Origin of the sequence: Streptomyces sp. NPDC096205 (assembly GCF_044763135.1) — a bacterium.
Taxonomy (GTDB): Bacteria; Actinomycetota; Actinomycetes; order Streptomycetales; family Streptomycetaceae; genus Streptomyces.
Genome location: NZ_JBIWFS010000002.1, coordinates 1,015,465 through 1,072,104 on the forward strand (window position 1 = coordinate 1,015,465; position 56,640 = coordinate 1,072,104).

At 72.5% G+C, this 56,640-nt stretch carries 51 protein-coding genes (2 of these 51 cut by a window edge); 27 read left to right on the forward strand and 24 right to left on the reverse strand.

Going from position 1 to position 56,640, the window contains the following annotated elements; genetic code table 11:
* On the forward strand, positions 1 to 747 hold the 3' portion of the coding sequence (locus ACIQ6Y_RS11040) for an amino acid permease (RefSeq protein WP_404035590.1). Its footprint begins 639 nt before the window's first position; the window shows 747 of its 1,386 coding nt (coding positions 640–1,386); its start codon lies beyond the left edge, outside the window; its stop codon occupies positions 745 to 747.
* 105 nt (positions 748 to 852) lie between these two features.
* Positions 853 to 1,494, forward strand: a complete 642-nt coding sequence (locus ACIQ6Y_RS11045; protein ID WP_404035593.1) for a superoxide dismutase — start codon at positions 853 to 855, stop codon at positions 1,492 to 1,494.
* A 116-nt stretch (positions 1,495 to 1,610) separates the two neighbouring features.
* On the opposite strand, the gene ACIQ6Y_RS11050 is transcribed toward ACIQ6Y_RS11045, so the two are convergent.
* Entirely contained in the window at positions 1,611 to 2,255 is a 645-nt protein-coding gene (locus ACIQ6Y_RS11050; protein WP_404035597.1) for a DsbA family protein, read from the reverse strand.
* Positions 2,256 to 2,402: 147 nt separating this feature from the next.
* Between ACIQ6Y_RS11050 and pepN (ACIQ6Y_RS11055) the strand changes: the two genes are divergently transcribed.
* Both pepN (ACIQ6Y_RS11055) and ACIQ6Y_RS11060 read left to right on the forward strand, forming a co-directional pair.
* Positions 2,403 to 4,991, forward strand: a complete 2,589-nt coding sequence (gene pepN, locus ACIQ6Y_RS11055; RefSeq protein ID WP_404035599.1) for an aminopeptidase N — start codon at positions 2,403 to 2,405, stop codon at positions 4,989 to 4,991.
* 579 nt (positions 4,992 to 5,570) lie between these two features.
* The gene (locus ACIQ6Y_RS11060) at positions 5,571 to 6,614 is read left to right on the forward strand and encodes a hypothetical protein (RefSeq protein WP_404035602.1); all 1,044 of its coding nucleotides are present in this window, start codon (positions 5,571 to 5,573) and stop codon (positions 6,612 to 6,614) included.
* A gap of 72 nt (positions 6,615 to 6,686) precedes the next feature.
* Here the strand turns inward: ACIQ6Y_RS11060 and ACIQ6Y_RS11065 are convergent, their stop codons facing one another.
* The 4 genes from ACIQ6Y_RS11065 to ACIQ6Y_RS11080 form a co-directional block, all read right to left on the reverse strand.
* Complete coding sequence (locus ACIQ6Y_RS11065; protein ID WP_404035605.1) at positions 6,687 to 7,856, reverse strand: serine hydrolase domain-containing protein; 1,170 nt, start codon at positions 7,854 to 7,856, stop codon at positions 6,687 to 6,689.
* Positions 7,857 to 7,976: 120 nt separating this feature from the next.
* On the reverse strand, positions 7,977 to 8,435 hold the full coding sequence (locus ACIQ6Y_RS11070) for an NUDIX hydrolase (RefSeq protein WP_404035608.1): 459 nt from the start codon (positions 8,433 to 8,435) through the stop codon (positions 7,977 to 7,979).
* A 9-nt stretch (positions 8,436 to 8,444) separates the two neighbouring features.
* Positions 8,445 to 9,332, reverse strand: a complete 888-nt coding sequence (locus ACIQ6Y_RS11075; protein ID WP_404035611.1) for a pyridoxamine 5'-phosphate oxidase family protein — start codon at positions 9,330 to 9,332, stop codon at positions 8,445 to 8,447.
* Positions 9,333 to 9,367: 35 nt separating this feature from the next.
* On the reverse strand, positions 9,368 to 9,820 hold the full coding sequence (locus ACIQ6Y_RS11080; RefSeq protein WP_404035614.1) for a VOC family protein: 453 nt from the start codon (positions 9,818 to 9,820) through the stop codon (positions 9,368 to 9,370).
* 152 nt (positions 9,821 to 9,972) lie between these two features.
* Here ACIQ6Y_RS11080 and ACIQ6Y_RS11085 point away from each other — a divergent pair, with 152 nt between their 5' ends.
* Positions 9,973 to 10,512, forward strand: a complete 540-nt coding sequence (locus ACIQ6Y_RS11085; protein ID WP_404035617.1) for a CGNR zinc finger domain-containing protein — start codon at positions 9,973 to 9,975, stop codon at positions 10,510 to 10,512.
* 66 nt (positions 10,513 to 10,578) lie between these two features.
* Here ACIQ6Y_RS11085 and ACIQ6Y_RS11090 read toward each other — a convergent pair whose 3' ends face one another.
* From ACIQ6Y_RS11090 to ACIQ6Y_RS11100, 3 genes are read right to left on the reverse strand one after another with little or no spacing between them, the layout of a single operon-like run.
* Entirely contained in the window at positions 10,579 to 10,959 is a 381-nt protein-coding gene (locus ACIQ6Y_RS11090) for a hypothetical protein (RefSeq protein WP_404035619.1), read from the reverse strand.
* Entirely contained in the window at positions 10,956 to 11,480 is a 525-nt protein-coding gene (locus ACIQ6Y_RS11095; RefSeq protein WP_404035622.1) for a hypothetical protein, read from the reverse strand. Before ACIQ6Y_RS11095 ends, ACIQ6Y_RS11090 begins: the two co-directional genes overlap by 4 nt.
* A gap of 18 nt (positions 11,481 to 11,498) precedes the next feature.
* Positions 11,499 to 12,290, reverse strand: a complete 792-nt coding sequence (locus ACIQ6Y_RS11100) for a hypothetical protein (RefSeq protein ID WP_404035625.1) — start codon at positions 12,288 to 12,290, stop codon at positions 11,499 to 11,501.
* Between the two features lie 321 nt (positions 12,291 to 12,611).
* Here ACIQ6Y_RS11100 and ACIQ6Y_RS11105 point away from each other — a divergent pair, with 321 nt between their 5' ends.
* Positions 12,612 to 15,905: a S8 family serine peptidase gene (locus tag ACIQ6Y_RS11105; RefSeq protein ID WP_404035628.1), complete on the forward strand. Its 3,294-nt coding sequence runs from the start codon at positions 12,612 to 12,614 to the stop codon at positions 15,903 to 15,905.
* Positions 15,906 to 15,962: 57 nt separating this feature from the next.
* Here the strand turns inward: ACIQ6Y_RS11105 and ACIQ6Y_RS11110 are convergent, their stop codons facing one another.
* From ACIQ6Y_RS11110 to ACIQ6Y_RS11125, 4 genes are all read right to left on the reverse strand, one after another.
* A complete protein-coding gene (locus tag ACIQ6Y_RS11110; protein ID WP_404035631.1) occupies positions 15,963 to 16,646 on the reverse strand; it encodes a hypothetical protein in 684 nt (227 codons plus the stop codon).
* Positions 16,647 to 16,648: 2 nt separating this feature from the next.
* Entirely contained in the window at positions 16,649 to 17,170 is a 522-nt protein-coding gene (locus tag ACIQ6Y_RS11115; RefSeq protein ID WP_404035634.1) for an RNA polymerase sigma factor, read from the reverse strand.
* A gap of 103 nt (positions 17,171 to 17,273) precedes the next feature.
* Entirely contained in the window at positions 17,274 to 18,047 is a 774-nt protein-coding gene (locus ACIQ6Y_RS11120; RefSeq protein ID WP_404035637.1) for a hypothetical protein, read from the reverse strand.
* Between the two features lies 1 nt (position 18,048).
* Positions 18,049 to 18,588: an RNA polymerase sigma factor gene (locus ACIQ6Y_RS11125; RefSeq protein ID WP_404035640.1), complete on the reverse strand. Its 540-nt coding sequence runs from the start codon at positions 18,586 to 18,588 to the stop codon at positions 18,049 to 18,051.
* Between the two features lie 118 nt (positions 18,589 to 18,706).
* On the opposite strand from ACIQ6Y_RS11125, the gene ACIQ6Y_RS11130 reads away from it, so the two are divergent.
* On the forward strand, positions 18,707 to 20,830 hold the full coding sequence (locus tag ACIQ6Y_RS11130) for a TerD family protein (RefSeq protein WP_404035642.1): 2,124 nt from the start codon (positions 18,707 to 18,709) through the stop codon (positions 20,828 to 20,830).
* Between the two features lie 119 nt (positions 20,831 to 20,949).
* Positions 20,950 to 21,972 (forward strand): aspartate-semialdehyde dehydrogenase, encoded by a 1,023-nt coding sequence (locus tag ACIQ6Y_RS11135; RefSeq protein ID WP_404035645.1) that lies wholly within the window; start codon positions 20,950 to 20,952, stop codon positions 21,970 to 21,972.
* On the opposite strand, the gene ACIQ6Y_RS11140 is transcribed toward ACIQ6Y_RS11135, so the two are convergent.
* Entirely contained in the window at positions 21,969 to 22,439 is a 471-nt protein-coding gene (locus tag ACIQ6Y_RS11140) for a DUF1203 domain-containing protein (RefSeq protein WP_404035648.1), read from the reverse strand. The two genes, ACIQ6Y_RS11135 and ACIQ6Y_RS11140, sit on opposite strands and share 4 nt — an antisense overlap.
* Before the next feature lie 214 nt (positions 22,440 to 22,653).
* On the opposite strand from ACIQ6Y_RS11140, the gene pepN (ACIQ6Y_RS11145) reads away from it, so the two are divergent.
* The gene (gene pepN, locus ACIQ6Y_RS11145; protein WP_404035650.1) at positions 22,654 to 25,221 is read left to right on the forward strand and encodes an aminopeptidase N; all 2,568 of its coding nucleotides are present in this window, start codon (positions 22,654 to 22,656) and stop codon (positions 25,219 to 25,221) included.
* A 47-nt stretch (positions 25,222 to 25,268) separates the two neighbouring features.
* On the opposite strand, the gene ACIQ6Y_RS11150 is transcribed toward pepN (ACIQ6Y_RS11145), so the two are convergent.
* From ACIQ6Y_RS11150 to ACIQ6Y_RS11170, 5 genes are all read right to left on the reverse strand, one after another.
* Positions 25,269 to 25,481, reverse strand: a complete 213-nt coding sequence (locus ACIQ6Y_RS11150) for a hypothetical protein (RefSeq protein ID WP_404035653.1) — start codon at positions 25,479 to 25,481, stop codon at positions 25,269 to 25,271.
* 132 nt (positions 25,482 to 25,613) lie between these two features.
* Positions 25,614 to 26,513, reverse strand: a complete 900-nt coding sequence (locus tag ACIQ6Y_RS11155) for a LysR family transcriptional regulator (protein WP_404035656.1) — start codon at positions 26,511 to 26,513, stop codon at positions 25,614 to 25,616.
* A 15-nt stretch (positions 26,514 to 26,528) separates the two neighbouring features.
* Complete coding sequence (locus ACIQ6Y_RS11160) at positions 26,529 to 27,446, reverse strand: DMT family transporter (protein WP_404035659.1); 918 nt, start codon at positions 27,444 to 27,446, stop codon at positions 26,529 to 26,531.
* A 34-nt stretch (positions 27,447 to 27,480) separates the two neighbouring features.
* Positions 27,481 to 28,467 carry an EamA family transporter gene (locus ACIQ6Y_RS11165; RefSeq protein ID WP_404035662.1) on the reverse strand — a complete coding sequence of 329 codons (987 nt, stop codon included), beginning with the start codon at positions 28,465 to 28,467 and terminating at the stop codon, positions 27,481 to 27,483.
* Between the two features lie 109 nt (positions 28,468 to 28,576).
* Positions 28,577 to 29,950: an MFS transporter gene (locus ACIQ6Y_RS11170; protein ID WP_404035664.1), complete on the reverse strand. Its 1,374-nt coding sequence runs from the start codon at positions 29,948 to 29,950 to the stop codon at positions 28,577 to 28,579.
* A gap of 157 nt (positions 29,951 to 30,107) precedes the next feature.
* On the opposite strand from ACIQ6Y_RS11170, the gene ACIQ6Y_RS11175 reads away from it, so the two are divergent.
* The gene (locus ACIQ6Y_RS11175) at positions 30,108 to 30,626 is read left to right on the forward strand and encodes a MarR family winged helix-turn-helix transcriptional regulator (RefSeq protein WP_404035667.1); all 519 of its coding nucleotides are present in this window, start codon (positions 30,108 to 30,110) and stop codon (positions 30,624 to 30,626) included.
* A gap of 14 nt (positions 30,627 to 30,640) precedes the next feature.
* A complete protein-coding gene (locus tag ACIQ6Y_RS11180; protein ID WP_404035670.1) occupies positions 30,641 to 31,099 on the forward strand; it encodes a GNAT family N-acetyltransferase in 459 nt (152 codons plus the stop codon).
* A gap of 250 nt (positions 31,100 to 31,349) precedes the next feature.
* On the opposite strand, the gene ACIQ6Y_RS11185 is transcribed toward ACIQ6Y_RS11180, so the two are convergent.
* Positions 31,350 to 32,414 (reverse strand): DUF2332 domain-containing protein, encoded by a 1,065-nt coding sequence (locus ACIQ6Y_RS11185; protein WP_404035672.1) that lies wholly within the window; start codon positions 32,412 to 32,414, stop codon positions 31,350 to 31,352.
* Positions 32,415 to 32,491: 77 nt separating this feature from the next.
* Entirely contained in the window at positions 32,492 to 33,973 is a 1,482-nt protein-coding gene (locus tag ACIQ6Y_RS11190) for an FAD-dependent monooxygenase (RefSeq protein WP_404035675.1), read from the reverse strand.
* Positions 33,974 to 34,167: 194 nt separating this feature from the next.
* On the opposite strand from ACIQ6Y_RS11190, the gene ACIQ6Y_RS11195 reads away from it, so the two are divergent.
* Complete coding sequence (locus ACIQ6Y_RS11195) at positions 34,168 to 34,761, forward strand: TetR family transcriptional regulator (protein ID WP_404035678.1); 594 nt, start codon at positions 34,168 to 34,170, stop codon at positions 34,759 to 34,761.
* A 109-nt stretch (positions 34,762 to 34,870) separates the two neighbouring features.
* Here ACIQ6Y_RS11195 and ACIQ6Y_RS11200 read toward each other — a convergent pair whose 3' ends face one another.
* The 3 genes from ACIQ6Y_RS11200 to ACIQ6Y_RS11210 form a co-directional block, all read right to left on the reverse strand.
* Positions 34,871 to 35,128: a hypothetical protein gene (locus ACIQ6Y_RS11200; protein WP_404035681.1), complete on the reverse strand. Its 258-nt coding sequence runs from the start codon at positions 35,126 to 35,128 to the stop codon at positions 34,871 to 34,873.
* 176 nt (positions 35,129 to 35,304) lie between these two features.
* Positions 35,305 to 37,416: a 4-alpha-glucanotransferase gene (gene malQ, locus ACIQ6Y_RS11205; RefSeq protein WP_404035684.1), complete on the reverse strand. Its 2,112-nt coding sequence runs from the start codon at positions 37,414 to 37,416 to the stop codon at positions 35,305 to 35,307.
* Complete coding sequence (locus ACIQ6Y_RS11210) at positions 37,417 to 37,620, reverse strand: hypothetical protein (protein WP_404035686.1); 204 nt, start codon at positions 37,618 to 37,620, stop codon at positions 37,417 to 37,419. It abuts the gene before it with no gap.
* Positions 37,621 to 37,798: 178 nt separating this feature from the next.
* Here ACIQ6Y_RS11210 and ACIQ6Y_RS11215 point away from each other — a divergent pair, with 178 nt between their 5' ends.
* From ACIQ6Y_RS11215 to ACIQ6Y_RS11225, 3 genes are read left to right on the forward strand one after another with little or no spacing between them, the layout of a single operon-like run.
* Positions 37,799 to 38,332 carry a PadR family transcriptional regulator gene (locus tag ACIQ6Y_RS11215; protein ID WP_404035689.1) on the forward strand — a complete coding sequence of 178 codons (534 nt, stop codon included), beginning with the start codon at positions 37,799 to 37,801 and terminating at the stop codon, positions 38,330 to 38,332.
* Positions 38,329 to 39,033, forward strand: coding sequence for an ABC transporter ATP-binding protein (locus ACIQ6Y_RS11220; RefSeq protein WP_404035692.1), 705 nt, complete (start codon positions 38,329 to 38,331; stop codon positions 39,031 to 39,033). Before ACIQ6Y_RS11215 ends, ACIQ6Y_RS11220 begins: the two co-directional genes overlap by 4 nt.
* On the forward strand, positions 39,030 to 40,397 hold the full coding sequence (locus ACIQ6Y_RS11225) for an ABC transporter permease (protein ID WP_404035695.1): 1,368 nt from the start codon (positions 39,030 to 39,032) through the stop codon (positions 40,395 to 40,397). The genes ACIQ6Y_RS11220 and ACIQ6Y_RS11225 overlap by 4 nt, the downstream gene beginning before the upstream one ends.
* 91 nt (positions 40,398 to 40,488) lie before the next feature.
* Here the strand turns inward: ACIQ6Y_RS11225 and ACIQ6Y_RS11230 are convergent, their stop codons facing one another.
* Positions 40,489 to 41,025, reverse strand: coding sequence for an HNH endonuclease (locus ACIQ6Y_RS11230; RefSeq protein WP_404035698.1), 537 nt, complete (start codon positions 41,023 to 41,025; stop codon positions 40,489 to 40,491).
* Between the two features lie 325 nt (positions 41,026 to 41,350).
* Between ACIQ6Y_RS11230 and ACIQ6Y_RS11235 the strand changes: the two genes are divergently transcribed.
* The 12 genes from ACIQ6Y_RS11235 to ACIQ6Y_RS11290 all read left to right on the forward strand — a co-directional run.
* Positions 41,351 to 42,436: a mechanosensitive ion channel family protein gene (locus ACIQ6Y_RS11235; RefSeq protein ID WP_404035701.1), complete on the forward strand. Its 1,086-nt coding sequence runs from the start codon at positions 41,351 to 41,353 to the stop codon at positions 42,434 to 42,436.
* Between the two features lie 265 nt (positions 42,437 to 42,701).
* Positions 42,702 to 43,913, forward strand: a complete 1,212-nt coding sequence (locus tag ACIQ6Y_RS11240; protein WP_404035704.1) for an ROK family protein — start codon at positions 42,702 to 42,704, stop codon at positions 43,911 to 43,913.
* Positions 43,914 to 43,972: 59 nt separating this feature from the next.
* A complete protein-coding gene (locus ACIQ6Y_RS11245) occupies positions 43,973 to 45,310 on the forward strand; it encodes an ABC transporter substrate-binding protein (RefSeq protein ID WP_404035707.1) in 1,338 nt (445 codons plus the stop codon).
* 2 nt (positions 45,311 to 45,312) lie between these two features.
* The gene (locus ACIQ6Y_RS11250) at positions 45,313 to 46,257 is read left to right on the forward strand and encodes a carbohydrate ABC transporter permease (protein ID WP_404035710.1); all 945 of its coding nucleotides are present in this window, start codon (positions 45,313 to 45,315) and stop codon (positions 46,255 to 46,257) included.
* Positions 46,254 to 47,126 carry a carbohydrate ABC transporter permease gene (locus ACIQ6Y_RS11255; RefSeq protein ID WP_404035713.1) on the forward strand — a complete coding sequence of 291 codons (873 nt, stop codon included), beginning with the start codon at positions 46,254 to 46,256 and terminating at the stop codon, positions 47,124 to 47,126. The genes ACIQ6Y_RS11250 and ACIQ6Y_RS11255 overlap by 4 nt, the downstream gene beginning before the upstream one ends.
* A gap of 6 nt (positions 47,127 to 47,132) precedes the next feature.
* Positions 47,133 to 48,398, forward strand: a complete 1,266-nt coding sequence (locus ACIQ6Y_RS11260; RefSeq protein WP_404035716.1) for a 6-phospho-beta-glucosidase — start codon at positions 47,133 to 47,135, stop codon at positions 48,396 to 48,398.
* A complete protein-coding gene (locus ACIQ6Y_RS11265; protein ID WP_404035718.1) occupies positions 48,389 to 49,357 on the forward strand; it encodes an N-acetylglucosamine kinase in 969 nt (322 codons plus the stop codon). The genes ACIQ6Y_RS11260 and ACIQ6Y_RS11265 overlap by 10 nt, the downstream gene beginning before the upstream one ends.
* A 495-nt stretch (positions 49,358 to 49,852) precedes the next feature.
* Positions 49,853 to 51,301 carry a hypothetical protein gene (locus ACIQ6Y_RS11270; RefSeq protein WP_404035720.1) on the forward strand — a complete coding sequence of 483 codons (1,449 nt, stop codon included), beginning with the start codon at positions 49,853 to 49,855 and terminating at the stop codon, positions 51,299 to 51,301.
* Between the two features lie 14 nt (positions 51,302 to 51,315).
* Entirely contained in the window at positions 51,316 to 52,335 is a 1,020-nt protein-coding gene (locus ACIQ6Y_RS11275; RefSeq protein ID WP_404035723.1) for a glutamate ABC transporter substrate-binding protein, read from the forward strand.
* Positions 52,336 to 52,406: 71 nt separating this feature from the next.
* A complete protein-coding gene (locus ACIQ6Y_RS11280; protein WP_404035726.1) occupies positions 52,407 to 53,699 on the forward strand; it encodes a hypothetical protein in 1,293 nt (430 codons plus the stop codon).
* 12 nt (positions 53,700 to 53,711) lie between these two features.
* A complete protein-coding gene (locus ACIQ6Y_RS11285; RefSeq protein WP_404035729.1) occupies positions 53,712 to 56,303 on the forward strand; it encodes a tetratricopeptide repeat protein in 2,592 nt (863 codons plus the stop codon).
* Positions 56,304 to 56,640: the 5' portion of a PP2C family serine/threonine-protein phosphatase gene (locus ACIQ6Y_RS11290; RefSeq protein ID WP_404035732.1), read on the forward strand. It continues 1,028 nt past the right edge of the window; the window shows 337 of its 1,365 coding nt (coding positions 1–337); its start codon is at positions 56,304 to 56,306; the stop codon falls past the right edge of the window.

Genomic DNA, 56,640 nt, shown 5'->3' on the forward strand with positions numbered 1-56,640 from the left:
CTCGCGTCCGTCTTCGCGTACGGCGGTCTGGAGACGGTCACCATCGCCGCGGCCGAGTCGGCCGACCCGGTCAAGGGCGTGGCGAGCGCGGTGCGCACCGCGATGTGGCGCATCGGCCTGTTCTACATCGGCTCGATGGCGGTCGTGGTCACGCTCGTGCCCTGGGACTCCAAGGCCATCGCCGAGCACGGCCCCTACGTCGCCGCGCTGGACACCCTCGGCATCCCGGGCGCGGGCCAGCTGATGAACGTCGTCGTGCTGGTCGCCCTGCTGTCCGCGATGAACGCCAACATCTACGGCTCCTCGCGCATCGCCTACTCCCTCGTGCAGCGCGGCCAGGGGCCGAAGGCGCTGGCGAAGGTGTCCGGCGGGGTGCCCCGGATCGCGGTGCTGGCGTCCTGCTTCTTCGGGTTCGTCTGCGTGGCCCTCAACTACTGGCGGCCCGACGACGTCTTCTCCTGGCTGCTGAACATGATCGGCGGCGTGATCCTGGTCGTCTGGTTCTTCATCGCCGCCTCCCAGCTGAAGCTGCGCCGCCGGCTGGAGCGCGAGGCGCCGGAGAAGCTGGTCGTGCGCATGTGGGCGTTCCCGGTGCTGACGTGGGTCGCGCTGGCGGGCATGGTGGTCATCTTCGTGCTGATGGCCCGTGAGCCCGACACGCGCGTCCAGCTGTACTCGACCGGGGGCATGACCCTGGCGCTGGCGGCGGCCGGCTACGCCTGGCAGAAGGCGCGCGCCAGGGACTGACCCGATCCGCTCGGCCGGAAAGCCCCCGTGTGATCCACACGGGGGCTTTTTGCTGCTAGCTTGTTATTGCGAACTACTTGCAATAAGAGGTCGGAGGGGACCTTCATGCCCGTCTACACGCTGCCTGACCTGCCGTACGACTACTCCGCGCTCGCGCCCGTGATCAGCCCGGAGATCATCGAGCTGCACCACGACAAGCACCACGCGGCCTATGTGAAGGGCGCCAACGACACGTTGGAGCAGCTCGCCGAGGCCCGGGACAAGGAGCGGTGGGCGGCGCTGAACGGGCTGGAGAAGAGCCTGGCCTTCCATCTGTCCGGCCACATCCTGCACTCGATCTACTGGCAGAACATGACCGGCGAGGGCGGCGGCGAGCCGCTGGCCGTGGACGGCGTGGGCGAATTGGCCGACGCCATCGCCGAGTCCTTCGGCTCCTTCGCCGCGTTCAAGGCCCAGCTGTCCAAGGCCGCCGCGACCACCCAGGGCTCCGGCTGGGGCGTGCTGGCGTACGAGCCGCTGAGCGGGCGGCTGATCGTCGAGCAGGTCTACGACCACCAGGGCAACGTCGGCCAGGGCTCGACGCCGATCCTGGTCTTCGACGCCTGGGAGCACGCCTTCTACCTCCAGTACCGCAACCAGAAGGTCGACTTCGTCGAGGCCATGTGGCAGGTCGTCAACTGGCAGGACGTGGCCCGGCGGTACGCGGCGGCCAAGTCCCGCACGGATGTGCTGCTGCTGGCGCCCTGAGCGTCCGAGACGTCCTGCTCGTGATCGTCTTCTCACCGCTGATCGGGCAGGCGCATGAAAAAAGGGGAGGCCCCGCGCGAGGACGTGACTCGCGCGGGGCCTCCCTGTGCCGTTGGTCAGAGGTTGCTGAAGTCGGGGCCCTTGGTGCGGGTCCTCTTGATCTCGTAGAAGCCCGGCACCGAGGCCACCGCCAGGGTGCCGTCCCACAGGCGGGCCGCCTCCTCGCCCTTGGGGGCCGGGGTGACGACCGGGCCGAAGAAGGCGATCTGCTCGCCGTCCGGGCCGGGTACGGCGATGACCGGGGTGCCGACGTCCTGGCCGACCTTCTCGATGCCCTCCTTGTGGGAGGCGCGCAGCTCGGCGTCGAACTCGAAGTCCTTCTGCTCGGCGTACTCGATGAGGTCGGCGGGCAGGCCCACGTCCGCCAGGGCGGCGGCGATGGCCTCCAGGGTCGGGCCCTCGCCGTTGTTGTGGAAGCGGGTGCCGAGCGCGGTGTAGAGGGGGCCGAGGACGGCGTCGCCGTGCTTCTGCCAGGCCGCGGTGACCACGCGCACCGGCTTCCAGGCCTTGGTGGCGAGCATGTCGCGGTATTCCTCGGGCAGTTCGTCCAGCCGGTTCTCGTTGAGGACGGCGAGGCTCATGACATGCCAGCGGACCTCGATCTCGCGGACCTTCTCCACCTCCAGCACCCAGCGCGAGGTCATCCACGCCCACGGGCACAGCGGGTCGAACCAGAAGTCGACGGGGGTCTTGTCCGACATGTCTCTCCTCGAAAAGGGGTTGCTTCACCGGTCAACGACAGGGGAACGTCCGTGCTCGCCCCGCCCATTCCCTGCTGTGCCTTGTCAGGTGCACATGGCAGGATCGGCCCTGTTCAGCATTCGAGACGCCCTGAGGGAGAATCGCCCGTGCCCGGTGAGAATCTGTCCCGCGACGAGGCCCGGGAGCGGGCCGCACTGCTGTCCGTCGACGGTTACGACGTGTCACTCGATCTGCGTTCGGCGATCGGCGAGCACAGCGGGGACGGGCCGCGGACCTTCCGGTCCGTGACCACGATCCGGTTCCGCTGCGCCGAGCCGGGCGCGAGCAGCTTCGCGGATCTTCTCGCGCCGGGTGTGACGGCGGTCTCCCTCAACGGCCGTGATCTGGACCCGGGCGAGGTGTTCGACGGCTCGCGGATCCTGCTGGAGGACCTGGCCGCCGACAACGAGCTGGTCGTGGACGCGCAATGCGCCTACTCGCGCACCGGTGAGGGCATGCACCGCTTCGTCGACCCCGAGGACGGCGAGGTGTATCTGTACACGCAGTACGAGCCGGCCGACTCCCGCCGGGTGTTCGCGAACTTCGAGCAGCCCGACCTCAAGGCCCCCTTCCGCTTCGAGGTGCGTGCGCCCGAGGGCTGGACGGTGTGGAGCAACGGGGAGGGCCGGCAGGCGGACGGGGTCTGGCGGTTCGCGGAGACCAAGCCGATCTCGACGTACATCACGTGTGTGGTGGCGGGTCCGTACCACTATGTGACGGATTCGTACACGCGGACCCTCGACGACGGTACGACGCTTCAGATCCCGCTCGGCGCGATGTGCCGCAAGGGGCTCGCGCCGCACTTCGACGCGGACGACGTGTTCCTGGTGACCAAGCAGGGCCTGGACTTCTTCCACGAGCACTTCGACTACCCGTATCCGTTCGGGAAGTACGACCAGGCGTTCGTGCCGGAGTACAACCTGGGCGCGATGGAGAACCCGGGTCTGGTGACCTTCCGCGAGGAGTACATCTTCCGCGGCAAGGTGACGCAGGCGTCGTACGAGGCGCGGGCGAACGTCATTCTGCACGAGATGGCGCACATGTGGTTCGGCGACCTGGTCACCATGGTGTGGTGGGACGACCTGTGGCTGAAGGAGTCCTTCGCGGACTTCATGGGCACCTTCGCGAACGTCGGCGCGACCCGCTTCGAGAACGCCTGGATCACCTTCGCCAACCGCCGCAAGGCCTGGGCCTACCGCGCCGACCAGCTGCCCTCCACGCACCCCATCACGGCCGACATCCGTGACCTCCAGGACGCCAAGCTCAACTTCGACGGCATCACGTACGCCAAGGGCGCCTCGGTGCTCAAGCAGCTGGTGGCGTACGTCGGGCAGGACGCGTTCCTGGAGGGCGCGCGGCGCTACTTCAAGCGGCACGCGTACGGCAACACGCGCCTGGGCGACCTGCTGTCGGTGCTGGAGGAGACCAGCGGGCGGGACATGGGCGCGTGGGCGCGGGCCTGGCTGCAGACGGCGGGGGTCAACTCGCTGACGCCGCAGGTGCTGCTGACGGCCGAGGGCCGGATCGACGAGCTGGCCGTGCTCCAGGAGGCGCCCGAGTCGCACCCGGAGCTGCGGCCGCACCGGGTCGCGATCGGCCTGTACCGGCGTATCGAGAAGGACGGGCTGCCGTCGCTGGAGCGCTACGCGCGTGCCGAGGCGGACGTCGACGGTCCGCGCACGGTCGTGGCGGAGCTGGCGGGTGCCGTGGCGCCGGATCTGGTGCTGGTCAACGACGACGACCTGACGTACTGCAAGACGCGTTTCGACGAGACGTCGCTGGCGGCGCTGCGGCGGAGCCTCGGCTGGATGCCGGACCCGCTGGCGCGTGCGCAGTGCTGGTCGGCGCTGTGGAACATGACGCGGGACGCGCTGCTGCCGGCGCGGGAGTTCATCGACCTGGTGCTGAAGTTCGCGGGCCAGGAGACCGACATCGGTGTGCTGCAGATGCTGCACGCGTGGGCGGAGTCGGCGGCGGTGCACTACACGGCGCCCGAGCACCGCGAGGAGACCGGGCGGAAGCTGTGCCAGGGCGCGTCCGTGCAGTTGTACGGCGCCGAGGCGGGCAGTGAGCACCAGCTGGCGTGGGCGCGGTTCTTCGCGCGGGTCGCGGATGTGCCGGCCGCCTTCGAGCTGCTGACCTCGCTGCTGGACGGCACGCTGACGCTGCCGGGGCTGGACGTCGACCAGGAGCTTCGGTGGGCGTTCATGGAGTCGCTGGCGGTGCACGAGGTGGTCGGCGAGAAGGAGCTGGCGGCGGAACTCGCGCGGGACGACACGGCCTCGGGCAAACGGCATCAGGTGCGCTGTCTGGCCTCGCGTCCGCAGGCGGCGGTCAAGGCGCAGGCGTGGGCGCAGGTCGTGGAGTCGGACGAGCTGTCCAACGCGCTGGTGGAGGCGACGATCGCGGGGTTCGCGCAGTCGTCGCAGCGGGAGCTGACGGCGCCGTACGTGGAGAAGTACTTCGCGGTGATCGAGCGGGTGTGGGCCGAGCGGTCGATCCAGATCGGCATGGATGTGGTGCGGGGCCTGTTCCCGTCGCTCCAGGACTCTGCCGAGACGTTGACGGCTGCGGACGCGTGGCTGGCGTCGCACGAGGGGGCGGCTCCTGCGCTGCGGAGGCTTGTGCTGGAGGCCCGGGACGACCTGGCGCGGGCGTTGCGGGGGCAGGCTTGTGACGCGGGGGTCGCGGGCTGACTGCCGCTGGGGCCTGTCGACGGGTGGGGCGGCGCTGTCCGCTGTGCCCACCCGTTCCGCCCTGCGGAACGACTGCCCACAGCGGTGGGGGCGACCGCCCACAGCGGAGCGGGGCGGAGCCGAGCGGGGCGGAGCCGAGCGGGGCGGGGCGGCGCGGCGCGGTGCAGGGCGGAGCCGAGCGAGGCGGTGCGGAGGGGTGCGGGGCGGAGCAGGGCGGAGCGGCGCAGGGCGGAGCGGCGCGGTGCAGGGCGGAGCGGCGCGGCGCGGTGCAGGGCGGAGCCGAGCGAGGCGGTGCGGAGGGGTGCGGGGCGGAGCAGGGCGGAGCCGAGCGAGGCGGCGCGGAGGGGTGCGGGGCGGAGCAGGGCGGAGCCGAGCGAGGCGGCGCGGAGGGGTGCGGGGCGGAGCAGGGCGGGGCGGTGCGGAGCATGGCGGGGTGGGGCGGGTGGTCGGCGCGTTGCCTGAATGGCGTATCGCCTCTCGGCATCCGAACACGCGTACTTTAGTGCGGGGTTGTCCAGGTTTGTCGACGGGTCTGTAACAGCGGTTAGGGGGCGGCGCGGGGGTGGGAATCCCCGGGTCATGAACCACAACACCCCGCTCTCCCCCCGCCCCCTCCGCCACCTCTCCGAGCTGCACCGGCGGGTGCTGACCGCCGCGCAGCTGCGCTCCCACGGCGTCACGGCCGCGGAGGTGAGCGAGCAGTGCCGCCCGGGTGGCCCGTGGCAGCAGATCCTCCCGGGCGTGTTCCTGCTCCACCCCGGCCCGCCCACCAGCGAGGAGCGGCTGCACGCGGTGCTGCTGTACGCGGCGCGCGAGACCCCGTCGTCGACCGGGGTGCCGGTGCAGCCCGGCGCGGACGAGCCGCACCGCCCCGGCTACACCGAGGCGATGATCACCGGCCTGGCGGCGCTGACCCTGCACGGGTTCTCCGCCTCGCCGCCGCTGCTGTCGCTGGAGCGGATCGACGTACTCGTGCCGCGGCTGCGCCGGCTGCGTTCGACGGGCTGCGTGACCATCGTGCGCACCCCGGACATGCCCACCCCGGGCCAGGTCACCGGTCTGCCGGTGGCGCCGGTGCCGCGGGCGCTGGCCGACGCGGTGGCTCAGCTGTCGGACGCGGGCGTGGTGCGGCGGCTGCTGACGGAGGCGGTGCGCGCCGGGCACTGCGAGGCGGCGTCGGTGGTGCGCGAGCTGAACCGGGCCAGGCTGCTCGCCCTCCCGCACGTGGTGGACGCGGTGGACTCGCTGCTGGCCGAGGGCCGGGCCATCGCGGAGGACCGGCTGTACCGGATGGTGCGCGAGCACGGCCTGCCCGACCCGGTGTGGAACGTCGACCTGCGCCTGCCGGGCGGGCCGCACCTGGGCGGGGTGGACGCCTACTGGCCGGAGCAGGCGGTGGCGGTGGAGCTGGACACCCGCGCTCCCCGTCAGGACGACGACGCCCTGTGGTCGGAGTACGCCCGCAAGCGCGAGCACCTGGAGCGGCTCGGCATCACCGTCGTCCACATCACGCCCCGCAAGCTGCGCGACGCGATGGACCAGCAGGCCACCGTCGTCCGTACGGCCCTGATGGCCTCGGGCGACCGCGACCCGGCCGCGTATGTCGTGGTGCTGCCCCGGTAGACGCCGCCGGGGATCGCATCAGGAGGGGAGAGGAGGGGCCGCCGGGTCACACCGGGCGGCCCCTCCTCGTGTTCAGCGGTCCCCGCAGAACTCCGCCTCGACCACTGCCGCGTTGTCGCCCGACCAGTCGCCGTTGAAGTTGAAGGCGAGCGAGTGGCGGGCGTCGGGGGTGGTGACCGCTTCGGAGGTGGAGCCGTGGATGCCGCCGCCGTGGCCCCAGACGTGGACGCCGCAGCCGAGTTCGCGGTCGATGAGGCCGAGGCCGTAGCGGGCGCCGGGGATGTCACCGGCCTTGACGGTGGTCTTCATCGCCTTCAGCTGCGTGGGAGGCAGGAGGCGTCCGCCGAGGAGGGCCCGGTAGAAGCGGCCGAGGTCGGCGGAGTCGGAGATCATCTCGCCGGCCGAGGAGGCGAGGGAGGGGTTGAGTTCGGTGACGTCGTACGTCGGTCCGGTCGGCTCCTCGGCCAGCTTGCCGTACGCGCGGCTGCTGGGCCGCGTGACGGTGACCCGGGTGCCGGGGACGGATGTGGCCCTCAGATGCAGGGGCCCGATGATCCGGTCGCGGATCTCGGTGCCGTACGGGCGGCCGGTCACCTGCTCGATCACCATGCCGGCCAGCACGTAGTTGGTGTTGGAGTAGCTCCAGTCGGTGCCGGGCGCGAAGTCGGGCCGGTGCTTCATGGCGATGGCGACGAGGCCGGCCGGCGGCAGGCTGTCGTAGCGGTGCCGGAAGAAGCCGTCCTTGAGGAAGTAGCTGCGGACGAAGTCGCTGTCCGAGGTGTAGTCGTGGACGCCGCTGGTGTGGTTGAGGAGCTGCCGCACGGTGATCTTCGTGCCGTCGTGGCCGTGGCCCCGCACCAGGCCGGGCAGCCACTTGTCGACGGAGTCGTCGAGCGACAGGCGGCCCTCGGCCTCCAGTTGGAGCAGCACGGTGGCGACGAAGGTCTTGGTGATGCTGCCGACGCGGTAGCGGTCCGCCGGGGTGCGCGGCGCGCCGGTGCGCAGGTCGCCGACGCCGGCGGTCGCCCGCCAGGTGCCGTGGGTGTCCTGGGCGGTGGCGGTGACGCCGGGGACGCCGTCGCGGACCGCGGCCCGCATCGCGTCGTGCGTCGCCCGGTGCTGCTGGACGACCTGCTGCTGCACCGCGGGTGCGGACAGGGCCGGGCCCGCCAGGGCCGCGGACAGGGCGGCGGCCGTCGCCGCGACCAGGGCCACGCGGGTCCGCCGTACTCGTGCCGTCATGTCTGTCTCCCCCTTCTCACCTGCCTGCTCGGGGCAGGCCGGGTGATGCCTGTTCGGTCGGGGGGAATAACCCGGGGCGCGCCAGGAAGGTTGCCCCGCGTCGTCCTGGTTGATCGGATTTCAGCCCTTCTTTGACGCCCGGCCCCCGGCGGGCCGTTCGCGCCACAGTCTCAGGGCGATGTCGACGAGGGCAACCCGGCGCAGGCCGGGCAGTGCGTCGAGGTCGTGCCAGGCGGCGAGATCGGTGGAGCCCCCGATCTCGGGGCGCAGTTCGCCGCCGGTGACGCGGCCCTCGTACAGGAGGCGTACGCCGTGGTGGTCGACCGCGCGGCGCAGGCCGCGGCGGGGCCGGGCGAAACGGTTGGAGTGGATGCCGAGGAGGCCGGTGACCTCGATGCGGTAGCCGGTCTCCTCGGTCACCTCCCGGCGGACGGTGTCGTACGGATCCTCGCCGTGCTCCATGCCGCCGCCGGGCAGCACCCACTCGGGGACGCCCTCGTCGTCCGCGGAGCGGGCCAGCAGAAGCTGTCCGTCGGTCACGCACACGGCGTAGGCCGCCACCCTCAATTTCCTGCGCATCCAGGGAAGTTAACGCGCCTCGGCCGGATTGGCAGGTGAGTATGCGGGCGCGGACCAGCGCAGCGGCACGGCCGCGGGTGTCTCGATCACCTCCTTCGGCGTGAAGCGGACCGTGCGTTCGCCGTCGGCGGCGATGTCGGTGCGGGCCTCTCCGGTGAGCTGGAGTGCGGTGCCGTCCGTCCAGTCCAGGAAGAGCAGGCCGGCGCGGGGGTCGGCGGTGAGGTTGCCGAGGCTGAGGAACATGGAGTTGCCCGGGTAGTCCCGCCAGGCCAGTTCGCGCGGGGAGACGACCTCGACGAAGCCGGGGTTGCCGCCGCGGTGGCTGGCGTCGGCGCCGCCCTCGTACACGCTGGCCAGGAAGAAGGTGTCGGCCCTGCTCACGAACGCCTGCTGCGCCGCGGTCAGTTCGGTGCCGTGACGGGCCGGGCCCGGGGTGCGGTCGGGCAGCAGCTCGTACGACTCTCTCTTCTGCAGGTACTTGGGGCAGTTGGCGAAGACCCGGTCGGCGTCGATCGCCAGGCCCCGCGCGGACGGGCGGGCCACGCCGTTCAGGCGCATACGGCGGCGGGTGCGCGGGTCGAGGGCGAGGGTGCCGACCGGGGTGCCGGGAGTGGTGAGGGCCGTCGCCAGGGGGTCGTCCGGGCCCGGTCCGCCCGCCACGGAGACGGCGTGCGGGCCGGTGGCCCGGACGAAGCCCGGCGGGCCGGTCAGCGGGGAGGCCCAGACCGCGCCGGTCGCCGGGTCGGCGGCGCCCGCGATCAGCAGCGGCTGGAGCTCCAGGAAGGCCGCGGCGACCGGCTTGATGCCGGGGCCGATGGAGCGGCCGACGTGGTCGGCGAGGTCGCGCACCCCCAGGCGGTCCTGGAGGGTGCGCGAACCCGCGTGGTAGACGGTCATGGTTCCTCCCCGTGGCTGCGTGTCTTTGTCGGGGTTTAGAAGAAGCCGCAGGTCGGGGCCGACTCGACCGGTGCGGGCGCCTCCTCGGCGCCGGTCGGCACGGAGATCTCCAGGCGGGTGCCGTCCGGGTCGTGGAAGAAGATGCCGCCCGAGGCGGAGCCCTCGCGGTGGGCGACCACACCGTCGTACGCGAACGCGACGCCGTACTCCTTCAGGGCCGTCTCGTACTCCCGGACCCGGTCGATGGACTCCGCCTCGAAGGCGAGGTGGTGCAGTCCGGCGCGGCCGCCGTCGAAGGGCTCGCCGGCCTGCTGCCAGAGGGTGACCAGCAGCTTCTCGCCGTCGCCGAGGAAGGCGTAGCGGCGGTCGTCCTCCTTGCCCTCGCCGAGGACGGTGAAGCCCAGGACGTCCCGGTAGAAGGCGAGCGAGCGGTCCAGGTCGGTGACGTTCAGGCCGATGTGGCCGGTGCGCAGGGTGGTGGCGGTCATGGCTGTTCCCCTTCGGCTGACGTGTGACGTTCCGGTGCCACCCGGCCGGGATGACCGAGCGACTAACCGGTGTTCATGACGTTAGTGGTTAGAATCGAGAAGTGCAACCGGTCACGTACTCTTGACCGGTTAGCGCGAAGGGAGCCCCCGAGATGACCGCCGACCCCCGCCCCCTGACCGGCGAGCCGCTCGCTCTGGATCTGCTGAACACCAACTGGATGCGCGAGGGGGTCCTTCAGGACCTGCTGACCGGCCCCGAGGGGCTCGCGGTGTGGCTCGGCGCGAACGGGCTCGACGGCCGGTTCGCCGCCGACGAGGAGACCCTGCGGCACACGCTGCGGGCCCGGGACGCGCTGCGGGCGGCGGTGGACGGCTCGCTCGCCGAGGGCGCGAACGCCGTGGACGCGGTGCTCGCGCACGGGCGCATCCGGCCTGTGCTCACCGCGGACGGGCCCGGCGAGCAGCCCGAGTTCGCCGACCCCGCCTGGGGGCCGGCCTGGCTCGCCGCCCGCAACTACCTGGAGCTGCTCACCACCGCCCCGGACCGCATCCGCGCCTGCGCGCACGAGAACTGCGTGCTGCACTTCTTCGACACCTCACGCAACGGCACCCGCCGCTGGTGCCGGATGGCGGTGTGCGGCAACCGCGCGAAGGCGTCCCGGCACTACGCGAAGGCCCGCGACGAGGACTGAGCCGGGCATGCGAAAGGGCGGACCCCCTGAGAGGGTCCGCCCTGTCCGGTCCTTCACCTGCCCGGGTCAGTCCTTGGCCCGGATCCCGCCGATGTTGATGTCCTCGCAGCTGCGCTCGATGAACTCCCCCACCGTGAAGCTCGCCTCGCGGGCGTCCTCCTCGTCCTCGGGGTGGAAGTGCTCGTACCAGTCGAGCAGCGTGTCGAAGTCGCCGCGGACGCCGTCCGGGGCGAACGCGCGGGCGTCCTCGAGGATGTGCTCCTTCTCGTGGAGCGTCAGCTCGTGGCCGCTCGCCAGGTCCAGCGGACTCGCCGCCTCGCAGAAGGACCGCTGGGCGTGGGCGTCGGCGAACTCGTCCGCCGTCGCCCACTGGTAGCCCAGGAAGCCCACGCCGAGGACGGCGACGACCGCGGCGACGCCCACCCGCAGTCCGGTGCGCCGGTTCACGTGCCCGCCTGGATCGCGTTCAGGTCGTGGGTGTCGAACTTGTAGTAGGCGGTGTCGACCGAGCTGCGCATGCAGGAGTTGTTGTCCGTGTCGTTGCTCTTCGAGCGGTGACCGAGGTCGCCGGTGTGGCCGAACTCGTGGCAGCCCATGACGAGCCACTCCCAGTCGCTGTGGTACATCGCGGTGTTGAACTGGATGGTGAAGACGTCGCAGGACGTCCACAGCGCGTTCCAGTCCTTGCAGCGGGTCTGCGCCGCCCAGTCCACGCCGGTGGTCTTGTAGTCGTGGACCTCCAGGTCACCGCCGCCCCAGGAGGTGCTGATGACACTGCGTTCGAGCTGCTGCTTGCCCCACTCCATGGCCCCCTGACCCTTCACGGTCAGGTTGAAGCCCTTGACGGCCTGGCTGCGGTTGTCCGGGTCGAACCCGCTGTCGTCGTGGCCGGCGTGGGCCGGCGAGGACAGGGAGGCCAGCAGCACTCCCGCGACAGCCAGCCAGGGCGCGCGTGTCAGACGTGGCATCTTCTCTCCCATGGTGCGTCAGCTCGCGGTCGGGGACGGGTACGGCGTGGGCTCGGAACCGTCGTTGGTGCCGAGGTCGGTGGGCTCGGCGGTCGGCGTCGCGATGCCGCCGCTCTCGTAGCCGCTGGGCGGGGCGTCCGGCATGTCGGCCGGGGTCGGCATGTCCTCGGGCGGGTTCTTCGTGTCGTAGATCGACCGGAGGTAGAACGGCAGCGAGTAGACGTCGTAGTTCTCGATGCTGACCGCCATGTCGGAGCCGGGCTCCGCGGAGGAGTGGAAGTAGCCCCACTCGTCGATCGCGGCGCGGCCCTCGGTGGAGATCACGTTCCAGCGCAGCGGGTCGCTCGTCGGCGTGAGGAAGTACAGGTATTCCTTGCCGACCTCGCTCCAGGAGTAATTGTTGACCTGGTAACCGTCGCCACTGGCGTCCCAGCCCCATTCCTCGACGGTGATGGGGTTGGGGAACTTGTACCAGTTGTTGCGCGAATAGGCCTCGGTGACCTGGAGCGTGACATCACGGGCCTGGGTGGCCGCGCTCTCCTCGCCGGGCTCCGCGGTCTCCTCGGCGCCGACGATGCGCCCCGGCTTGGCCGCGGTCACCTTCGCCCGCACCACGGCGGTCGAGGTCACGGCCATCTGCCCGACGCTGTCGAACACCACGGACTCCACCGCGTGCGCGACGACTTCCGGCTCCTTGTCCAGGCTCCTGGCCTCGGCAGCCGTGGGCGACTGCAGGGCCATCGTGCCCGCCACCCCGCCCGCCACGGCCACCGTCACCAGTGCCGCGGCCCATATTCTCCATGTGCGCACGCGCAATTCCGGCATCTGCGCCAACCCTCCGACCCACCCGACGACATCAAGATCAACTGACGGCGCAGCGTACGGGTGTTGACGCGTGCACGGCAAGATATATGCGGGTGAGGGCGCCGCGGCGCCGCGCGCACGGCCGGGACACCCGGGCACAAAGCGACGTTACGGGGACCAACCGCCGCAAGGTGCATAGCGGGTTTTCCCCACACATCCATTTCGGTTCGGTCAACTCTCCCCAAGGGGCTGTCTCTTGCGTAAGGCTGAGCGATCGTCCGGGTGCGCAATCCGGACTCCTCGTTCCTTTACGTGCAAGGGATGCCGATGACCAACCACCCCCAGCGCGAATCCATATCGGCCACCAGACGCACCGCGCGCATCGCTGTCGCCGCGGGCCTGGTGGCCGCTCTGTGCGCGCCCGTCCCTCTGGCCTTCGCCGACGAGGGCGGCTCGGCCGCGGCCGACCCCGGTGTGAAGTCCGCCCATGCCAAGCTGGGCTCCGACGACGCCGATCTGCTCGCCGAGGCCCAGGCCGACGGCGACAAGACCGTCACCATGATGGTCGCGACCGCGCCCGGCCAGACCGAGCAGGTCGCCGAGCAGCTGGACGCGGTCGAGGGCGGCCTGGTCGGCCGTACCTTCGACAAGCTCGGCTACGTCCGGGCCACCGTCCCCACCGACAGGGCGGAGGCGGCGATCGCGGCCGCCGCCAAGCTCTCCTCCGTGCACGGCATCGACCTGCGCCAGGAGATCGCGCTGGACGACCCGGCTCCGTCGGGCTCCCGGCAGAGCGCGGGCACGGCCGCCGGGTCCTACCCCGCGCCCGGCCGCAGCACCCCCGCCGAGAACCCGTACAACCCGTCCTTCGAGACGGGCGCGGTCGACTTCGTCGAGGACCACCCCAAGGCGGACGGCCGGGGCGTCACCATCGGCATCCTCGACTCCGGCGTGGACCTCGGCCACCCGGCGCTGCAGAAGACCACGACCGGCGAGCGCAAGATCGTCGACTGGGTCACTTCGACCGATCCGGTCAACGACGGCGACCTCACCTGGCGCCGGATGACCACCTCGGTCGCCGGCCCGTCGTTCTCGATCACCACGGCCGCGCTGGGCACGGAGACCTTCAAGGCCCCCGAGGGCGCCTACCGGTTCAACTACTTCTCCGAGTCCGCCACCACCGGCGGCGACATGGCGGGCGACCTCAACCGCGACGGGGACAAGACCGACGTCTGGGGCGTGCTGTACGACGCGGCCGCGGGCACCGTGCGCGTCGACCTCGACGACGACCTGGACTTCACCGACGAGACGGCGATGAAGCCGTACAAGGACGGCTTCCAGGTCTCGTACTTCGGCACCGACGACCCGGCGACCCCGGTCGCCGAGCGCATCCCGTTCGTCGTCGAGGTCCGCAAGGACGTCGTCTACAACGCCTCCGGCGCCAAGGCCGACTACGTCAACATCGGCGTCATCGAGTCCGAGCACGGCACCCACGTCGCGGGCATCACCTCCGCCAACGGCCTGTTCGGCGGGAAGATGAACGGCGCCGCCCCCGGCGCCAAGATCGTCTCCTCGCGCGCCTGCACCTGGAGCGGCGGCTGCACCAACGTCGCGCTCACCGAGGGCATGATCGACCTCGTCACCCAGCGCGGCGTCGACATTGTCAACATGTCCATCGGCGGTCTGCCGGCGCTGAACGACGGCAACAACGCGCGCGCCGAGCTGTACACCCGCCTGATCGACACCTACGGCGTCCAGCTGGTGATCTCCGCGGGCAACTCCGGCCCCGGCGCGAACACCATCGGCGACCCCGGTCTCGCCGACAAGGTCATCTCCGTCGGCGCGTCCATCTCCAAGGAGACCTGGGCGGCCAACTACGGCTCCGCCGTGGAGACCGAGTACGCGATGCTGCCCTTCTCCTCGCGCGGCCCGCGTGAGGACGGCGGCTTCACGCCGACCCTGGTCGCCCCGGGCGCCTCGATCAACACCACGCAGACCTGGCTGCCCGGCGGCCCGGTGCCCGAGGCGGGCTACGAGCTCCCGCCCGGCTACTCCATGCTCCAGGGCACCTCGATGGCCTCCCCGCAGGCCGCCGGCGCCTCCGCGCTGCTGCTGTCCGCCGCCAGGCGCAAGGGCATCGAGCTGACCCCGGCGACCCTGCGCACCGCGCTGACCTCGACCGCGGACCACATCCCGGGCGTGCAGGCGTACGCCGAGGGCGCGGGCCTGATCAACATCGGCGACGCCTGGGACGCGATCCTGGACGACGCCGGCGCCCACGAGTACTCGGTCAAGGCGCCGGTCGACACCGCGATCGACCAGTTCCTGAAGACCCCGGGCTTCGGCACTGGCCTGTACGACCGTGAGGGCGGCCTGAAGGCCGGTCAGAAGAAGACGTACGAGATCACCCTGACCCGTACGACGGGCGCCGACCGCGCGATCCGGCACGAGCTGCACTTCGAGAACAACGCCGACCGCACCTTCCGCATCGTCGGCTCCGACGAGATCAGCCTGCCGCTGAACCAGCCGGTCACCGTCAAGGTCCAGGCCGCTCCCCGCTCCGCCGGTCTCAAGAGCGCGATCCTGGAGCTCGACGACCCGCGCACCGAGGGCGTCGACAAGCAGATCCTGTCCACGGTCGTGGTCTCGGCGCCGCTGAAGTACACCTACTCGGCGTCCTCCTCCGTGCAGCGCAACGCCCACAAGTCGTACTTCGTGACCGTGCCCGAGGGCGCGAAGTCGCTGGAGGTCGCGATCGGCGGCCTCGCCGACAAGAGCCAGACCCGCTTCATCGCCATCCACCCCTACGGTGTCCCGTCCGACCCGACCGGCACCCCCAACTGCTACAACAACTACAACAACGGCAACGGCTGCCGCCCCGACGTCCGCTCCTACGCCGACCCGCAGCCGGGCGTCTGGGAGATCGAGGTCGAGTCGCGCCGTACGTCGCCGCTGCTGGACAACCCGTTCACGCTGGACGTCTCCGTCCTCGGCGCGGTCTTCGACCCGGAGACCGTCGTCCTGCCCGAGGCCAAGGTCGGCACGCCGGTCGCCGCCTCCTGGAAGGTGACGAACAACCTCGCCGCGATCGACGGCAAGCTGGTCGGCGGCCCGCTGGGCTCGTCGAAGAGCACCCGCCCGACGATCAAGCAGGGTGAGCTGCAGACCACCACGGTCGAGGTGCCCGCGGGCGCCACGTCCCTGGACGTCGCCATCGGCAACGTCTCCGACGCGGCCGCCGACCTGGACCTGGCCGTGTACAACGCGGCCGGCACCAAGGTCGCCAGCTCCGCCGACGGCGACTCGGAGGAGGCCGTCTCCATCAAGAACCCGGCGGCCGGCACCTACCGCATCGAGGTCGACGGCTACGCGGTCCCGGCCGGCTCCACCGCGTACGACTACCTGGACGTGTTCTACTCCGCCGCGCTCGGCTCGGTCTCGGTGGACGACACGACCCCGGTCAAGCTCGGCACGGGCGCCTCGGCGACCGTCACGGGCACCGTCACCGCCGCCGCTCCCGCACCCGAGGGTCGCGCGTTCTTCGGCCAGGTCTCCCTGGTCAACGCGCGCGGCACGGTCGCGGGCCTCGGCCAGGTGAGGATCGAGAAGGTCACGCCGTAACACCGCGTGTACGGCAGTAGAGGGGCGGGCGTCCATAAGGGCGCCCGCCCTTTCTCGTCAGCCGGCGCCGGTGCAGCCGAGGTCCGCCGCGCCCGGCAGGGCCCGCTCCACCATCCGCCGCCCCTGGTCGAGGGCGTCCGCCGGGTAGGTCTGCGGCGGCTCGCCCTCGATGCCGGAGACGAGGACCAGCATGCGCGTCCCTGGCTTGTAGTACTCCGGCACGCCGGGCCCCCGGTCGGTGAACACCAGCCGCGGCTCGCCCGGCCGGGGCTTGTACGACCGCTCCACGTCAAGGACGATCCTGAACCGCTCGCCCGCGCCCAGCGGTTCGACCTCCGCGACCGTGCCCTCGGCGATCTGACGGGAGCAGGCGACGAGCCCCTCGTCGGTGAGCAGCGCCTCGGAGCCCCCGTCCACGCTGCCGTTGTGCGCCACGAGATACGCCGTCCCGGTGCCCAGCAGCGCGACCGCCACGGACGCGGCGAGGAGATAGAACCCCGTCCGGCGCCGCCTGCGCGAAGCGGGCGCGGGCTCCGGCTCGGGCTCGGGCTCGGGGCGTTGTGCCTCGGCGGCCTTGCGGACCAGCCCGTCCCCGATCCACCGCAACTGCTCGCGTACGACGTCCATGTCCCGCTCGGCGGCCGCGTGCCGGTCGGCGGACTCCCCGCCCGCCTCGGGGGCCGGCTCGCCCAGCAGGACGGCCATCAGCTCGTCGTGCCCGTACTCTCGGTCCTCTCGCACCCTCACACCGTCTCTTCCACGCACAGGCGCCTGCGCAGGAACTGCGCCGCCGCGTACAGCCTGCTCTTGACCGTGCCCAGGGGGACGCCGAGCTGCTCGGCGATCTGCGGCACCGACAGATCGGCGTAGTAGCGCAGGATCAGCACCTGCCGCTGTGCGGCGGGCAGCGCGTCGAGGCCCTCGGCGACCGCGAGGGCCAGCAGGCCGTTCTCCGGGCCGTCGGCGACCTGGGTGTCCGGCGTGCTCAGCAGGGTGAGCCGCTCGCTGACCCGTTCCTGCCGGTGCTTGCTGCGGTGCCAGTCCACGGCGAGGTTCGACGCCACGGCCGCGGCCCAGGCCCCGACGTCCCGTGGCGGGTCCTCCCCGCGCGCCCGGCGCTCCAGCAGCCGCAGCCGCACCTGCTGGAGGCCGTCCTGGAGGTCGTCCTGGGGAACCCCGCCGAGGGCCAGCACGGCGCGGACCCGGTCCGCCTGCACCGCGTCCAGCAGGTCGGTGTCCGCGTCCCGATGACTCCTCGTCGGCACTGCGTTCCTCTCGATCGTGTTTCTCCTATGACGCGGGAGCAGCACGGATCGTTCGATTCCCGTCCCCGTCACTCACCCGGGAGCGTCACGCGCACGAAAACCGTCACTCGCACGGGATCGTGCCGGACTCCGGCAGCGCGTCCGTGATCCAGGCCCTGGTCTCGGCCACCTCCTGGGCGCCGACGCTCCAGATGTCCGGCATGGCGGCGCCCTTCGGGATGCTGATCAGGACATGGTCGCCGGTGCGCAGACGGGGGTCCACGTCGTGGTCCATCGGGAAGCTGACCTCGGCGGGTCCGCGGCCGGGCTTGAGGTGGCGGGTGACGCGCAGGGTGATGCGGTCCTGCGCGGCGCCCGGGACGGGTTCCACGGCCGTGACGTCGCCCTCGGCGATGAGCCGGGCGCAGGCGACGTAGCCGGGGGCGGACATGTCCGCCGCCTCGTTGCCACCGGACTTCTGACCGGCGGCGGCCTTGCTGTCGGCGCTGCCGCCGGTGTCGTTCGCGCCACCGGGCACGGACGACACCACGAGCCAGCCCAGCAGGGAGAACACGCCCACGGCACAGGCGACCGAGACGGCCCGGAACGCGAGGACGAAGGGGCGGCGCCGGCGGACGGGGACACGGGCAGGAGCCGGTGCGGGCTCCGGCTCCCGTTCCGGTTCCGGTTCTCCGAGGGCGTGGCCGAGGAGGCCCAACTGCTCGCGCAGCAGCGCCACATCGGCCTCGGCGGCGCGGTGCTCGGCCATGAACGCGGCGTCCGTGCGGGCCTCGTCGGGCAGGGGTTCGCCGGTGATGACGGCCATCAGCGGGTCGGAGCCTGCTCCGTCTCCCCCGAAGTCCTCCGAGCCGTCGTAGCCGTCGTGTTCGACGGTCACGTCACACCACCTCGTCCTCGTGCAGCCGGGAGCGCAGGGCCCGGACCGCCGTGTGCAGCCTGCTCTTGACGGTGCCCTCGGGGATGCCGAGCTCCTCGGCGATGCCGCGCACCGGCAGATCGGCGTAGAAGCGCAGGATCAGCACCTGGCGCTGGGCGTCGGGCAGTTCGTCCAGGCCCTGGGCGACGGCGAGGGACAGCACGCTGGTGTCCTCGCCCGAGGGGTGCTCGTGCTGCCGCAGGGAGGCCAGCCGTTCGCCGAGCCGCTCCTGGCGGCGCTTGGCGCGGTGCCAGTCCATGGCGAGGTTGGAGGCGACCACGGCCGCCCACGCCGACACGTCCCGCGGGGCCTCGCGTCCGCTCGCGGCCCGCTCCAGCAGCCGCAGACGGACCTGTTGCACCCCGTCCATCAGGTCCGTCTGCGGCACCCCGCCGAGCGCGAGCACCGCCCGCACCCGGCGTTCCTGCGCCGCGTCCAGCGGGTCGTCCACAGCGTGGTCCGCCCCCTGGCCGCGGCGGGCCTTTCTGCGCAGCACAGCCACCCCTCTCCTCGCCGCGTTTCCTCTATGACGCGGGTGGGGGCAAAAACGTTCGGCCCGGTTTCCGGAATCTCCTCGTCGATCTTTCCTTCACACCTTCTCCACTGTCAGCATGTGCCTCATGACGCACATCACCAAAGGCGCCAACGCCCCTGTCCCCGCTGGTCCGTTGCGGGTGGCGGTCGGCCGCGCGGCCGTCCCGGGCACGCCGTCCGTGGACGCCTCGGCGCTGCTCCTCGACGCCACGGGCCGGGTACGGGGCGACGCCGACCTCGTCTTCCACAACCAGCCCCTTCACCCCTCCGGCGCGGTGCGTCACGCCGGAGTCGGCCGGGCCGACGGCCAGTTCGCCGAGTGGCTGGAGCTGGACCTGCCGAACGTCGAGGCGTCCGTCCAGCGCGTGGTGATCGCCGGGTCCTGCGACGGGGGCACCTTCGGGCAGGTACCGGGGCTCTACCTCCAGGTGGTGGCGTACGACGGCACGATCGCCGTGCACTACGAGGTGGCCGACGCCTCCACCGAGACGGCCTTCGTGCTCGGCGAGTTCTACCGGCGCGACGGCGCGTGGCGCTTCCGCGCGGTGGGCCAGGGCTACGACTCGGGGCTTGCGGGTCTTGCCACGGACTTCGGCATCGAGGTGGCGCAGCCGGCGGTGCCCCGGGGGCCGGTCGTGAACACCGGGGTGTCGAAGGTGGCGGGACCGCCGGCCGGGACGACACCGGCGCCGACCCCGTCGGCACCCGCCGCGTCTGCCTCGTCCGGCGCACCTGCCGCACCCCCCGTGCCCGCGGTGCGGGGCGCGAACGGTTCGAAGTCCGCCGGGCCCTTCGGACCGGAGTTCCGCCCCTGGACCCGCAGCGGCCGCGGTGACCGCGAGATCTCTGTGAAACTGCCCGCGGGCCCGGTGATCGTGGAAGGCGAGCACGACGGCGAGGGCCTGTTCTGCGTCGACACCCTCGACGCCGAGAAGAAGCCGGACCGCCTCGTCCACAACAGCGCCCTGTCCCCCTACCTCGGCCGGAGCCTGGCCGTGGTGCCGGAGGACCGCCGGCTGCGGCTGCGTGTGCAGTTCGAGGGAGCGTGGAAGATCACCGTACGGCCGCTGTCCGCGGCGCGTCCGCTCGCCACCGGTGAGGAGGTGCGCGGCACCGGCCCGGAGGTGCTGCGCTGGGACGGACCCGCGGCCGACCTCGAGGGGTGGTTCGACGGCGGCAGGAACTCCGAGCTGTTCTGTGTGGAAAGCCACGAGCCCGACCGGCTGACCGCCCTCCACAACAGCCGCCTGCTCTTCAACGAGATCGGCCGGGTCGACAAGACCGCGCCGCTCCCGCGCGGCCCGGTGTTCGTCGCCGTGACCAACGGCGAGGGCGACTGGCGGCTCAGGGCCGCCCCCATCCCCGTCCTCGACGGCTCGGCCGCCCCCGCCGACAGCGTCTACAAGGGACGCCGGGACACCACGGTCACCCTGGTCAACCCGCGCCCCGGCCACCCGGCCCTGCTGGAGTACGACATCCGCAACGCCGACGACCAGGGCCACACGGTGACCCTGCTCGACGAGTACGGCGATTGCGACGGCGAGTGGCTCAACGGCTTCCGGCAGGGCGAGCGCGGCAGCGATGCGCTGTTCACCACGGGCCGGCAGCAGCGCACCCTGCAGATCCGCCGCGCGGGCAAGTGGCGGCTGCGGCTGCTGCCCATCGAGGAGGCGCCCCTGCTCAAGGGCCCCCTGGAGGGCACCGGCAGCGCCCTGCTGCGCTACCAGGGCCCGCCCACGCTGCTCACCCTGTCCCGGACGACCGAGGAGGCCGGCCATCTGGCGGCGCACGCGCTGAACCACCCGCGGGGCCAGCGCACCCTCATCGCCGACACCGACACCCGCCGCCGTCCCGTCGTCGGCCCCCTCTGGGTCGCCCCGGAAGGCTCGTGCTTCGTACGCGTCCAGGCCGGTGACAAGGTCGGCTGGCGTGTCGAGCCCGTGCCGCTCGACGAGGCCCCCGAGATCGGCGGGCGGACCAAGCGGGTGACGGGCCGCGGATTCGGAGTCGTACGTCACACCGGGCCCGAGACCGAGATGCTGCTCACCCACGACTACGACATGCTGCCCGACCTGATCCACCTCTTCGAGCTGGACGAAAACCTGTTCCCTGTGCGTCATATCGGAAGATCCCGCGGTGCGCACCGGGTCCCGAGCGGATTCCTCCAGGTCCGCGGTTTCGGCGAGTGGGGGCTGGAGCGGCGCGGCTGACCAGGAGTGATCGTCCACTCCTCGGGCAAACGATTGGACACGGACGCCGGGGTCCCCCGCATCATGGAAGGGTCCCGGCCGTCCGGGCACGCACAGGTACGTCACGCAGAGGAGTCCCCGTGAAGGTAGGAATCGTCGGAGCCACCGGCCAGGTCGGCACGGTCATGCGCAGGATCCTGGCCGAGCGGAACTTCCCGGTCGACGAGCTGCGCCTGTTCGCCTCGGCCCGCTCCGCGGGGACGGTCCTGGACGACGTGACGGTCGAGGACGCGGCCACGGCCGACTACACCGGCCTGGACATCGTGCTGTTCTCCGCGGGCGGCGCGACCTCCAAGGCCCTCGCCGAGAAGGTCGCCTCCCAGGGCGCCGTCGTGATCGACAACTCCTCCGCCTGGCGCAAGGACCCCGAGGTCCCGCTGGTGGTCTCCGAGGTCAACCCGCACGCGATCGCGAACCGCCCCAAGGGCATCATCGCCAACCCGAACTGCACCACCATGGCCGCCATGCCCGTGCTGCGCCCGCTGCACGCGGAGGCCGGCCTTCAGGCGCTGGTCGTCGCCACCTACCAGGCCGTCTCCGGCTCCGGTCTCGCGGGCGTCGCCGAGCTGCACGGCCAGGCGCAGAAGGTGATCGCCGACGCCGACAAGCTCACCCACGACGGCGAGGCCGTGGACTTCCCGGAGCCCGCCGTCTACAAGCGCCCCATCGCCTTCAACGTGCTGCCCCTCGCCGGCAGCATCGTCGACGACGGCCTGAACGAGACCGACGAGGAGCAGAAGCTCCGCAACGAGTCCCGCAAGATCCTGGAGATCCCCGAGCTGAAGGTCTCCGGCACCTGTGTGCGCGTCCCGGTCTTCGCCGGCCACTCCCTCCAGGTCAACGCCCGCTTCGCCCGTCCGATCAGCCCCGAGCGCGCCACCGAGCTGCTCGCGGACGCCCCCGGCGTGGTCGTCACCGACATCCCCACCCCGCTCCAGGCGGCCGGCAAGGACCCGTCGTACGTCGGCCGCATCCGCAAGGACGAGACCGTCGACAACGGCCTCGCCCTGTTCATCTCCAACGACAACCTCCGCAAGGGCGCCGCGCTGAACGCGGTGCAGATCGCGGAGCTGGTCGCCGAGGAGCTGAAGGCCGCGCGCTAGGGCCTGCGCACCTCGTAATAGAAGCAGCCGTACTCGACGGCCCGGACGTGGACCAGCGCCACGGCCGGGTCGTCGAACGCTTTTGCGAGGGCTTCCTCGAAGCCGCTCTCCACGAGCTCCCCGCCGAGGATGTGCCCGTCGGCGGAGTAGCGCCGCAGCACCCGGTGGGCGTTGGTGAAGGGCAGCTCCCCGCCCTCGGGCCCGGCGCAGTCGTCGGCGTGGACGAAGACCGGGCCCTGCTCGTCGTACGGCCCGGGGCGCGCGCCGGTCCGGGCCGCCCAGCGGCGCAGCGGGGCGTACGAGACCAGGGCGATCCGCTCGCCCGGCCGGCTGTGGCGCAGGCAGCAGCGCAGCGGGGCGCCGCCCTCCTCGTCCGTCACGGGGACCGGCTCGCGCCCCTGGTCGTCGGCGGCGCGCAGTTCCTTCAGGACCGCCGGCTCGATCGCTCGTGCGATGTATGTCGTCATGCTTCCAGCGTCGCCGCGCGACGAGCCGGGCACCGGCGGATTCCGGACGTGGCGTTCCGCAACCGGTCGGGGGCGGACGGTTCGGGCCGCAGGGGCGGGGGCAGAGGGTTTCCCCTCGGGTCGCCCGTGACGGCCGTCGACCACCCCGGACCGGGACATTCACATGGAAGGATGGCCGGACCGACACATCGAGGTGGACCGAGGAGATGACCGCGTGCCTGGCACAAACCTGACTCGCGAAGAGGCGCAGCAGCGGGCGGAGCTGCTCACCGTTGACTCGTACGAGGTCGATCTCGACCTCTCCGGCGCGCAGGAGGGCGGCACCTATCGGTCTGTGACCACGGTGCGCTTCGACGTCGCCCGGGGCGGCGCCGAGTCCTTCATCGACCTGGTCGCGCCGGCCGTCCACGAGGTGACCCTCAACGGCGACGCGCTGGACCCGGCCGAGGTCTTCGCGGACTCGCGGATCGCCCTGCCCGGCCTGCTCCAGGGCCGCAACATCCTGCGCGTGGTCGCGGACTGCGCGTACACCAACACCGGTGAGGGCCTGCACCGGTTCGTCGACCCGGTCGACGACCAGGCCTACCTGTACACCCAGTTCGAGGTGCCGGACGCCCGGCGGGTGTTCGCGTCGTTCGAGCAGCCGGACCTGAAGGCGACCTTCCAGTTCACCGTGAAGGCGCCCGAGGGCTGGACCGTCATCTCCAACTCGCCGACCCCGGAGCCCAAGGACAACGTCTGGGTCTTCGAGCCGACGCCGCGGATCTCGACGTACATCACGGCGCTGATCGTGGGCCCGTACCACTCGGTGCACAGCGTGTACGAGAAGGACGGCCAGTCCGTGCCGCTGGGCATCTACTGCCGTCCCTCGCTGGCCGAGTTCCTGGACTCGGACGCCATCTTCGAGGTGACCCGGCAGGGCTTCGAGTGGTTCCAGGAGAAGTTCGACTACGACTACCCGTTCGCCAAGTACGACCAGCTGTTCGTGCCGGAGTTCAACGCGGGCGCGATGGAGAACGCGGGCGCGGTGACCATCCGCGACCAGTACGTGTTCCGCTCGAAGGTGACGGACGCGTCGTACGAGGTGCGGGCCGAGACCATCCTGCACGAGCTGGCCCACATGTGGTTCGGCGACCTGGTCACCATGGAGTGGTGGAACGACCTGTGGCTGAACGAGTCGTTCGCCACGTACACGTCGATCGCGTGCCAGGCGGCGGCCCCCGGCTCCCGCTGGCCGCACTCGTGGACCACGTTCGCCAACTCGATGAAGACCTGGGCGTACCGGCAGGACCAGCTGCCCTCCACGCACCCGATCATGGCGGACATCCGCGACCTGGACGACGTGCTCGTCAACTTCGACGGCATCACGTACGCCAAGGGCGCCTCCGTCCTCAAGCAGCTGGTGGCGTACGTCGGTGAGGACGAGTTCTTCCGCGGCGTGCAGGCCTACTTCAAGCGGCACGCCTTCGGCAACACCCGGCTGTCCGACCTGCTGGGCGCGCTGGAGGAGACCTCCGGGCGCGACCTGAAGACCTGGTCGAAGAAGTGGCTGGAGACGGCCGGCATCAACATCCTGCGCCCGGAGATCGAGCTGGACGCCCAGGGCGTGATCACCTCCTTCGGCATCCGCCAGGAGGCCCCCGCGCTGCCGGCGGGCGCCAAGGGCGAGCCGGTGCTGCGCCCGCACCGCATCGCCGTCGGCCTGTACGACGTCGACGCGGCGACGGGCAAGCTGGTGCGCACCGAGCGCATCGAGCTGGACGTGGACGGCGAGCTGACGGCCGTCGAGCAGCTGACCGGCCGGGCCCGCCCGGACGTGGTGCTGCTCAACGACGACGACCTGTCGTACGCCAAGGTCCGCCTGGACGAGAAGTCCCTCGCGGTCGTCACCGAGCACCTCGGCGACTTCGAGGCGTCGCTGCCGCGCGCCCTGTGCTGGGCCTCGGCCTGGGACATGACGCGGGACGCGGAGCTGCCCACCCGCGACTACCTCTCGCTCGTGCTGTCCGGCATCGGCAAGGAGTCGGACATCGGCCTGGTGCAGTCGCTCCAGCGGCAGGTCAAGCTGGCGATCGACCTGTACGCCGACCCGGCCGCCCGCGAGACGCTGCTCACCCGCTGGACCGACGCCACGCTGGCGCACCTGCGCTCCGCGGAGCCGGGTGGCGACCACCAGCTGGCCTGGGCGCGTGCCTTCGCGGCGACGGCCCGTACTCCGGAGCAGCTGGACCTGCTGGAGGCCCTGCTGGACGGCTCCGAGACGATCGAGGGCCTGGCCGTGGACACCGAGCTGCGCTGGGCGTTCGTACAGCGGCTCGCGGCGGTCGGCCGGTTCGACGAGACGGAGATCGCGGCCGAGTACGAGCGCGACCGGACGGCGGCCGGTGAGCGTCACGCCGCGACCGCGCGCGCCGCGCGTCCGACCGCGGAAGCCAAGGCGGAGGCCTGGGCGTCGGTCGTGGAGTCCGACAAGCTGCCCAACGCTCTCCAGGAGGCCGTGATCGGCGGCTTCGTCCAGACCGACCAGCGTGAACTCCTCGCCCCGTACACGGAGAAGTTCTTCGCCGCGGTCAAGGACGTCTGGGACTCCCGCTCCCACGAGATGGCCCAGCAGATCGCCGTCGGCCTCTACCCGACGGTCCAGGTCTCCCAGGACACCCTGGACCGCACGGACGCCTGGCTGGCCTCCGCCGAGCCGGGCGCGGCCCTGCGCCGCCTGATCTCGGAGTCCCGCGCGGGCGTCGAGCGGGCGCTGAAGGCCCAGGCGGCGGACGCCGCGTAGGTCCTTTTCGGGGCGCCCGCAGTGGTACGAACTGCTGCGGGCGCCCCTCAGGTTTGTGCGCAGACCCGCCGACCGATGTCGAGCATCGTGCGCACATGCAGCCCGGTCTGGGCGGAGACAGGCACCCAGCGGGGTGCGTAGGCCTTCTCCAGCTCCTGGCACCACTCGCGGACGAGGTCGCCGAGCGCGTCGGCGGTGGCCGGGTCGACGGGGGCGAGCGCGCGGCGCATCAGTGAGCGAATGCCGATCTCCTCGGCCATGCGGGCACCCCTCACCCAAATCGCCTACGACGCATCGGACTTGCCGGAGCAAAAGCCCTGTCACGAGCTTGCGCCAAGGGTCATGCGGGTGAACATCAGTGTCAACCACACACATTCACTCTTCGAGAGGTGTCAGTCGGCCCCGGCCGCCGTCCGCAGGGCCTCCAGTACGCGGGACACCGCCGGGGTCTCCGACGCGCCTCGGCGGACCGCGGTCAGGATGTGGCGGACCGGGCAGTCGGCGGTGAGTTCGCGCATGGTGACGCCCTCGCGGTGGACGGCGGCCAGGCGGGGGACGAGGGCGACGCCCATGCCGGCCTCGACCATGGCGAGGATCGCGGTCCAGCCGGTTGCCGAGTGGGCCTGGTGGGGGGTGAAGCCGGCGGACTCGCAGGCTGTGCGGGTGATGTCGGACCAGGGGCCGCTGCCGCCGAAGATCCAGGGTTCGGCGGCGAGGTCGCGGAGGTGGAGGGGGTCGGCGTCGGCCAGGGGGTGGTCGGGGGGAAGGGCCACGTCCAGGGGGTCGGCGAGCAGGGGGTGGAGGTCGAAGCGGGGGTCCTGGGTGGTGGGGGCGTGGGCCGCCAGGGACAGGGCGAGGTCGACCTCGCCCGCGGCCAGCAGGTCGTAGGCCTCGGCCGCCTCCGTCTCGCGGACCCGGACCGTCACGCCGGGGTGCGCCGCGCGCAGTGCCCGTACGGCCGGGACCACCAGGGCCGGTACGGCCGTGGCGAAGGCGCCGACCCGGACCTCGCCGGCCTCGCCCTGGGTGTACGCGGCCAACGCGGCGTCGGCGCGTTCCAGTTGCTCGAAGACCGCCTCCGCGTGACGGAGTACCAGCCGGGCCGCGTCGGTGAGCCGGACCCGGCGGCCGTGGGCCTCCAGCAGGGGGACGCCGAGTTGCCTGGACAGGTTGGTCAGTTGCTGGGAGACCGCCGACGGGGTCATCCGCAGGGCCTCGGCCGTGGCCGTGACGGTGCCCTCCTCCCGCAGGGTGCGCAGGATGTGCAGTTTCCGGATGTCCCACTCGGCCATGGCCCGCAACCTACGTCACCGCCGCGCGCCCGCGCCCAGCACCACCCCGCCCAGGATCAGCGCCATGCACCCCGCCTGCGCCCAGCCCGTCGGCTCGTCGAGCAGCACCCAGGACAGCAGGGCCACACAGACCGGCTGGAGGTAGTAGACGACCCCCGCGCGGGACGGGCCGACCAGCGCGATCGCCCGGTTCCAGGCGAAGAAGGCCACGGCCGAGGAGGCGATGCCCACGTAGAGGAGGGGCAGGACCGTGCCGGGCGTCGGGGTGAAGCCGCCCTGGAGGGCGAAGCTCGCCGCCTGGACGGGCAGCAGCATCAGGGTGCCGAAGAAGAAGGTCGTGAACAGGAAGGCCGTACCGGTGAGTTCGGCGGGGCGGCGGCGCAGCAGCGCGCTGTACGAGCCGAAGCTCGCCATCGCCGCGACCATCCAGACGTCCCCCGCCGAGAACGACGCCCCCGTCCCGCCGCCGACCAGCAGCAGCACCCCCGCGCACGCCGTCAGCAGCCCGGCCGCCCGGCGCGCTCCGAGACGTACGCCCGCCGCGCGCTCGTACACGGCCATCAGCACCGGCGACGCGGCCATGATCATGCCCATGTTGGCGGCGGGGGTGGTCAGGCCCGCCTGGTTGACGAGCGTGTTGTAGAGGGCGACCCCGAGAAAGGACGCCAGGAGGACGAAGCGCAGGTGGCGGCGGATCAGGGCCCGCTGCCGCCAGGCCTGCCGGGCGCCGAAGGGTGCCACCACGGCGAGTGCCACCACCCAGCGCCAGAAGGCGTGCTGCACCGGCGGCACGCTGTCGGCGAGGCCCCGGGAGGTGACGAAGCTGCCGGACCAGACGACCGTGGCCAGCAGAGCGAGAGCGAGCCCGAGGACGGGGGTGGCCGTCCTCGGGCTCGTACGGGTGGTGGTGGCGGTCTTCAGCGTTTGGGCCACGGAGGTCCTTTCTGCGCGGTGATCGGTGAGGGATCTACCGTCGCAGCGCCGGACCTGTCACGTCCATCGAAACTTTCTGTTCGTTCTTTTCAGTAGAACTGAACGATTCCTCGACCTCCTGGCCCTCCTTGGCCTCCTGTGCCTCCTGGGCCTTCCGGGCCTTCGGTGCCGGCCGTCCGCCGATCTGGCCGAAGACCGTCGCTCCGAACGCCAGCCCCATCCCCACCAGTTGCACCGGGCTGAGCGTCTGCCCGAGCGCCACCCAGCCGACGACCGCGGCGGTCAGCGGAGACAGCGGGCCGAGGAAGGTGACCTGCGTGGCGCTGAGCCGGCCGATGCCACGGAACCAGAGCCAGTACGACACCGCCGTGTTGCCCAGCGCGAGGTAGAGGTAGCCGCCGATCGCCGGGGCGTCCAGCGCGGGCGGGGCGCCCTCGACCAGCAGGGCGAGCGGGGCGATGAGCAGGCCGCCCGCGGTGAGCTGCCAGCCGGTCAGCGCGAGCGGGCCCACGCCCTCGGGCCGGCCCCACCTCTTGGTGAGGACCGTGCCGGTGGACATCGACGCGGTGGACGCGACGGCCGCCAGCACCCCTACGGTGTCCAGCGCCCCGGCCGCCTTCAGCACCACCAGGCTGACGCCGAACGCCGCCGCGATCCCGGTGAGCACCGAGCGCAGGGTCGCTCGTTGCCCGAGCAGCACCGCCGACAGCCCCACCACGAACAGCGGGCCCGCCGAGCCGACGACCGCGGCCATGCCCCCGGGCAGCCGGTACGCCGACAGGAACAGCAGCGGGAAGAACGCCCCGATGTTCAGCGCGCCCAGCACCCCCGCCTTCCACCACCAGGCGCCGCGCGGCAGCACCCGGGCGAGGGCCAGCAGGAGCAGCCCGGCGGGCAGGGCCCGCATCAGGCCGGTGAACAGGGGCCGGTCGGCCGGCAGGAACTCGGTGGTGACGGCGTAGGTGGTGCCCCAGGAGATCGGGGCGAGGGCGGTGAGCAGGACGGTGGCGGAGCGCTTCATGGCCGGAGTCCTTTCGAAGCGACGGGGTTCTTTGCGGAGTGGAGGGGTTCTTGCGGAGCGGAGGGGTGCTGGGGAAGCGAGGAGCTCGTTTGGAGCGGAGCGTTGAGAGTTAGGCGGCGAGACGGGCAGGCTCGGTGGGTCCGGCCGCCTTGGTGGGTTCGGCCGCCTTGGTGGGTTCGGCCGCCTCGGTGGGTTCGGCCGCCTCGACGTGCCCCTCGGCGGGCTCCGCGCCGCGAGCCACCGCCACCGTCACCGCCACCGGCCGGACCGCCTCGGCCGGCAGCCGCCGCTCGACGCGGATCAGCAGGGTGGCCGCGATGGCCGAGGTGACGATCAGGACGGCCCAGGGGGCGCGGCCGTCGAGGGCGAGCAGCGTGGTGAACAGGGAGGGCGCGACCGCCTTGGCCAGCGACCAGGACATCTGGTACGCCGCCATGTACCGGCCCCGTACCGCCTCGGGCGCCGCCGACACCGCGAGCACCTCGGCGGCCGGGCTGTGGATCAGCTCGCCCAGGGTGTAGAGGACGACCACGACCAGCAGGGCGGTGCCCAGCACGGTGTCGTTCTGCGGCCGCAGCGTGCCGAGCACGATGTTCGCGGCGAACGCGGCGGCGAACAGCGCCCCGCCCAGCCCCGCGGCCCGGGTGCGCCGGGCCCCGGCCCGCCGGACGCGGGAGCCGACGTACACCCCGGCGGCCGCGCACAGCACGGTGTTGACGGTGAAGGCGGAGCCGGTGAGGACGGCCGGGCCGTTCAGCGACTGCACGATGAAGAGCGGGAAGAGCACCGACAGGGCGGAGTAGCTGAGCGCGTTGAGGAAGTTGGCGCCGGTGAGGACCAGGAAGGGCCGGTCGGTGAGGACGAGCCGGTATCCGGCGCCGGGCCTGCGTGCGGGGGCCGGTTCGGTGGAGCGCACCGGCTTCAGCGGGCGCACCAGCAGCGCGGCGAGCGCGAAGGACAGGGCGTTGCCCCAGGCGGCGTAGGTGTAGCCGGCGGGACCGGCGAGGGCGATGACGAGGGTGGCCAGCAGGGCGCCGGCGCCGTTGCCGCCGTTCTGCAGCGCGCGGGTGGCCGCCTGGAGCCGGTCACGGCCCTCTCCCCTGGCCACCTCGCCGATCAGCGACTGGTTGACGGCCGGGAAGGCCCGGTCGGCTGCCGCGGTGACCAGTGCGACCGCGGCGAAGGCGGAGAGGGACTGGGCGAAGGGGTAGAGGGCGAAGCCGACCACCCGCACGCCGTACAGCACGTACAGCACCCGCTTGGCGCCGTACCGGTCGATCGCCGCCCCGGCGGCCGGGAGCGCGCCGAGTCCGGCGAGCCCGGTGACCGTGAGGACCGCGCCGACGACGGCGAAGGAGAGGCCGGTGACGTAGTGGAAGAACACCAGGGTGAAGGGGACGTACATGCCCGTCCCGATGCCGTTGACGGCGGCCGCTACGGGCAGCGCCCACTGCCCTGCTACGCGCTCGTGCTTCTTGCGCATGACGTCCCCCTGCTGTGACCCTCGATCGACCGCCGAAGCGGCTTGATGGGAAGTAGCTTAGCGCTAAGCAACTTTTATGCAAGCCACTTTGCACTGACCTACTTTCATCCGAGCTACTTTCTTGCGGCCGACCGGTCCGCGGCGGATACTCCTGCCCATGAACCCGAACCCCGAGCCCCAGGACCGCCCGGACGCGGTGGACGCGATCATCGGCCAGTGGGGGGCCGTACGCCCCGACCTCGACACCAAGGCGATGGAGGTCTTCGGCCGCGTCTACCGGCTCGCGCGCACGATGGGCGACCGGATGGAGAAGGCGTACGCGCGCTTCGGGATCTCACGCGGCGAGTTCGACGTCCTCGCCACGCTGCGCCGCTCCGGCGAGCCCTACACCCTCTCGCCGCGCCAGCTGTCCTCCACGCTGATGCTGACCACCGGCGGCATGACCGGCCGCCTGGACAAGCTGGAGCGCGCCGGCCTGCTGCGCCGCTCCCCCGACCCGCACGACCGCCGCGGCCTCCAGGTCACCCTCACCGAGGAGGGCCTGACCCTGATCGACGAGGCCGTCGGCGCGGGCCTCGCCGTCCAGACCGAGGCCCTGTCCGAGATGGACCCCGCCGAGGCGGAACAACTGGCCGTACTGCTGCGCAAGTTGCTCGCGGGCACCCAGGACCACTGAGGAAGGGGACGACCATGGCGGACTGGGAACTGCGCCCGGCCACACCGGCCGACCTCGAACCGGCGGTCGCGATACGCGCCGAGGCCATGCGCCCCGACCTGGTGCGGCTGGGCCGCTACGACGACGTACGAGTCCGGCAGCGTCTGCGCGACTCCTTCGACCCCGCCCACACCTGGGCGATCGAGGTGTCCGGCGCCTTCGCCGGCTGCGTGGCCCTGCGCCCGGCCGACGACGCCCACTGGCTGGAGCACTTCTACCTCGACCCCGCCCTGCACGGCCACGGCGTCGGCACCGCCGTCCTGCGCGCCCTGCTCGAACGCTGCGACGCCGACGGGCTGCGGGTCCGGCTCAACGTCCTCAACGGCAGCCCGGCCCGCCGGCTGTACGAGCGGCACGGGTTCGGGCTGGAGAGCGAGGACCCGGTGGACGTGTTCATGGTCCGCGAGCCGGTCGAGCGCGAGCAGAAGAGCTAGGGCCTGTCTTCCGGATCAGGCCGGCTGCGAGGCGCTTCCGCCTACTGGCCGGGTCGAGCGGGGTCTGGTGCGTGCAGCTGCAAGGCGGAGGAGGGAGTCGACGCGATGGGGGTCCCCCCGCTCGAGCGAAGCCGAGAGTGGGGGAGTCGGCGAGTGACGACAACGCGGCTGGGGGTCCCCCCACGCCCTTAAGGCAGTGGGGGAGCGCGTGCCAGACCCCGCGACGCCGGCATGATCCGGAAGACAGGCCCTAGGCGCCCGCCAGCCACGCCAGCATGCGGCCACGTGACCAGCACCGTCCGACGGCCTCGGCACGCAGGGCCGCGTGCTCGAACACCGCGAGACCGATGACACTGTGGCCGGAGGCGCGGCGGTCGCCGAACGTCGGGATCGCCGGCGCGACCCCGACGCCCTCCGCCGACACCCAGGCCACCGGCCGCCCGGTCGCCGCCTCGTCGAGGCGTTGCAGGAAGCGCAGCCGGCTCTCCGGCGGCAGGGCCGACAGCGCCCACGTCGTGGCGACCACCGGCAGGGCGTCCTCGGGCACCCGGGCGAGGGCGTCGGGCAGCAGGTCGAGGGCGTCGCCGCGCAGCAGCAGCGGCGGGTCCGTCGCCGCCAGCGCCAGCTCGGCGTCGAGCCTCGCGCGGCGCTCCGGCCGGTCGGGAGGCAGACAGGCCCGCAGCCAACGGGCCTCGTCCGCGTCCGTCACATCGACCGACTCTGAGTCGATGCCGATACGGGCGACGACCTCGGGGATCGCCCGCGCCGGGACGGGCCGGTCCCCCACGACCGAGCAGGTGAGCCGCACGGGCGAGGCCGGATCGCCCAGCACCTGCCCGTCGCCGTACGTGATGCCGACGCGGTCGACATTGAGGTTGAGCCCCGCCCCGCAGCCCACGTCGATCAGCCCCACCGCCTTCGCGCCGACCCGCCGCGCCGCCTCGGCGACGGCCGGATAGAGCACGGCACAGCGTCCCGTCACGTCGGTCCGCGTCCGCCGACGCACGGCAAGGGCCGCCACCTCGTCGGCCCTGACCAGCAGCGTCTCGACGGCCGCCCGCGCGGCGGCGTCCCCGTCCCCGGCGGCGTACGCGGCGGCCAGCTCCGGGGCACGTCCCGCGAGGGCCAGGTCATACAGCGCGGCCAGGATCAGTGCGGGCTGCCTCTTCCTCGCCGGCGCCGCCTCGACGGCGCGCAGGGCCGCCTCGGACTCGCTCAGCGCGACGGCGACCCGCTCGTACAGCGCCGAGGTCCCGGCGGCATCGACCTCCCCGAAGCGCCGGTACACCTCGGCGAGCGTGCGGGGCCTGGCCATGAGTGCTGCTCCCTGCGGTCGGTCCTGGCGATCACGGCGACCCTCTCACGAACGGCGTCGACCGGGGCCGGAGTTGCTCAGCCCACGTGGGCGGCGAGAGCGGCCTCTACCTCGGCCGGGGTGGCTCGGTCGGCTGCCCAGGCGGTGTATCCGTCGGGGCGTACCAGCAGGGCCGTACGGCGGTCGCTCGCCCAGCGTGCGGTGCCGAGCCGGTCCTTGCGGGTGCCGCCGTCGTCGTAGGCGTCCGGGGTGATCAGGACGAACCGGCCGCCGCGCAGGGCTTCGTAGAGGCGGCCGCCGCCGGCGAGGGCGATGTCGGGGACGCGGGTGCCGGTGAGGCGGTGGGCGCCGCGGGGGGCGGGGTAGCGGTAGCCGATGCCGGTGATCTGGCCGGCGGCCTTGCGGCGGGCGGGGCCGACCGCGCCGAGGAAGTGGGCCAGAGCGGCGCGCAGGGCGAGGGTCCAGGGCCGCTTGGCCATCGCGAGGCGGACGATGCCGCCGCTGCTGCGCAGCACCGACCTGCCGACGGGGTGGCGCTCGGCCTGGTAGGTGTCGAGGAGGTCGTCGCCCGCGTGGCCGCCGAGCACCTGGGCCAGCTTCCAGCCGAGGTTGGCCGCGTCCTGGAGGCCGGTGTTCATGCCCTGGCCGCCGGCCGGGGTGTGCACGTGCGCGGCGTCCCCGGCGAGGAACACGCGGCCCACGCGGTAGGCGGGTGCCTGGCGCTCGTCGCTGTGGAAGCGGGACATCCACCGGGCGTCGTACATCCCGAAGTCCCGCCCGAGCGCGAGCCGGGCGATCTCCTTGACCTCCTCCAGGTCCAGCGGCTCGTGGTCGGGGACGTTCCGCCGGCGGTCCCAGCCGATCACCCGGTAATAGCCGTCGCCGAAGGGTGCGATGAAGGCGAAGGCGTCCCCGACGGCGTTGACGGTGAGCAGCGCCTCGGGCTCCTCGGCGAGCCGGACGTCCGCGAGCACGACGGAGCGGATGACCGAGTGACCGGGGAAGGGCAGCCCGACCTCCTGACGCACCGCGCTGCGCATCCCGTCCGCCCCGACGACGTACGCGGCCCGCAGCTCCTCCTCCTGCCCCTCGGGGGTGCGCACCTTCAGGGTCACGCCGTCCGCGTCCTGGGCGAGGCCGGTCATCTCGGTCTCGTAGCGGAAGTCGACCCCGGCCTCCTCGGCGCGCCGGCGCAGGGCCTTCTCGACCTCGTACTGCGGGATGACCAGCAGGTGGTTGAACCGGGAGGGCAGCGCGGCGAGGTCGACGGTGAGCCGCCCGAACAGCCGCAGCCGGTCGAGCTGCCGGCCTGCCGCCTCCAGCTCGTCGGCGAGGCCGCGCGCGTCGAGCTGCTCCAGGGTGCGGGCGTGCACGGCGAAGGCACGGGAGAGGTTGCTGATCTTCGCGGGGCGCTTCTCGACGAGGGTGACGGGGATGCCTGCGGTGGCGAGGTCACCGGCGAGGAGGAGGCCGGTGGGGCCGGAGCCGACGACGATCACGGCGGCGTCCCGGACGGTGTCGCCGGTGGTGGAGCGGGCGGTGCCAGTGGTGCCGGTCATGGTGGCCTCCTGGATGCCTACGCTTGTTGGCCAACATCCGTTGACCAACGCTCGTCGACGACGATAGAGGCGAGGGGCGCGCGGGTCAACACTTGTTGGCCAACACTTGTGGGCAGAAGCTCGCGACCACGACGGTGGCTGATCGCGCAAGCCAACCCTTGTTGGCCAACACACGTTGGCCTACGCTCGTTGGCATGACAGACGGCACCACCACCCCCGCCTCGGACGCCCCACCCAACCGCCGGTCCGACGCCACCCGCGCCGCCATCCTCGACGCCGCGCGGGAGCGCTTCGCGGCGGACGGCTACGAGCGCGCCACCATCCGCGCCATCGCGCGGGACGCACGCATCGACCCGTCGATGGTGATGCGGTACTACGGCAACAAGGAGGGCCTGTTCGCCGCCGCCGTCGCGGTCGATCTGCGGATGCCGGACGTGCGCGCACTGCCCCGGGAGGACGTCGGCCGGGCGCTGGTGCGGCACTTCCTCGGCCTGTGGGAGGACAGCGAGATCCTCACCGCCCTCCTGCGCGTCGGCGCCACCAGCCAGGCCGGGGCCGAGCGGATGCAGGGCATCTTCCGCGACCAGTTGCTGCCCGTCGCGCGCGCGGTGTGCCCGGACGCCGAGCAGGTGACGACCCGGGCCGCGCTGTGCGCCACACAGCTTCTCGGGCTGGCGCTCACCCGTTACGTCCTGCGCCTGCCGCCGGTCGTCGCGCTGCACCCGGAGGAGATCGTGGCGTGGCTGGCGCCCACGGTGCAGCGGTACCTGACGGCCGCGCACCCCTGAGAGCGGCGGCCGGGAAACACCGAGGGCGGCACCCGGAAAGCAACGAGGGCGCCGGCCCCTGCCGCGGGTGTGCGGCGGGGTCGGCGCCCTCGGGAAGAGCGGGGGACGGTCAGGCGCGGGCCTTGGCCTTCGCCTTCGGGGTGCGGTCCTTCGAACGGTCGAGGACCATCACCAGGCCGGCGATGACCGCGAAGAGGGCGAGCGGGGCGAGCACGAACTGGCCCAGCGTCTCGATGACGCTCAGGCCCGTGCCGGGGTCGTCACCGTCGTCACGCGTCAGCGCGAGCGCGGGGGACGACATGAGCAGCATCATCAGCGTCGTACCGGCGGCCAGGGCGCCGGCGCGCAGGGCGTTCTTCTTGTCCACGGTGCCAAAGTTAGCGAACGTCTGTTGGGGGCGCTCGTCCGGGGGTCCGTTATTCGGCTCGGGGCGCTGTTGTCTCCTTCTCCCACCCGCGCAGCGCCGGTGACAAGTCGGCCGAGACCTGCGACTCTCCCTCTTCCGTTGCTCGCCGTCGGCGGCTTCCCCTTACGCCCTCCCCCTCACCCCCTCACCTCCCCCCTCAGCACCTCCACCAAGGCCCGCAGCCGCCCCGACTCCGCCAGTTCCTCCAGCGGCACCGGGCGTCCCTCGGCGTCGGCGACGGGGAGGCGCCAGTTCGGGTACTGGTCCCACGTGCCGGGGAGGTTCTGGGGGCGGCGGTCGCCGATGCCGTCGGGCAGCCAGAGGCCGACCAGGCGGGCCGGGGTGCGGGCGAGGAAGCGGTGGACGGCCTGGACCTCGGCCTCCTCGGAGGAGAGGTCGGAACCGCCGCCGGTGCCGGACAGGAAGCCGAGGCGGGTGAGCAGGGCCAGCCACTCGGCGACGTCCGTGGCGGCCTCGTCGCGTTCCTCGGCGAGGGGACGGCCCAGCAGCCCGAGCCGGTCGCGGAGTTCGACGTGTTCGCCGGTGAGCCGGGCGGCGGTGGGCGGCAGGTCGTGCGTGGTGGCGGTGGCGAGGCAGTCGGCGCGCCAGGCGGAGGGCGGCAGGGGCAGCCCGTCGCCCTCCCAGTCGCGCTCGAACCACAGCACCGACGTGCCCAGCACGCCCCGCTCCCGCAGGGCCTCGCGCACACCCGGCTCGACCGTCCCCAGGTCCTCCCCGATGACGACCGCCCCGGCCCGCGAGGCCTCGAGCACCAGGACGGCGAGCATGGCCTCGGCGTCGTAGCGGACGTAGGCGCCCTCGGTGGGCGGGAGTCCCTGCGGGACCCACCACAGCCGGAAGAGGCCCATGACGTGGTCGATGCGCAGGGCGCCCGCGTAGCGGAAAAGGCCCCGCAGCAGCGAGCGGTAGGGCGCGTAGCCGGACGCGGCCAGCCGGTCGGGGCGCCAGGGCGGCAGGCCCCAGTCCTGGCCGTGGGCGTTGAAGGCGTCGGGCGGGGCGCCCACCGACATGCCGGCGGCGAAGTACTCGGCTTGCGCCCAGGCGTCGGCGCCGCCGGGGTGCACGCCGACGGCCAGGTCGTGGACGAGCCCGACCGGCATGCCCGCCTCACGGGCGACGCGCTGCGCGGCGACGAGCTGGCTGTCGGTGAGCCAGGCGAGCCAGGTGTGGAAGTCGACCCGGTCCATCAGCTCGGTCCGGGCGCGGGCGGTCTCGGCCGAGCGCGGGTCGCGCAGCGCGGCAGGCCATTGCTGCACGTCACCGCCGTACACCTCGGCGAGCGCGTTCCAGGTGGCGTGGTCCTCCAGGTCGCGGCCCTGCGCGGCGAGGAAGTCGCAGTAGGCGGCCCGCCGACCGGGGCCGAGGGGCACGGCCCGGACGAGTTCGAGGGCCTCGCGCTTGAGTTCCCATACGGCGTCCCGGTCGATCAGCGCGCCCTTGTCGAGCACGGACTCCCTGAGCCGGGCGGCGCGCTCCAGGAGCCCGGCGACGCGCTCGCGGTCGTCGACGTAGGCGAGTTCGGGGACGTCCTCGACGCGCAGATGCACGGGGTCGGGGAAGCGGCGGGAGGAGGGCCGGTAGGGCGAGGGGTCGGTGGGGCTGCCGGGCACGGCCGCGTGCAGCGGGTTGACCTGCACGAACCCGGCCCCGAGCGCCCGTCCCGCCCAGGCGGTGAGCTCGCCGAGGTCCCCGAGGTCGCCCATGCCCCAGGAGCGCCGGGAGAGCAGGGAGTAGAGCTGGACGAGCAGGCCGTACGACCGTCCCGGCGGGGTGGGCAACCGGTCCGGGGCGACGATCAGATGCGCCTGGGCGGTGCGTCCGTCCGGCGCGTGGGCCTGAAGCCGGTGCACCCCGACGGGCAGCCCCTCGACGGAACCTTCGAGGACGGCCCCGTCGGACCCCTCATGGACGGCCCCGTCCTCGGTCTCGACCCGCAGCCGGGTCCCGGCCGGCAGCTCGGGCAGGCCGCCGTCCGCCCCCTGCCACACCACGACCGTCGGCGGCAGCAGCCGTAGGCCCGTCTCCCGCTCCCGGGCGGCGAGCGCGGCGCGTACGGCGTCCGGGGTGCTCGCGTCGACGCCGAGGGCGGCGAGGACGCGGACGAGGGCGGCCGGTGAGGCGGTGACCGTGCGGTCGGGGGCGGGCCGGTAGGAGGTGGCGACGCCGTGCAGGTCGGCGAGTCGGGCCAGCTCCTCGTCCAGGGGGCGGTCCGGGCTGGGTGCGGTCATCTACGGCCTCGTGGAGTGGGCGTCCGGGGCGGCGAGCGGCGGCTCGCTGGTGAGGGGTGCGGCGTCGGGCAGCGGGGGTTCGCTGGTCAGCGGGGCCTGGGAGCAGGCGCTCTCGGCGGAGAACACGCGCACGGGCGCGGCCGTGGCGGGCTCCGCCGGGCGTTTGGACAGGGCCGAGAGCAGAAGGTGTGCCGATGCGGCCACGGGGGGCTCCTTCGGTAGGGGTACACATGCGTCGGACCAACACAGCCCTACCCAGCGGGCGCGACCGCAGACGTCACAGATGACGAATACCGCGAGTCGCCACAATCCCTGCGGGCCTCGGGAACACTCCCCTCCCGACTATTCACTCAGTACATGTACTGAGTACATAATGATCTCCATGAGCACCCGCCACATCCTGCTCGGGCTGCTCGCCACGGGTCCCAGCCACGGCTACGACCTCAAGCGACGGCACGACGAACGCTTCCCGCAGGCCCGCCCGCTGGCCTACGGGCAGGTGTACACGACCTTGCAGCGCCTGGTCCGTGACGGACTGGCCGAGGTCGACGGCACCGACTCCGACGGCGGCCCGGAACGCACGCTGTACCGGACCACCGAGGCCGGGGCGCGCGAACTGGCGCGCTGGGCGGCCGAGGTGACGCCGCCCGCGCCGTTCGTCGCGAACGAGATCTTCGCCAAGGTCGTGGTCGCGATCCTCGCGGCCGGCGACCCGGAGGCGTACTTGCGCGACCAGCGCGCGGCGCACATGGCCCGCATGCGTGACCTGACGGCGGTCAAGACCGCTCCCGGGGCGGATCTGTCGACGGTCCTGTCGGCCGACTACGCCCTGACCCATCTCGACGCCGATCTGCGCTGGATGACGACCACCGGCGCCCGGCTCGCTTCCCTCACCGCGGAGGTGGACACCGTATGAGTACCGACACGACCCCGCTCCTCACAGCCCGTGGCCTGGTCAAGACGCACGGCCCGACCCAGGCGCTGCGCGGCGCCTCCGTCGGGCTGGCGCCCGGCGAGATCCTCGCGGTCACCGGGCCCAGCGGCAGCGGCAAGTCGACGCTGCTGCACTGCCTGGCGGGCATCGTCCGCCCGGACGAGGGCGAGGTGCTCTACGGCGGTGAGCGCTTGGACCGGCTGCCGGAGGCGCGGCTGAGCGAGCTGCGGCGCACCGAGTTCGGGGTGGTGTTCCAGTTCGGGCAGCTGATACCGGAGCTGACCGCGCTGGACAACGTGGCGCTGCCGCTGCTGCTGGCCGGGCGGGGCCGTACGGTGGCGCGGGCGGTGGCGGCGGAGTGGCTGGAGCGGTTCGGGGTGCGCGGGCAGGGCGAGCTGCGGCCCGGTGAGATGAGCGGCGGCCAGGCCCAGCGGGTGGCCCTGGCGCGGGCCCTGGTGACCGGGCCGAAGGTGGTGTTCGCCGACGAGCCGACCGGCGCGCTGGACTCGCTGGCCGGGGAGCAGGTGATGACCGCCCTGGCGCACACGGCCCGTGAGGCGGGCATCTCCGTGCTGCTGATCACGCATGACGCGCGGGTGGCGGCGTACGCCGACCGCGAGGTGACGCTGCACGACGGCACGGTGGTGGCCGAGGGCGCGGACGCGTCGGCGGTGACCCGATGAGGACGGGGGCGCTGAGGGGGCTGGGCGCCGATCTGCGGCTGGCCCGGCTGCTGGTGTCCGGCTCGGACCGGCGCGAGTGGTGGCGGATCGCGCTGACCGCGTTCGGGGCGCTGCTCGCGACCGGGTTCGCGCTGGCGGCGACGGTGCTGGCGGCGATGGAGGGCCAGTACCGGGTGTCCGTCGGCAACGGTCTCTTCGACCGGCCGGGAGAGCGCTCGGGCGTGATCGTGGCGCTGCTTCTGCTGCTGGTGCCCGTGTTCGGGTTCCTCGGCCAGTGCGCCCGCATCGGTGCCGTGCACCGGGACCGGCGGCTGGCGGGGCTGCGGCTGGCGGGGGCCTCGCCCTGGCAGGTGCGGCGGATCGCGGCGGCCGAGACGGGGCTGGCCTGCGCGGTGGGCTCGGCGGTCGTCACCGTCTTCGCGGTGCTGTTCCTGCTGCGGGAGTGGACCGAGGCGCCCGCTCTGGCCTGGGCGGGCATCGCGGTGGTGGCGTGCGCGGTGCCGGTGGTGGGCGCGCTGGTCAGCGTCCTTGCGCTGCGGCGGGTGGTGGCCTCACCGCTGGGCGAGGTGCGCCGGGTGCGGCGGCAGTCCCGGCCGGGTGCGGCCTTCCTGCTGGCGGCGCTGACGTTCATCGGCCTGGCGGTGGTGTCGCTGGTGCGGCTGGCGGACGAGCCGCGGCCCGGCCCGGAGGGCCCGCTGACGGTGCTCGCCGGGGTGCTCGTCGTCGGCATGGGCGCGCTGTGGCTGGCGGGGGCCACGTCGAAGCTGACCGGGCGGCGGCTGGCGGCGGGCACCGACAGCGCGGCGGTGCTGATCGCCGCGGAGCGGCTGCGCGACGACCCGTGGGCGGCGGCCCGTACGCATGCGGCGGTGCTGCTGGTGACGGTCGTCGGCACCGGGTTCGCCGGGGTCCGGCACACGATGCTGGAGGTGCTGGAGTCGGACAAGCACCTCGCGGAGGACACGTCCTTCTACACCACCGGCCTCGACCTGACCGGCGCCGCGATCGGCCTGGCCCTGCTGATCACGCTGGGCGCGCTCGCCGTGGGCACCGCGGAGTCGCTGGCCTCGCGGCGTCGCGGCCTGGCCGCGCAGACCGCCGCCGGAGTGCCCCAGCGGGTGCTGGCCCGGGCCCTGCTCCTGGAGACCGCGCTGCCGCTGGCGCCGGCGGTGCTGCTGGCGGGGCTCGGCGGCATGGTGGTCGGCACCGGGTACGCATCGCTCACCGACGACGGCGCCGCGTCGGTGCCGTGGGAGGGGCTGCTGGTGCCGGTCGCGGTGTACGGCATGACGCTGCTGGCCGCGGCGACCTCCCTGCCCCTGCTGCGGCGCACCCTGCGGCCGGCGGAGCTGCGGTACGCCTGAGCGCGCACGGCACGGGGACCGGGGTGGACGGGGGTCTCCCCGGTCCCGTCGCGGCGCTGCGGCGTCGGGAATGCGAAAGCCCGGATCGAGGTCAGGCGGAGATGCCGTCGATCCGGGCCAGGGCGTCGTCCGCACCGTACGGCTGCAGGTAGGGCAGCCAGCGCGGGTCCCTATGGCCGGTGCCGATGATGCGCCAGGCCAGTCCGGTGGGCGGAGCGGGTTTGTGGCGCAGCCGCCAGCCGATCTCGCCGAGGTGGCGGTCGGCCTTCACGTGGTTGCAGCGGCGGCAGGACGCCACCACGTTGTCCCAGACGTGCTTGCCCCCGCGGCTGCGCGGGATGACGTGGTCGACGCTGGTTGCGACGCCACCGCAGTACATGCACCGGCCCCCGTCGCGCGCGAACAGCGCACGGCGGGTCAGAGGAACGGGCCCCCGATAGGGAACCCGCACGAATCGCTTGAGCCGGACCACGCTGGGTGCGGGGACAGTGACGGTTGCGCTGTGCAGGAAGGCGCCGGACTCCTCGAGGCAGATGGCCTTGTTCTCGAGGACGAGGACGAGCGCGCGGCGGAGCGGTACGACGCCGAGGGGCTCGTACGACGCGTTGAGGACCAGGACATGCGGCACGGATGCCTCCTTGTACGCCGGCGGCGCGTGGCTCGCGCCGGGACGATCTGCAGTCAGTCTCCCCTCAGGCCTGGTGAACGCGCCACCATGTCCCGGTAACGGGCTGGGAGTGTTTTCGACCACATCTGATTCCTCCCCTGGATCGTGAACGGTTCATCCCCCCTGTTCATCCCCGGGTCCGCACGGTTTCTCCCTCGAACACCGCACCGATCCGCACACGATGCCCCGATAGTGTGGTGAGCCTGCCCTCCGGTGACCTTTTCGTGACCTTGAACGACTTGACCACCTGCCGGGGGGCGGACCGTTGCACCTGGAGGTACCCGACGTGTCGTTCCTGCCCGCCCTGCTCGCCGCCGCGAGTCCGGCCCCGTCCCCCTCGGGGACGGCGCCCTCGGTCCCGAGCATCCAGGACGCCCAGGAGAGCGCGACCCAGGCCGCGAGCTGGGTCGAGGAGAACTGGTCGACCTGGCTCGCCATCGGGCTGCGGGTGCTGCTGATCGTCGTGATCGCGGTGGTGCTGCGGGTGGCGGTGCGGCGGGCGATCACCAAGCTGATAGACCGGATGAACCGCACCGCGCAGGCGGTGGACGGCACGGCGATCGGCGGCCTGCTGGTCAATGTCGAACGGCGCCGGCAGCGCTCGCAGGCGATCGGCTCGGTGCTGCGGTCGGTGGCCAGCTTCGTGATCCTCGGCACGGCCGCGCTGATGATCCTGGCGATGTTCGAGATCAACCTGGCCCCGCTGCTCGCCTCGGCGGGTGTCGCGGGCGTGGCGATCGGCTTCGGCGCGCGCAACCTCGTCACCGACTTCCTCTCCGGCGTGTTCATGATCCTGGAGGACCAGTACGGCGTCGGCGACCAGATCGACGCGGGCGTCGCCTCCGGCGAGGTCGTCGAGGTGGGCCTCAGGGTCACCAAGCTGCGCGGCGACAACGGCGAGATCTGGTACGTCCGCAACGGCGAGGTCAAGCGGGTCGGCAACCTCTCCCAGGGCTGGGCCACGGCCGGCGTCGATGTCACGGTCCGCCCGACGGAGGACCTGGACGAGGTGAAGGCCGTGCTGTCGGAGGTCGGCGAGAAGATGTCGAAGGAGGAGCCCTGGAACGAGCTCCTCTGGGGGCCGGTCGAGACCCTCGGCCTGGACAGTGTGCTGCTGGACTCCATGGTCGTGCGCGTCTCCGCGAAGACGATGCCGGGCAAGTCCCTCACCATCGAGCGCGAACTGCGCTGGCGCATCAAGCGGGCTCTCGACAACGTGGGCATCCACATGGTCGGGGGCATCCCGGCTCCGGCCGAGTCCGGCGAGTCGGACCCCACCGCCGGCATGGCCGCCCCCTCGGCGTTCGCCAACACCTCCTCCCCGCAGGCCTCGGCGGCCTCACCGCTGACGCCGCCGAGCACGACGAAGTAGCTCGCGCACCGACAGACGGAGGCGGCACCCCGGACAGCCCGGGGCGCCGCCTCCTTTTTGCGCTCCATCTCGCGCGCCCCCCTTTCTGCGCTCCATCTCGCGCGCCCCCTTTCTGCGCTCCATCTCGCGCGCCTCCTTGCCGCCTATTGACGGCCCGTCCCCGCCCGGCATACCTTCCTGCCACTGATAGGAAACCTTCCTAACAGTGATCTTTCCGAGCGCGGCACAGCGTGAGAAGCTTGGCCCCCGAAAGGCAGGTGTCGACATGGCAGGAACCGCCGGTACGCCGGGTACCCCCCGCGTGCTGCGTGCCATGAACGACCGGGCCGCCCTGGATCTGCTGCTGGAGCACGGGCCGCTGAGCCGCACCCGGATCGGCAAGCTGACGGGCCTGTCGAAGCCGACCGCCTCGCAGCTGCTCGCCCGCCTGGAGGCCGCCGGGCTGGTCCGCGTGACCGGCACCAGCGAGGGCCGACCGGGGCCGAGCGCCCAGCTGTACGCCGTGGACCCGGGCGCCGCCCATGCCGCCGGGCTCGACGTCACGCCCGACCGCATCCGCGCCGCCGTCGCCGACATCACCGGCGCGACCGTCGGGGAGTTCGAGCTGGCCACGCCCGGCCGCCGCCCCGCGCAGCCCGTCGTGCAGCAGGTCACCGCCGCGCTCGACGGCGCGGTGAAGGCGGCGGGGCTGACCCGGGACGACGTCCACCGGCTCGTCATCGGCACCCCCGGCGCCTTCGACCCCTCCACCGGCCGGCTGCGCTACGCCTCGCACCTGCCCGGCTGGCACTCCCCCGCGCTGCTCGACGAACTCGCCGCCGCGCTGCCGATGCCGGTCGAGTACGAGAACGACGTCAACCTCGTCGCCCTGGCCGAGCAGCGACTGGGCGCGGCCCGGGGCCACGGCGACTTCGTGCTGCTGTGGAACGAGGGGGGCCTCGGCGCCGCCCTGGTCCTGGGCGGCCGGCTGCACCGCGGCTGGACCGGCGGCGCCGGCGAGGTCGGCTTCCTGCCGGTGCCGGGCGCACCCCTGGTCCGCCAGGTGACCCGGGCCAACAGCGGCGGCTACCAGGAGCTGGCCGGTTCCCAGGCGGTGCCCCGGCTCGCCCGGGAACTCGGCATCGAGGACATCCCCTCCGGGCCGTACGCCGAGGTCGCCGCGGCCCTCGTCGCGCGCGCGGCCGATCATGCGAGCGGCCCCCACCGCAGCCTCCTGGAGACCTACGCGACCCGGCTGGCCACCGGTCTGGCCTCGCTGGTCTCCGTCCTGGACCCCGAACTCGTCGTCCTCAGCGGCGCCTGTCTGACCGCGGGCGGCGAGGTGCTGCGCGGCCTGGTCCAGGCGGAGCTGGCCGAGCTGGCCGCGACCCGGCCCCGTCTCGTCGTAGGCGATGTGACCGAACACCCTGTGCTGCGCGGCGCGTTGGAGAGCGCGCTCGCGACCACGCGCGACGAGGTCTTCGACACCTCTCGCTGAGCCCCGAGCCCCCCCGTCAGTCCCTCACCCGTCCCCCCGGTCCCCCTGGGAGCTTCGCCATGCCCGGAATATCGCGAAAAGTCACGCTCGCGCTCGCCGCCTCCGCGTCCCTCGCCCTGCTCACCACCGCCTGTACGGGCTCCTCGGACGCGGGTGCCTCCGACGACCCCTCGCAGGAGACCACGCTCACCTTCTGGCACGGCTGGAGCGCGCCGTCCGAGGTCGCGGCGGTCAAGGAGCTGGTCGCGGGCTTCGAGAGGGAACACCCCAACATCCACGTCACCGTCGTGGGCAACATGACGGACGACAAGATCAACCAGGCGCTGCGGGCGGGCGGTTCCAAGGCCCCGGACGTGATCTCCTCCTTCACCACCAACAACGTGGGCAAGTTCTGCTCCTCCGGCGCGCTGGTCGATCTGAACCCGTTCTTCGAGAAGGCGGGCATCGACCCGGCGAAGACGTTCCCGAAGGCGATGAACGAGTACACCCAGTTCGACGGCAACCGCTGCGCGGTCCCGCTGCTGGGCGACGCCTACGGCCTCTACTACAACAAGACGGCGTTCGAGAAGGCGGGCATCGACGCCCCGCCGAGGACATGGTCCGAGTTCGCCGCCACGGCCAAGAAGCTGACCATCCCCCGGGGCAACTCGTACAAGCAGCTCGGCTTCATGCCGAACTACCACGGCTGGGAGACCACCACCGAGCACTACTTCGGGCAGTTCTCCCCCACCTACTTCACCCCCGACGGCAAGTCGAACATCGCCGAGGACCCCGCCTTCGAGGCCGGTTTCGAGATGCAGAAGCAGCTCGTCGACGACCTCGGCGGGTTCAGGAAGCTGGAGACCTACCGGGCAGGTCTCGGTGACGAGTGGGGACCCAAGCACCCCTTCCACACCGGCCAGGTCGCCATGCAGCTCGACGGCGAGTGGCGGCTCGGCATGGCGTCGGACGCGAAGCCGGACTTCGAGATCGGCGTGGCCCCGCTGCCCGTGCCCGACGACCAGGCGGACCAGTACGGCAAGGGCTACATCACCGGCACCATCGCCGGCGTCGCGGCCACCAGCCGGAAGCAGAACGCGGCCTGGGAGCTGGTGAAGTACATGACCACCGACACGGACGCGGTGGTGGGCTTCTCCAACGCCATCCACAATGTGCCCTCCACTCTGGACGCCCTGAAGTCCCCGAAGCTGAAGTACGACCCGCGCTTCAGGACCTTCCTGGACATCGCCGCGAACCCGCACTCCACCACCACGCCCGCGTCCGTCAACGGCGGTGTGTACCTGGTGACGATCCAGCAGCTCGGCTACGACTACGAGAGCGGCAAGGTCACCGACCTGAAGGCCGGCCTGAGGAAGGCCGCCCAGCAGATCGACACGGACATCGCGCAGGCGAAGTAGCCATGAGCACGTACACGTTGGGTGCCAAGCGCCGCCGGGCGGCGCTGCGTACCGCCGCCTTCATGTCGCCCTGGATCATCGGGTTCTGCGTGTTCTTCGCGTATCCGATGATCTCGACCCTGTACTTCTCCTTCATGCACTACGACGGCTTCCGGCCGCCGGCCTGGAGCGGGACGAAGAACTGGGTCTACGTCTTCGAGCACTACCCGCTGTTCTGGCCCGCCCTGCGCAACACCCTGTGGCTGGTCGTGGTGATGGTGACCCTGCGGGTCACCTTCGGACTGGGCATCGGCCTGCTGATCACGAAGATCAAGACGGCCACGGGTGTCTTCCGCACCCTGTTCTACCTGCCCTTCCTCGCCCCGCCGGTCGCCGCGACGATGGCCTTCGCCTTCCTGCTCAACCCCGGCACCGGGCCGGTCGACGCGCTGCTGGAGGGCATCGGCCTGCCGGCACCGGGCTGGTTCGGCGACCCCGACTGGTCCAAGCCCGCCCTCACGCTGCTCGCGCTGTGGGGCATCGGCGACCTGATGGTGATCTTCATGGCCGCGCTGCTCGACGTACCGAAGGAGCAGTACGAGGCGGCCGAGCTGGACGGGGCGTCGGCGTGGCAGCGGTTCCGGTTCGTGACGCTGCCGAACATCTCCCCGATCGTGATGTTCGCCGTGGTCACCGGCGTGATCCAGACCATGCAGTACTACACGCAGCCGCTGGTCGCCGGGAAGGTGGCCTCCGGTGTCATCCAGGGCTCGGGCACGCAGTTCGAGCCCGGCTTCCCCGACAAGTCCACCCTCACCCTCCCCCAGCTCGTCTACAACCTCGGCTTCCAGCGCTTCGACTACGGCTCGGCGTGCGTGGTGGCGCTGGTGCTCTTCGCGCTGTCGATGGCGTTCACCGCGCTGCTGATGCGCCGCCGGGGCGGTCTGATCCAGGCAGGTGACCGATGACGTACGTACTCGAAAAGCCGGTGGAGTTGACGCCCGTCGCGCGCCGCAAGGCCACCCTGGAGTGGATCGCGGTCCACTCCCTCGGGATCGCCGCCGCGCTGTTCTTCACCCTTCCCTTCGTGTTCGTGTTCCTGACCTCGCTGATGAGCGACAGCCAGGCGCTCAGCCGCGATCTGATCCCGGACACCTGGGAGTGGGGCAACTACAAGAAGGTCTTCGACACCCCCGGCTTCCTGACCTGGTGGCGCAACACGCTGCTGTACGCCGGGCTCGGCACGGTCCTCACGGTCGTGTCGTCGCTCCCGGTCGCCTACGCGCTCGCCAAGTTCCGCTTCCGGGGCCGGAATCTGTCGCTGATGCTGGTCATCTCGATGATGATGCTGCCCCCGCAGGTCGTCGTGATCCCGATGTACCTGTTCTGGGCGAAGCAGCTGGACCTGTCCGGCACGCTGTGGCCGCTGCTGATCCCGATGGCGTTCGGCGACGCGTTCTCGGTGTTCCTGCTGCGCCAGTTCCTGCTGACCATCCCGGACGAGTACCTGGACGCGGCCCGTGTGGACGGCTGCGGCGAACTGCGCGCCCTGCTGCGGGTGGTGCTGCCGATGGCGAAGCCTGGCATCGCGGCCGTGGGGCTCTTCCAGTTCTTCTACGCCTGGAACGACTACTTCGGCCCGCAGATCTACGCCTCCGAGAACCCCGGCGCCTGGACGCTGTCCTACGGCCTGGAGTCCTTCAAGGGCGCGCACCACACCGACTGGAACCTGACCATGGCCGCCACCGTTCTGGTCATGGCCCCCGTGATCCTCGTGTTCTTCTTCGCCCAGAAGGCGTTCGTCGAGGGTGTCACGCTCACCGGAGTGAAGGGTTAGACACACGTGAAACTCACCGTGGTCGGCGGCGGTTCGACCTATACGCCCGAACTGATCGACGGCTTCGCCCGCCTGCGCGACACTCTGCCGGTCGAGGAGCTGGTGCTGGTCGACCCGGCGGCCGAGCGCCTGGAGCTGGTCGGGGGCCTGGCCCGGCGGATCTTCGCCCGGCAGGGGCACCCCGGCCGGATCGTGACGACCGCCGACCTGGACGCGGGCGTGGCCGGCGCGGACGCCGTGCTGCTCCAGCTGCGCGTGGGCGGACAGGCGGCCCGGGAGCAGGACGAGACGTGGCCGCTGGAGTGCGGCTGCGTCGGCCAGGAGACGACGGGCGCGGGCGGCCTGGCGAAGGCCCTGCGGACCGTGCCGGTGGTCCTGGACATCGCCGAGCGCGTGCGCCGCACCAACCCGGGCGCCTGGATCATCGACTTCACCAACCCGGTCGGCATCGTCACCCGGGCCCTGCTCCAGGCCGGCCACAAGGCGGTCGGGCTGTGCAACGTGGCGATCGGGCTGCAACGCAAGTTCGCCGCGCTGCTGGACACGGAGCCCTCGCAGGTGCACTTGGACCACATCGGACTCAACCACCTCACCTGGGAGACCGGCGTCCGCCTCGGCGGCCCCGAGGGCGAGGACGTCCTGCCCAAGCTGCTCGCCGACCACGGCGAGGCCATCGCCGCCGACCTGCACCTGCCGCGCCCCCTGCTCGACCGACTCGGCGTGGTCCCGTCGTACTACCTGCGCTACTACTACGCACACGACGAGGTCGTACGGGAACTGCGCACGCGGCCGTCGAGGGCGGCGGAAGTGGCGGCCATGGAACGGCAGTTGCTGGAGATGTACGGCGATCCGGCGCTGGACGAGAAGCCGGAACTGCTCGCCCGGCGGGGCGGGGCCTTCTACTCGGAGGCGGCCGTCGACCTGGCGGCCGCGCTGCTGGGCGGCGGCGGCAGCCCGTACCAGGTGGTGAACACGCTGAACCGGGGCACGCTGCCGTTCCTCCCGGACGACGCCGTGATCGAGGTGCAGGCGGCCGTGGGCGCGCAGGGACCGGCCCCGCTGCCGGTCGCCTCGGTGGACCCGTTGTACGCGGGCCTGATGGCGAACGTGACGGCGTACGAGGACCTGGCGCTCCAGGCCGCCCTGCACGGCGGCCGCGAGCGGGTGTTCCGGGCGCTGCTGGCCCATCCGCTGGTGGGGCAGTACGAGTACGCCGAGGCGCTGACCGACCGGCTGATCGCACACAACCGGGAGCACCTCGCGTGGGCGTGAGAGCGGCCGTGCTCGCCGTCGACGCGGGCAACAGCAAGACCGATGTCGCGGTCGTGGCCTCGGACGGGGAAGTGCTGGCCACCGCGCGCGGCGGCGGGTTCCGGCCGCCCGCGGTGGGTGTGCGCGCGGCCGTGGACAGTGTCGCCGAGACGGTGGGGCGGGCCTTCGCGGAGGCGGGGGTGGCCGGCGTCGACCATGTGTCGGCATGCCTGGCCAACGCCGACTTCCCCGTGGAGGAGGAACAGTTGGCGGCGGCGCTGCATGCGCGCGGGTGGGGGACGTCCGTGGATGTCCGCAACGACACGTTCGCGATCCTGCGCGCCGGGGTCGCCGAGCCGCGCGGGGTCGCGGTGGTGTGCGGGGCCGGCATCAACTGCGTCGGCATGCGCCCCGACGGCCGTACGGCCCGTTTCCCCGCGGTCGGGCGGATCTCCGGCGACTGGGGCGGCGGCTGGGGGATGGCCGAGGAGGCGCTGTTCCACGCCGCGCGCGCGGAGGACGGGCGGGGCGGCCCGACGGCCCTCGCGCACACCCTGCCCGCACACTTCGGCCTGGACTCCATGTCCGCGCTCATCGAGGCGCTGTACCTGGAGCACATCCCTCAGGCCCGGCGCCATGAGCTGGCTCCGGTGCTGTTCGCCACGGCCGCCGACGGCGACCCGGTCGCCCGTTCGCTGGTGGACCGGCTCGCCGACGAGGTCGTCGCCATGGCCACGGTCGCCCTGGCCCGGCTGGACCTGCTGGCCGAGGAGACACCCGTCGTCCTCGGCGGCAGCATCCTCGCCGCCCGGCACGCCCTCCTCGACGACGGCATCCACGCCCGCCTCGCCGCCCGCGCCCCCAAGGCCGTCCCGCACGTCGTCACCGCCCGCCCGGTCATGGGCGCGGCCCTCCTGGGCCTGGACCGCACCGGCGCGAACACCGACGCCCAGGCGAGGTTGCGCGACCACTTCGCCTGAGCACCCCGTGTACGCCCCGCGCACACCGCCTGCGGCGCCCTCCTCCCATCGGGACACGAGGGAACCGAACCGGTTCGCGGGGCGTATTCATGGGCAGGCGAAGCTGTCGGGGTCGCCTGCCGCAGGACTGCCGCGGTGCGGGGCCGGTGCCGGGGGACGACTCCCACGGTGCAGGGCCGGTGCCGGGGGGCGATTCCCGCGGTGCTTGGCCAGGTGCCGGAGAGATGTTGTCCGCACCACTGGGCCGGTGCCGGGGAGGACTTCCCCGGGGCCGGGCCGATGCTGGAGCTCCTTCCGGAGTGCCGGGCCGGTAGTGGGGGGACGGCTCCCGCAGTGCCGAACCGGTGCCGCGGGGGGACGGCTCCCGCAGTGCCGAACCGGTGCCGCAAGGCCGCTGCCTCGCTGCGATCCGATCAAGATCCAGACAAGGCCGGTGCGAATGTCGGTCCCGGCAGCGATACTTGCGGCGACGGATGACCATGGGGGAGGTCAGCAGTGACACACCCGCCGAAGAGCAGTGCGGCGCCACCGGTGCCGGTCGGCGTGCCCGCGCAGCCGGGGCCGGGAGGCCGCTCCGGCGTGCCCGTGCGCCCGGACGCCCCGGACACCGCGGCCGCCCCGCGCAGGACCGCCTTCGCCGAGGGCGTGGACCGGCTGCGTGCGGCCGCGACGACCGAGCCGGGCCGGCTGCGCATCATCGGCGCGGTCCTGGCCGCCCTGGTCGTCGCGTTCGGCGCCGTCACCGCCTGGCAGACCTCCGACCGCGCCTCCGCCGCCGACGCGGTGCTGCACGAGAGCCAGCCGCTCAGTTCCGCCGCGGCCGACATCTACCGCTCGCTCGCCGACGCCGACACCGCCGCGTCCAGCGGCTTCCTGGCCGGCGGCCAGGAGACCGAGGCGTCCCGCGACCGCTACGAGAAGGACATCCGCAGCGCCGCCGCGGGCCTGGTCGAGGCCGCGGAGAACTCCGAGCCGGACTCCCCCGCGTCCGCCACCATCGCCGAACTGAACCGGCTGCTGCCCGAGTACAAGGGCCTGATCGAGCGCGCCCGCGCCAACAACCGGCTCGGCTACCCGCTGGGCGGCGCGTATCTGCGCTACGCGAACGACAAGATGCAGACCGAGATGCTCCCGGCGGCGGAGAAGCTGTACGTCTCGCAGAACGAACGGCTGCGCGCCGACTACGCGGACGCCACGCCCTACCCGTGGCTCGCGATAGGCGCCGGCGTGCTCGCGCTCGGCGCGCTCGGCTGGGCGCAGCACCGCAACTACCGGCGCACCAACCGGGTCCTGAACCACGGCCTGGTCGCCGGCACGGCCGCCACCGCGGTGGTGCTGCTGTGGGTGGTGATCGGGCACACCGTCGCCAGAGCCGGGCTCAACGACTCCTACGACCACGGCGTGCGCTCGCTGAACGTCCTCAACGACGCCCGGATCGCCTCCCTGAAGGCCCGTGGCAACGAGAACCTGACGCTGGTCAACCGCGGCGCGGAGACGGTCGAGGTGAAGCCGGGCGAGTTCCAGGACAAGTTCGACGTCGCCTTCAAGGACTCGATGAAGGACCTCGCCGCCGGGCTCACCGCGGCCGAGGGCCTCGCCGACGACACGGCCGGCACCGAGCCGGTGAAGGCGGCGGGCGGCAACATGAAGGAGTGGCAGTCCCGGCACCAGGACGCCCGGGACGCCGACGACGCGGGCGACTACCAGACGGCACGGGACAAGGTCATCGGTGAGGCGGCCGACAAGCCGACCGGCGAGTGCTTCGATGCCGTGGACCACAACCTGGACGTGGCCCTCAAGCACGAACTGAGCCAGTTCGAGCAGGCCGCGGACGGCGGCCGCAATGCCATGACCGGCCTGACGGTCGGCGCCGCCGTCCTCGCGGTGCTGGGCGCGGCCGGCGCGCTGATCGGCATCGGCCGCAGGCTGTCGGAGTACCGGTGAGAGGGGGCGTGACGATGCGGGCACGACAGTTGCGCGCCGGCCTGAGGGGCTGGGGCGGCGTGGGTGCGATGGCGGTCGTGTGCGCCGTCGCGGCGGTGTTCGCGCTGCTGCTGCCGCTCACCCAGCCGCACGGCGACGGCAGCACCGGCGTCGGCGGCCCCGGCCTCGCCGACGGCACCCAGGTCAGGGCCGACGACTGCGAGGCCCCCCAGAACCAGAGCCTCGCCCCGTCCTCCGCCGAAGGCACCTCCGTGGCGGCGATCAAGAAGCGCGGCTATCTCTCGGTCGGCGTCGACCAGAACAGCTACCGCTGGGGCTACCGCAACCCCAACAGCACCGACGAGGATGTGCAGTTGGAGGGCTTCGACATCGACCTCGCCCGGCGCATAGCCACCGATCTGCTCGGCTCCCCCGACAAGATCCGCTTCAAGGCGATCCCCACCAACCAGCGCGTCCCGGCGATCCAGAGCGGCCGTGTCGACATGGTGGTGCGCACCATGACCATCACCTGCGCCCGCCTGGAGCAGGTCGCGTTCTCCGCGCCGTACTTCCTCACCGGCCAGCAGGTCCTCGCCCCGGTCAGCTCCGACATCGAGGGCTACGACGGCAGCCTCGCGGGCAAGCAGATCTGCTCGGCGGCCGGTTCGACGGCGTACGACAAGCTGGACGAGGACAGGAAGGCGGGGAAGCTGGACGCCTCGGCGGACATCTCCACCACCGTCCCCAACCAGCTCGACTGCCTGGTGCGGCTCCAACTCGGCCAGGTGGACGCGGTGGTGACCGACAGCGCGCTCGCCGCCAGCCAGGCCGCGCAGGACCCGACGGTGGAACTCAAGGGCGAGCGGTTCACGACCGAGTACTACGGCGTGGCGATGAACCAGAAGGCGACCGATCTGGTGCGCCGGGTCAACCGGATACTGGAGCAGTACCGCACCGCCCCGGACGGCTGGCGGGCCTCCTACGACCACTGGCTGCGGCCCACGCTGGGCGCGGACTCCGAGTCGGCGACCGCGCCCGTACCGACGTACCGGTAGGCGACACCGCGCGCCCGGACCTACGGGACGGACGGACGGACCACGCAACACGAAGCGACGAGAGGTGATCGATGGGCGCGGGACCCACCGGGCCGGTGATGGACCGGGACGAGGTGGACCGTGCGCTGGCGCGGCTCGGCGCGGAGCACGAGGCGATCGAGACCTCGCTCCTCGCCCTGCAGGACCACGCGGGCCGCAGACTCCTCGAGGGCGCGCAGCTCACCGGCGTCACCAAGGAGCGGTGGGACACCACCGAGGCGTCGATCAGCCTGCTGTGGTCGTACTTCGACGCCTACACGGCCGCACTGCGCTCCGCGCGGGAGATCCGCGCCCGGCGCCGCTGGTCCAGCCGTGAGGACCTGGTGGAGCTGACCGAGCTGCTGCACGGCACGTCCGTCACCGTCCCCGGCTCGGGCTCGGGTTCGGGCCGGCTGAGCGAGAGCTTCTCGCTGGCCGGTCTCGTCGACCGGATGAACGAGCTGTACGCCGCCTCGCTGGACATGGTCGTCGCCGCGGACGCGGTGTGGTCGGCGCTGCCCGCCCGGATAGACCTCCTCGCCGCGGAGCTCCAGCGCACCCGGCGGCTCGCGCATTCCGTCGGCGTACGCCCAGGGGAACACCCGGCGGGCGACGACCTGGAGCGCATCACGCGCACGCTCGCGCAGTTGCGTGAGGAGGTGGTGTCCGACCCGCTGGCCCACTGGGTTCCGGCCGAGGGCAGCTCGGCGCCCGGCGGCGGCCGTCCGGACACCACGGTGTACGACCGTGAGGCGCGCGCCCTGGAGGAGGTGCGCCGGGAGATCGACGCCGTGCTCACCGTGCGCCAGGACGCCGAGCAGCGGCTGATCCGGCTGCGGGACGTCCTCTCGCGCGCGGACCGCACACTGGCCGAGGCGCGCACCGCGCGCGGCGAGGTCCTCGCGAAGATCGCCGCCACCGAGGTGCCGGTGGTCAGCGGGCCGCCGACCGTGCTCCAGGAGCAACTGGCCACGGCCGCCGAGTTCCGCAGAACGGCCCAGTGGCACCGTCTGTCGCCGCTGCTCGAGTCCCTCGAGGTGAAGGCGGAGGACGAACTGCTGCGCGCCCGCGAGTCGTTGACGGCCGTCACCGCACCACTGGCGGTACGCGCCGAACTGCGCGGCCGGCTCGACGCGTACAAGGCGAAGGTCGCCCGGCACGGCCTGGCGGAGGACCCGCTGCTGATCGAGCGCTACGACGCCGCGCGGCGCATGCTGTGGAGCGCGCCGTGCGATCTGCGCGTCGCCGAACAGGCCGTGCTGCGCTACCAGCACGCGGCCGCCGAACTGCTGGGCGGCGGCACCCGCGTGCCCGAGCAGGGCGGGCCCGAGGACCGCAGAGGCTAGGGGGAGTTGGTCATGAGTCAGGCACAGCAGACCTGTCAGCGGCCGGGATGCGGCGGCGCGTACGAGGACGTGGGCGGCGGCGAGCTGTACTGCGACACCTGCGGTCTCGCGCCGGTGGTGTCGGCGTCCGGGCTGGTCGGGTCGGCGCCGACCGGCATCACCGGCGGCGGCAACAGCTCATCGAGCAGCGGAAGTTCCCGCTCCGGCACGCGCGCCAGCTCCCGTACGTCGTCGCAGTCGTCGAAGTCGCGCCGCTCGGTGTCGGGGCGGCTCTCGCGCTCGCTGTCGGGCGCCGCCACCAGCCGTTCGGTGTCGGTGCGCAGCTCCGGCTCCGCCTCCGGCAGCTCCGGCCGCGGCCGGCTGGGCGCGGGCCTGGTGCAGGTGCCGCAGGTGCCGCGGCCCGACCCGCGCGCGATGGTGCTGGAGAACCCGGAGGTGCCCGAGCGCAAGCGGTTCTGCTCGCAGTCCTCCTGCGGGGCTCCGGTGGGCCGGGCCCGCGGCGACCGGCCCGGCCGCACGGAGGGCTTCTGCACCAAGTGCGGCCACCCGTACTCCTTCGTGCCGAAGCTGAAGGCCGGCGACGTGGTGCACGGCCAGTACGAGGTCGCGGGCTGCCTCGCGCACGGCGGCCTCGGCTGGGTGTACCTCGCCGTCGACCGGGCGGTCTCCGACCGCTGGGTGGTCCTCAAGGGCCTGCTGGACACCGGCGACCAGGACGCGATGGCCGCCGCGATCTCCGAGCGGCGCTTCCTCGCGGAGATCGAGCACGCCAACATCGTGCGGATCTACAACTTCGTCGAGCACCTCGACCAGCGCACCGGCTCCCTCGACGGCTACATCGTCATGGAGTACGTCGGCGGCAAGTCCCTCAAGGAGATCGCCAACGCCCGCCGCACGCCCGACGGCCACCGCGACCCGCTGCCGGTGGAGCAGGCCTGCGCGTACGGCATCGAGGCCCTGGAGGCGCTCGGCCACCTGCACAGCCGCAACCTCCTCTACTGCGACTTCAAGGTCGACAACGCCATCCAGACCGAGGACCAGCTCAAGCTGATCGACATGGGCGCGGTGCGCCGCATGGACGACGACGAGTCCGCGATCTACGGCACGGTCGGCTACCAGGCGCCCGAGGTCGCCGACGTCGGCCCGTCGGTGGCCAGCGACCTGTACACGGTGGGCCGCACGCTCGCCGTCCTCACCTTCGACTTCCAGGGCTACACCCGCGTCTACGCCGACTCGCTGCCCGACCCGGACACCATCGAGGTCTTCCGCCGCTACGAGTCCTTCTACCGGCTTCTCGTCCGCGCCACCGACCCCGACCCGGCCCGCCGGTTCGCCTCCGCGCAGGAGATGAGCGAGCAGCTCACCGGTGTCCTGCGCGAGGTGGTCTCCCTCCAGACGGGGCGGGCGCGTCCGGCGCTGTCGACGCTGTTCGGTCCTGAACTGCGGGTGACCGACACGGAGTTGGTGCCGCCGCTGGAGGGGGAGGTGTCGCGGCTGGGAACGCGTGAGGTGCGTCCGGGCCGGCGGGTTGCCGGCACCGGAGGTGCCGGGGTGGTCGGCGTCCCTCAGCCTGGTGGAGGCGCACAGCTGTTGGGCGCCGGAGGCGCGAGTGCGCTGGGCGCCGGAGGCGCGAGTGCGGTCGGCGCCGGAGGGGCCGGGCTCGTCAAGGCCGTCAACGCCCCGGCCGCCGCGCTCGCGCTGCCCGTGCCGCGGGTCGACCCGTCGGACCCCAACGCCGGTTTCCTGGCAGGCCTGTTGGCGACGGCGCCGGCCGAACTGCTGGGCGCCCTCGCCTCGGCTCCGGCCCCGTCGGTCGAGACGCGGCTGCGGCAGATCCGGGCCTGGCTGGAGAACGGCGACGCGGCTGCCGCGCTCAACGCCCTGGCCGGGCTGGAGGCGGAGCGGCCCGACGACTGGCGGGTGGTCTGGTACCGGGGCGTGGCCTCGCTGGTCACCGGCGACCGGGAGGGCGCGGCGCTCGCGTTCGACGCGCTCTACGACGCCTTCCCCGGCGAGACGGCCCCGAAGCTGGCGCTCGGCCTGTGCGCGGAGGTGCTGGGCCAGCTGGACAACGCCGCCGAGTACTACCGGCTGGTGTGGACGACCGACCCCGGCCATGTGAGCGCCGCGTTCGGGCTGGCCCGGGTGCAGCTCGCGACGGGCGACCGGCGGGCCGCCGTGACCACGCTGGAGTCGGTGCCGGAGTCGTCCATCCACTACACCGCGGCCCGGGTCGCGGCTGTCCGGGCCCGGCTGCGGCAGCGGACGGCGACCGCCGGCGACGTATCGTTCCTGGAGGATCTGACCGCCGCCGCGCGGCAGGTCGAGGCGCTGGACGCGTACGGTCTGGACCCGACCCGGCGCGAGCAGTTGTCGGCGGAAGTGCTCGGCTGCGCCCTGGACTGGATACTCTCCGGTGGCCAGGGTTCCGTTCCTCCCGCCGCCGGAGGACGGACGCTGCTCGGCAGCGGACTGGACGAGCGGGGCCTCAGATTCGGCCTGGAACGCTCGTACCGCACGCTGGCCCGGCTGGCGCAGGGCGGCGAGGAGAGGATCGACCTGGTGGAACGTGCCAACCGTTACCGCCCCCGGACATGGGTGTAATTGATGTCGCAGATGCCCCAGCAGGCCTCGTTGTCGAGGTGTCCGAGCTGTGCGGAGCCGCTGGAGTCGGGTGACCGTTTCTGCGGTGCGTGCGGATACGACCTGTCCGCCGTGCCCCAACGGCCCGACGACCAGCCGACCCTGGCCATGAACGGCTCCGCGCCGGCCGGCGCCGCGCCCTGGCCGGGAGCCGCCGAGCCGGACTCCTCCGACGTCCCGGCCCCGGTGCACGTCCCGGCGGACCTCCCGGGCACGGACTCCGGCGGCGGCCCGCTGCACGCGGCCCCGCACGTCCCGCCGCCGCCCGCCGCCGCTCCGGCCGCTCCGGCCGCTCCGG

Bases quoted from the DNA above. Each gene is read 5' to 3' on its own strand.
- ACIQ6Y_RS11045 (WP_404035593.1), top strand. From the start codon at position 853: ATGCCCGTCTACACGCTGCCTGACCTGCCGTACGACTACTCCGCGCTC.
- ACIQ6Y_RS11050 (WP_404035597.1), bottom strand. From the start codon at position 2,255: ATGTCGGACAAGACCCCCGTCGACTTCTGGTTCGACCCGCTGTGCCCG.
- ACIQ6Y_RS11060 (WP_404035602.1), top strand. From the start codon at position 5,571: ATGAACCACAACACCCCGCTCTCCCCCCGCCCCCTCCGCCACCTCTCC.
- ACIQ6Y_RS11065 (WP_404035605.1), bottom strand. From the start codon at position 7,856: ATGACGGCACGAGTACGGCGGACCCGCGTGGCCCTGGTCGCGGCGACG.
- ACIQ6Y_RS11070 (WP_404035608.1), bottom strand. From the start codon at position 8,435: ATGCGCAGGAAATTGAGGGTGGCGGCCTACGCCGTGTGCGTGACCGAC.
- ACIQ6Y_RS11075 (WP_404035611.1), bottom strand. From the start codon at position 9,332: ATGACCGTCTACCACGCGGGTTCGCGCACCCTCCAGGACCGCCTGGGG.
- ACIQ6Y_RS11080 (WP_404035614.1), bottom strand. From the start codon at position 9,820: ATGACCGCCACCACCCTGCGCACCGGCCACATCGGCCTGAACGTCACC.
- ACIQ6Y_RS11085 (WP_404035617.1), top strand. From the start codon at position 9,973: ATGACCGCCGACCCCCGCCCCCTGACCGGCGAGCCGCTCGCTCTGGAT.
- ACIQ6Y_RS11095 (WP_404035622.1), bottom strand. From the start codon at position 11,480: ATGCCACGTCTGACACGCGCGCCCTGGCTGGCTGTCGCGGGAGTGCTG.
- ACIQ6Y_RS11105 (WP_404035628.1), top strand. From the start codon at position 12,612: ATGACCAACCACCCCCAGCGCGAATCCATATCGGCCACCAGACGCACC.
- ACIQ6Y_RS11130 (WP_404035642.1), top strand. From the start codon at position 18,707: ATGACGCACATCACCAAAGGCGCCAACGCCCCTGTCCCCGCTGGTCCG.
- ACIQ6Y_RS11140 (WP_404035648.1), bottom strand. From the start codon at position 22,439: ATGACGACATACATCGCACGAGCGATCGAGCCGGCGGTCCTGAAGGAA.
- ACIQ6Y_RS11150 (WP_404035653.1), bottom strand. From the start codon at position 25,481: ATGGCCGAGGAGATCGGCATTCGCTCACTGATGCGCCGCGCGCTCGCC.
- ACIQ6Y_RS11155 (WP_404035656.1), bottom strand. From the start codon at position 26,513: ATGGCCGAGTGGGACATCCGGAAACTGCACATCCTGCGCACCCTGCGG.
- ACIQ6Y_RS11165 (WP_404035662.1), bottom strand. From the start codon at position 28,467: ATGAAGCGCTCCGCCACCGTCCTGCTCACCGCCCTCGCCCCGATCTCC.
- ACIQ6Y_RS11170 (WP_404035664.1), bottom strand. From the start codon at position 29,950: ATGCGCAAGAAGCACGAGCGCGTAGCAGGGCAGTGGGCGCTGCCCGTA.
- ACIQ6Y_RS11175 (WP_404035667.1), top strand. From the start codon at position 30,108: ATGAACCCGAACCCCGAGCCCCAGGACCGCCCGGACGCGGTGGACGCG.
- ACIQ6Y_RS11180 (WP_404035670.1), top strand. From the start codon at position 30,641: ATGGCGGACTGGGAACTGCGCCCGGCCACACCGGCCGACCTCGAACCG.
- ACIQ6Y_RS11185 (WP_404035672.1), bottom strand. From the start codon at position 32,414: ATGGCCAGGCCCCGCACGCTCGCCGAGGTGTACCGGCGCTTCGGGGAG.
- ACIQ6Y_RS11190 (WP_404035675.1), bottom strand. From the start codon at position 33,973: ATGACCGGCACCACTGGCACCGCCCGCTCCACCACCGGCGACACCGTC.
- ACIQ6Y_RS11195 (WP_404035678.1), top strand. From the start codon at position 34,168: ATGACAGACGGCACCACCACCCCCGCCTCGGACGCCCCACCCAACCGC.
- malQ (WP_404035684.1), bottom strand. From the start codon at position 37,416: ATGACCGCACCCAGCCCGGACCGCCCCCTGGACGAGGAGCTGGCCCGA.
- ACIQ6Y_RS11215 (WP_404035689.1), top strand. From the start codon at position 37,799: ATGAGCACCCGCCACATCCTGCTCGGGCTGCTCGCCACGGGTCCCAGC.
- ACIQ6Y_RS11220 (WP_404035692.1), top strand. From the start codon at position 38,329: ATGAGTACCGACACGACCCCGCTCCTCACAGCCCGTGGCCTGGTCAAG.
- ACIQ6Y_RS11225 (WP_404035695.1), top strand. From the start codon at position 39,030: ATGAGGACGGGGGCGCTGAGGGGGCTGGGCGCCGATCTGCGGCTGGCC.
- ACIQ6Y_RS11240 (WP_404035704.1), top strand. From the start codon at position 42,702: ATGGCAGGAACCGCCGGTACGCCGGGTACCCCCCGCGTGCTGCGTGCC.
- ACIQ6Y_RS11245 (WP_404035707.1), top strand. From the start codon at position 43,973: ATGCCCGGAATATCGCGAAAAGTCACGCTCGCGCTCGCCGCCTCCGCG.
- ACIQ6Y_RS11250 (WP_404035710.1), top strand. From the start codon at position 45,313: ATGAGCACGTACACGTTGGGTGCCAAGCGCCGCCGGGCGGCGCTGCGT.
- ACIQ6Y_RS11255 (WP_404035713.1), top strand. From the start codon at position 46,254: ATGACGTACGTACTCGAAAAGCCGGTGGAGTTGACGCCCGTCGCGCGC.
- ACIQ6Y_RS11275 (WP_404035723.1), top strand. From the start codon at position 51,316: ATGCGGGCACGACAGTTGCGCGCCGGCCTGAGGGGCTGGGGCGGCGTG.
- ACIQ6Y_RS11280 (WP_404035726.1), top strand. From the start codon at position 52,407: ATGGGCGCGGGACCCACCGGGCCGGTGATGGACCGGGACGAGGTGGAC.
- ACIQ6Y_RS11285 (WP_404035729.1), top strand. From the start codon at position 53,712: ATGAGTCAGGCACAGCAGACCTGTCAGCGGCCGGGATGCGGCGGCGCG.